This window comes from Cohaesibacter sp. CAU 1516 (genome assembly GCF_005771485.1).
Classification (GTDB): domain Bacteria; phylum Pseudomonadota; class Alphaproteobacteria; order Rhizobiales; family Cohaesibacteraceae; genus Cohaesibacter; species Cohaesibacter intestini.
In genome coordinates this window covers 816097-869901 of sequence record NZ_VANT01000001.1, presented here as the reverse complement: position 1 = coordinate 869901, position 53805 = coordinate 816097, and the positions used below count along the sequence as shown (strand labels likewise).

The 53805-nt window shown below is 55.2% G+C and carries 70 protein-coding genes, 1 tRNA gene and 1 pseudogene (1 of these 72 only partly in view); 12 read left to right on the top strand and 60 right to left on the bottom strand.

All coding sequences use genetic code 11. From position 1 onward, the window contains the following. Positions 1-132 carry the beginning of an ATP-dependent Clp protease adapter ClpS gene (gene clpS / locus FDK21_RS04060; RefSeq protein WP_114009063.1) on the bottom strand. Its footprint begins 195 nt before the window's first position, so only the first 132 of its 327 coding nucleotides appear in the window; it begins with the start codon at positions 130-132; the stop codon falls past the left edge of the window. A gap of 456 nt (positions 133-588) precedes the next feature. Here clpS and FDK21_RS04055 point away from each other — a divergent pair, with 456 nt between their 5' ends. Beyond that, positions 589-2058 (top strand): SPOR domain-containing protein, encoded by a 1470-nt coding sequence (locus tag FDK21_RS04055; RefSeq protein ID WP_246657481.1) that lies wholly within the window; start codon positions 589-591, stop codon positions 2056-2058. A gap of 174 nt (positions 2059-2232) precedes the next feature. On the opposite strand, the gene FDK21_RS04050 is transcribed toward FDK21_RS04055, so the two are convergent. From FDK21_RS04050 to FDK21_RS04040, 3 genes are all read right to left on the bottom strand, one after another. Continuing rightward, positions 2233-2931: a DnaJ domain-containing protein gene (locus FDK21_RS04050; RefSeq protein WP_210238666.1), complete on the bottom strand. Its 699-nt coding sequence runs from the start codon at positions 2929-2931 to the stop codon at positions 2233-2235. Positions 2932-3017: 86 nt separating this feature from the next. Beyond that, positions 3018-3773 carry a VWA domain-containing protein gene (locus FDK21_RS04045; protein ID WP_138147573.1) on the bottom strand — a complete coding sequence of 252 codons (756 nt, stop codon included), beginning with the start codon at positions 3771-3773 and terminating at the stop codon, positions 3018-3020. Positions 3774-3869: 96 nt separating this feature from the next. Continuing rightward, entirely contained in the window at positions 3870-4304 is a 435-nt protein-coding gene (locus FDK21_RS04040; RefSeq protein WP_114009066.1) for a DUF1489 domain-containing protein, read from the bottom strand. 151 nt (positions 4305-4455) lie between these two features. Here FDK21_RS04040 and FDK21_RS04035 point away from each other — a divergent pair, with 151 nt between their 5' ends. Then, complete coding sequence (locus FDK21_RS04035; protein ID WP_114009067.1) at positions 4456-5352, top strand: NAD-dependent epimerase/dehydratase family protein; 897 nt, start codon at positions 4456-4458, stop codon at positions 5350-5352. A 66-nt stretch (positions 5353-5418) separates the two neighbouring features. Here FDK21_RS04035 and FDK21_RS04030 read toward each other — a convergent pair whose 3' ends face one another. After that, the gene (locus FDK21_RS04030) at positions 5419-7368 is read right to left on the bottom strand and encodes a biotin carboxylase N-terminal domain-containing protein (protein WP_138147572.1); all 1950 of its coding nucleotides are present in this window, start codon (positions 7366-7368) and stop codon (positions 5419-5421) included. A gap of 332 nt (positions 7369-7700) precedes the next feature. Here FDK21_RS04030 and FDK21_RS04025 point away from each other — a divergent pair, with 332 nt between their 5' ends. Continuing rightward, a complete protein-coding gene (locus FDK21_RS04025) occupies positions 7701-8024 on the top strand; it encodes a metalloregulator ArsR/SmtB family transcription factor (protein ID WP_342635040.1) in 324 nt (107 codons plus the stop codon). A gap of 37 nt (positions 8025-8061) precedes the next feature. Then, positions 8062-8463 (top strand): rhodanese-like domain-containing protein, encoded by a 402-nt coding sequence (locus FDK21_RS04020; protein ID WP_138147571.1) that lies wholly within the window; start codon positions 8062-8064, stop codon positions 8461-8463. A gap of 60 nt (positions 8464-8523) precedes the next feature. Here FDK21_RS04020 and FDK21_RS04015 read toward each other — a convergent pair whose 3' ends face one another. Then, positions 8524-10131 (bottom strand): carboxyl transferase domain-containing protein, encoded by a 1608-nt coding sequence (locus tag FDK21_RS04015; RefSeq protein WP_138147570.1) that lies wholly within the window; start codon positions 10129-10131, stop codon positions 8524-8526. A gap of 308 nt (positions 10132-10439) precedes the next feature. Further along, complete coding sequence (locus FDK21_RS04010) at positions 10440-10841, bottom strand: rhodanese-like domain-containing protein (protein WP_246657480.1); 402 nt, start codon at positions 10839-10841, stop codon at positions 10440-10442. Positions 10842-11372: 531 nt separating this feature from the next. On the opposite strand from FDK21_RS04010, the gene FDK21_RS04005 reads away from it, so the two are divergent. Next, the gene (locus tag FDK21_RS04005; protein WP_114009071.1) at positions 11373-12083 is read left to right on the top strand and encodes a DUF599 family protein; all 711 of its coding nucleotides are present in this window, start codon (positions 11373-11375) and stop codon (positions 12081-12083) included. 141 nt (positions 12084-12224) lie between these two features. Further along, the gene (locus FDK21_RS04000; RefSeq protein ID WP_138147569.1) at positions 12225-13130 is read left to right on the top strand and encodes a DMT family transporter; all 906 of its coding nucleotides are present in this window, start codon (positions 12225-12227) and stop codon (positions 13128-13130) included. A 16-nt stretch (positions 13131-13146) separates the two neighbouring features. Here the strand turns inward: FDK21_RS04000 and FDK21_RS03995 are convergent, their stop codons facing one another. The 13 genes from FDK21_RS03995 to FDK21_RS03935 form a co-directional block, all read right to left on the bottom strand. After that, entirely contained in the window at positions 13147-13497 is a 351-nt protein-coding gene (locus tag FDK21_RS03995; RefSeq protein WP_114009073.1) for a hypothetical protein, read from the bottom strand. 155 nt (positions 13498-13652) lie between these two features. Then, entirely contained in the window at positions 13653-14828 is a 1176-nt protein-coding gene (locus FDK21_RS03990; RefSeq protein ID WP_114009074.1) for an isovaleryl-CoA dehydrogenase, read from the bottom strand. Positions 14829-14939: 111 nt separating this feature from the next. Beyond that, positions 14940-15386: a PaaI family thioesterase gene (locus FDK21_RS03985; protein WP_138147568.1), complete on the bottom strand. Its 447-nt coding sequence runs from the start codon at positions 15384-15386 to the stop codon at positions 14940-14942. 70 nt (positions 15387-15456) lie between these two features. Next, the gene (locus tag FDK21_RS03980; RefSeq protein ID WP_114009076.1) at positions 15457-15843 is read right to left on the bottom strand and encodes a MerR family DNA-binding transcriptional regulator; all 387 of its coding nucleotides are present in this window, start codon (positions 15841-15843) and stop codon (positions 15457-15459) included. Positions 15844-15941: 98 nt separating this feature from the next. Then, positions 15942-16382, bottom strand: coding sequence for a VOC family protein (locus FDK21_RS03975; protein WP_210238665.1), 441 nt, complete (start codon positions 16380-16382; stop codon positions 15942-15944). Between the two features lie 191 nt (positions 16383-16573). Continuing rightward, positions 16574-17980 carry a magnesium transporter gene (mgtE, locus tag FDK21_RS03970; RefSeq protein WP_245418403.1) on the bottom strand — a complete coding sequence of 469 codons (1407 nt, stop codon included), beginning with the start codon at positions 17978-17980 and terminating at the stop codon, positions 16574-16576. A 172-nt stretch (positions 17981-18152) separates the two neighbouring features. Then, entirely contained in the window at positions 18153-18674 is a 522-nt protein-coding gene (locus FDK21_RS03965) for a hypothetical protein (RefSeq protein WP_114009078.1), read from the bottom strand. Positions 18675-18799: 125 nt separating this feature from the next. Then, positions 18800-20083 carry an amidase family protein gene (locus tag FDK21_RS03960; protein ID WP_138147567.1) on the bottom strand — a complete coding sequence of 428 codons (1284 nt, stop codon included), beginning with the start codon at positions 20081-20083 and terminating at the stop codon, positions 18800-18802. 84 nt (positions 20084-20167) lie between these two features. Continuing rightward, positions 20168-20821 carry a DUF2848 domain-containing protein gene (locus FDK21_RS03955; RefSeq protein ID WP_246657479.1) on the bottom strand — a complete coding sequence of 218 codons (654 nt, stop codon included), beginning with the start codon at positions 20819-20821 and terminating at the stop codon, positions 20168-20170. Positions 20822-20843: 22 nt separating this feature from the next. Beyond that, entirely contained in the window at positions 20844-22127 is a 1284-nt protein-coding gene (locus FDK21_RS03950; RefSeq protein ID WP_114009671.1) for a TRAP transporter large permease, read from the bottom strand. Next, on the bottom strand, positions 22124-22684 hold the full coding sequence (locus FDK21_RS03945; protein ID WP_114009081.1) for a TRAP transporter small permease subunit: 561 nt from the start codon (positions 22682-22684) through the stop codon (positions 22124-22126). The genes FDK21_RS03950 and FDK21_RS03945 overlap by 4 nt, the downstream gene beginning before the upstream one ends. 10 nt (positions 22685-22694) lie before the next feature. Continuing rightward, positions 22695-23732, bottom strand: coding sequence for a TRAP transporter substrate-binding protein (locus FDK21_RS03940; protein ID WP_114009082.1), 1038 nt, complete (start codon positions 23730-23732; stop codon positions 22695-22697). 147 nt (positions 23733-23879) lie between these two features. Continuing rightward, positions 23880-24689, bottom strand: coding sequence for a putative hydro-lyase (locus FDK21_RS03935; protein ID WP_138147565.1), 810 nt, complete (start codon positions 24687-24689; stop codon positions 23880-23882). Between the two features lie 72 nt (positions 24690-24761). Between FDK21_RS03935 and FDK21_RS03930 the strand changes: the two genes are divergently transcribed. After that, positions 24762-25706 carry a LysR family transcriptional regulator gene (locus tag FDK21_RS03930; protein WP_348639234.1) on the top strand — a complete coding sequence of 315 codons (945 nt, stop codon included), beginning with the start codon at positions 24762-24764 and terminating at the stop codon, positions 25704-25706. Between the two features lie 5 nt (positions 25707-25711). Here FDK21_RS03930 and FDK21_RS03925 read toward each other — a convergent pair whose 3' ends face one another. From FDK21_RS03925 to FDK21_RS03900, 6 genes are all read right to left on the bottom strand, one after another. Then, the gene (locus tag FDK21_RS03925; protein WP_246657477.1) at positions 25712-26440 is read right to left on the bottom strand and encodes a GNAT family N-acetyltransferase; all 729 of its coding nucleotides are present in this window, start codon (positions 26438-26440) and stop codon (positions 25712-25714) included. Further along, on the bottom strand, positions 26437-27564 hold the full coding sequence (menC, locus tag FDK21_RS03920; RefSeq protein ID WP_138147564.1) for an o-succinylbenzoate synthase: 1128 nt from the start codon (positions 27562-27564) through the stop codon (positions 26437-26439). Before menC ends, FDK21_RS03925 begins: the two co-directional genes overlap by 4 nt. 123 nt (positions 27565-27687) lie before the next feature. Then, a complete protein-coding gene (locus FDK21_RS03915) occupies positions 27688-28464 on the bottom strand; it encodes an ABC transporter substrate-binding protein (protein ID WP_138147563.1) in 777 nt (258 codons plus the stop codon). Positions 28465-28518: 54 nt separating this feature from the next. Continuing rightward, complete coding sequence (locus FDK21_RS03910; protein WP_138147562.1) at positions 28519-29403, bottom strand: MurR/RpiR family transcriptional regulator; 885 nt, start codon at positions 29401-29403, stop codon at positions 28519-28521. Positions 29404-29693: 290 nt separating this feature from the next. Continuing rightward, positions 29694-29780 (bottom strand) — tRNA-Leu (locus FDK21_RS03905). Between the two features lie 211 nt (positions 29781-29991). Next, entirely contained in the window at positions 29992-30264 is a 273-nt protein-coding gene (locus FDK21_RS03900; RefSeq protein WP_114009086.1) for a FliM/FliN family flagellar motor switch protein, read from the bottom strand. 196 nt (positions 30265-30460) lie between these two features. Here FDK21_RS03900 and lipB point away from each other — a divergent pair, with 196 nt between their 5' ends. From lipB to folK, 5 genes are all read left to right on the top strand, one after another. Beyond that, a complete protein-coding gene (gene lipB, locus FDK21_RS03895; RefSeq protein ID WP_246657506.1) occupies positions 30461-31126 on the top strand; it encodes a lipoyl(octanoyl) transferase LipB in 666 nt (221 codons plus the stop codon). Positions 31127-31293: 167 nt separating this feature from the next. Beyond that, entirely contained in the window at positions 31294-31476 is a 183-nt protein-coding gene (locus tag FDK21_RS03890; RefSeq protein ID WP_138147560.1) for a hypothetical protein, read from the top strand. Between the two features lie 140 nt (positions 31477-31616). Next, positions 31617-32459, top strand: a complete 843-nt coding sequence (gene folP, locus FDK21_RS03885) for a dihydropteroate synthase (RefSeq protein ID WP_138147559.1) — start codon at positions 31617-31619, stop codon at positions 32457-32459. 4 nt (positions 32460-32463) lie between these two features. Then, positions 32464-32838 carry a dihydroneopterin aldolase gene (gene folB, locus FDK21_RS03880; RefSeq protein ID WP_138147558.1) on the top strand — a complete coding sequence of 125 codons (375 nt, stop codon included), beginning with the start codon at positions 32464-32466 and terminating at the stop codon, positions 32836-32838. After that, the gene (folK, locus tag FDK21_RS03875; RefSeq protein WP_138147557.1) at positions 32835-33335 is read left to right on the top strand and encodes a 2-amino-4-hydroxy-6-hydroxymethyldihydropteridine diphosphokinase; all 501 of its coding nucleotides are present in this window, start codon (positions 32835-32837) and stop codon (positions 33333-33335) included. The genes folB and folK overlap by 4 nt, the downstream gene beginning before the upstream one ends. Before the next feature lie 39 nt (positions 33336-33374). Here the strand turns inward: folK and FDK21_RS03870 are convergent, their stop codons facing one another. The 34 genes and pseudogenes from FDK21_RS03870 to FDK21_RS03705 all read right to left on the bottom strand — a co-directional run. Beyond that, the gene (locus FDK21_RS03870; protein ID WP_138147556.1) at positions 33375-34202 is read right to left on the bottom strand and encodes an ATP12 family protein; all 828 of its coding nucleotides are present in this window, start codon (positions 34200-34202) and stop codon (positions 33375-33377) included. 31 nt (positions 34203-34233) lie between these two features. Continuing rightward, positions 34234-34896 (bottom strand): HAD-IA family hydrolase, encoded by a 663-nt coding sequence (locus FDK21_RS03865; protein WP_246657476.1) that lies wholly within the window; start codon positions 34894-34896, stop codon positions 34234-34236. Between the two features lie 58 nt (positions 34897-34954). Next, positions 34955-35968 (bottom strand): RluA family pseudouridine synthase, encoded by a 1014-nt coding sequence (locus FDK21_RS03860; RefSeq protein WP_138147554.1) that lies wholly within the window; start codon positions 35966-35968, stop codon positions 34955-34957. Positions 35969-35988: 20 nt separating this feature from the next. After that, positions 35989-36366, bottom strand: coding sequence for a fluoride efflux transporter CrcB (gene crcB / locus FDK21_RS03855; protein WP_114009093.1), 378 nt, complete (start codon positions 36364-36366; stop codon positions 35989-35991). Next, entirely contained in the window at positions 36363-37628 is a 1266-nt protein-coding gene (locus tag FDK21_RS03850; protein ID WP_138147936.1) for a replication-associated recombination protein A, read from the bottom strand. Before FDK21_RS03850 ends, crcB begins: the two co-directional genes overlap by 4 nt. Positions 37629-37712: 84 nt before the next feature. Continuing rightward, positions 37713-39176 (bottom strand): DegQ family serine endoprotease, encoded by a 1464-nt coding sequence (locus tag FDK21_RS03845; protein WP_138147553.1) that lies wholly within the window; start codon positions 39174-39176, stop codon positions 37713-37715. 276 nt (positions 39177-39452) lie between these two features. Further along, on the bottom strand, positions 39453-39872 hold the full coding sequence (gene rplQ, locus FDK21_RS03840; protein WP_114009095.1) for a 50S ribosomal protein L17: 420 nt from the start codon (positions 39870-39872) through the stop codon (positions 39453-39455). A gap of 46 nt (positions 39873-39918) precedes the next feature. Continuing rightward, positions 39919-40935 (bottom strand): DNA-directed RNA polymerase subunit alpha, encoded by a 1017-nt coding sequence (locus FDK21_RS03835; RefSeq protein ID WP_114009096.1) that lies wholly within the window; start codon positions 40933-40935, stop codon positions 39919-39921. Positions 40936-41022: 87 nt separating this feature from the next. Beyond that, positions 41023-41412, bottom strand: a complete 390-nt coding sequence (gene rpsK / locus FDK21_RS03830; protein ID WP_114009097.1) for a 30S ribosomal protein S11 — start codon at positions 41410-41412, stop codon at positions 41023-41025. Between the two features lie 60 nt (positions 41413-41472). After that, positions 41473-41841, bottom strand: a complete 369-nt coding sequence (rpsM, locus tag FDK21_RS03825; RefSeq protein ID WP_114009098.1) for a 30S ribosomal protein S13 — start codon at positions 41839-41841, stop codon at positions 41473-41475. 276 nt (positions 41842-42117) lie between these two features. Beyond that, positions 42118-42684 carry an adenylate kinase gene (locus FDK21_RS03820; protein ID WP_138147552.1) on the bottom strand — a complete coding sequence of 189 codons (567 nt, stop codon included), beginning with the start codon at positions 42682-42684 and terminating at the stop codon, positions 42118-42120. Further along, a complete protein-coding gene (gene secY / locus FDK21_RS03815) occupies positions 42681-44012 on the bottom strand; it encodes a preprotein translocase subunit SecY (protein WP_114009100.1) in 1332 nt (443 codons plus the stop codon). Before secY ends, FDK21_RS03820 begins: the two co-directional genes overlap by 4 nt. A 150-nt stretch (positions 44013-44162) precedes the next feature. Continuing rightward, a complete protein-coding gene (gene rplO / locus FDK21_RS03810) occupies positions 44163-44633 on the bottom strand; it encodes a 50S ribosomal protein L15 (RefSeq protein ID WP_114009101.1) in 471 nt (156 codons plus the stop codon). 16 nt (positions 44634-44649) lie between these two features. Next, positions 44650-44847 carry a 50S ribosomal protein L30 gene (gene rpmD / locus FDK21_RS03805; protein ID WP_114009102.1) on the bottom strand — a complete coding sequence of 66 codons (198 nt, stop codon included), beginning with the start codon at positions 44845-44847 and terminating at the stop codon, positions 44650-44652. A gap of 44 nt (positions 44848-44891) precedes the next feature. Continuing rightward, positions 44892-45440, bottom strand: a complete 549-nt coding sequence (gene rpsE, locus FDK21_RS03800) for a 30S ribosomal protein S5 (RefSeq protein WP_114009103.1) — start codon at positions 45438-45440, stop codon at positions 44892-44894. A 41-nt stretch (positions 45441-45481) separates the two neighbouring features. After that, complete coding sequence (gene rplR, locus FDK21_RS03795) at positions 45482-45844, bottom strand: 50S ribosomal protein L18 (RefSeq protein WP_114009104.1); 363 nt, start codon at positions 45842-45844, stop codon at positions 45482-45484. Positions 45845-45856: 12 nt separating this feature from the next. Beyond that, positions 45857-46390, bottom strand: a complete 534-nt coding sequence (gene rplF, locus FDK21_RS03790) for a 50S ribosomal protein L6 (protein WP_114009105.1) — start codon at positions 46388-46390, stop codon at positions 45857-45859. A 44-nt stretch (positions 46391-46434) separates the two neighbouring features. Then, a complete protein-coding gene (rpsH, locus tag FDK21_RS03785; protein WP_114009106.1) occupies positions 46435-46833 on the bottom strand; it encodes a 30S ribosomal protein S8 in 399 nt (132 codons plus the stop codon). 13 nt (positions 46834-46846) lie between these two features. Next, positions 46847-47152 carry a 30S ribosomal protein S14 gene (rpsN, locus tag FDK21_RS03780; protein WP_114009107.1) on the bottom strand — a complete coding sequence of 102 codons (306 nt, stop codon included), beginning with the start codon at positions 47150-47152 and terminating at the stop codon, positions 46847-46849. Positions 47153-47179: 27 nt separating this feature from the next. After that, a complete protein-coding gene (gene rplE / locus FDK21_RS03775) occupies positions 47180-47737 on the bottom strand; it encodes a 50S ribosomal protein L5 (protein ID WP_138147551.1) in 558 nt (185 codons plus the stop codon). Next, positions 47730-48047, bottom strand: coding sequence for a 50S ribosomal protein L24 (rplX, locus tag FDK21_RS03770; RefSeq protein ID WP_138147550.1), 318 nt, complete (start codon positions 48045-48047; stop codon positions 47730-47732). Before rplX ends, rplE begins: the two co-directional genes overlap by 8 nt. Further along, positions 48047-48415 carry a 50S ribosomal protein L14 gene (gene rplN / locus FDK21_RS03765; RefSeq protein ID WP_114009110.1) on the bottom strand — a complete coding sequence of 123 codons (369 nt, stop codon included), beginning with the start codon at positions 48413-48415 and terminating at the stop codon, positions 48047-48049. Before rplN ends, rplX begins: the two co-directional genes overlap by 1 nt. Positions 48416-48484: 69 nt before the next feature. Further along, positions 48485-48730 (bottom strand): 30S ribosomal protein S17, encoded by a 246-nt coding sequence (gene rpsQ, locus FDK21_RS03760; RefSeq protein ID WP_114009111.1) that lies wholly within the window; start codon positions 48728-48730, stop codon positions 48485-48487. 10 nt (positions 48731-48740) lie between these two features. Continuing rightward, complete coding sequence (gene rpmC, locus FDK21_RS03755; protein ID WP_114009112.1) at positions 48741-48941, bottom strand: 50S ribosomal protein L29; 201 nt, start codon at positions 48939-48941, stop codon at positions 48741-48743. 20 nt (positions 48942-48961) lie between these two features. After that, entirely contained in the window at positions 48962-49375 is a 414-nt protein-coding gene (gene rplP / locus FDK21_RS03750) for a 50S ribosomal protein L16 (protein ID WP_114009113.1), read from the bottom strand. A 34-nt stretch (positions 49376-49409) separates the two neighbouring features. Next, on the bottom strand, positions 49410-50135 hold the full coding sequence (gene rpsC / locus FDK21_RS03745) for a 30S ribosomal protein S3 (protein WP_114009114.1): 726 nt from the start codon (positions 50133-50135) through the stop codon (positions 49410-49412). Further along, positions 50135-50515, bottom strand: coding sequence for a 50S ribosomal protein L22 (gene rplV / locus FDK21_RS03740; protein WP_114009115.1), 381 nt, complete (start codon positions 50513-50515; stop codon positions 50135-50137). The genes rpsC and rplV overlap by 1 nt, the downstream gene beginning before the upstream one ends. Next, positions 50515-50793 (bottom strand): 30S ribosomal protein S19, encoded by a 279-nt coding sequence (gene rpsS, locus FDK21_RS03735; RefSeq protein ID WP_114009116.1) that lies wholly within the window; start codon positions 50791-50793, stop codon positions 50515-50517. The genes rplV and rpsS overlap by 1 nt, the downstream gene beginning before the upstream one ends. Before the next feature lie 10 nt (positions 50794-50803). Then, positions 50804-51637, bottom strand: coding sequence for a 50S ribosomal protein L2 (rplB, locus tag FDK21_RS03730; RefSeq protein WP_114009117.1), 834 nt, complete (start codon positions 51635-51637; stop codon positions 50804-50806). A 24-nt stretch (positions 51638-51661) separates the two neighbouring features. Next, positions 51662-51955, bottom strand: a complete 294-nt coding sequence (locus tag FDK21_RS03725; protein ID WP_114009118.1) for a 50S ribosomal protein L23 — start codon at positions 51953-51955, stop codon at positions 51662-51664. Further along, a complete protein-coding gene (gene rplD / locus FDK21_RS03720) occupies positions 51952-52572 on the bottom strand; it encodes a 50S ribosomal protein L4 (RefSeq protein ID WP_114009119.1) in 621 nt (206 codons plus the stop codon). The genes FDK21_RS03725 and rplD overlap by 4 nt, the downstream gene beginning before the upstream one ends. After that, a complete protein-coding gene (rplC, locus tag FDK21_RS03715; RefSeq protein ID WP_114009120.1) occupies positions 52572-53288 on the bottom strand; it encodes a 50S ribosomal protein L3 in 717 nt (238 codons plus the stop codon). The genes rplD and rplC overlap by 1 nt, the downstream gene beginning before the upstream one ends. A gap of 24 nt (positions 53289-53312) precedes the next feature. Next, positions 53313-53621, bottom strand: a complete 309-nt coding sequence (gene rpsJ, locus FDK21_RS03710; protein ID WP_090072145.1) for a 30S ribosomal protein S10 — start codon at positions 53619-53621, stop codon at positions 53313-53315. A 59-nt stretch (positions 53622-53680) separates the two neighbouring features. Further along, positions 53681-53805: pseudogene (locus FDK21_RS03705) on the bottom strand (elongation factor Tu); the annotation flags it as partial.

The following is a 53805-nucleotide window of genomic DNA, read 5'->3' as shown; positions in this document are numbered from 1 at the left end:
AAACTCCATCGGCGTGAAGTCATCATTGAGCAGCAGAACGCGATACATATTCGGACGCTTCGTTTTGGGCTTGGCCTTGGTGGCCACCCCAAGCTCTTCATCTTCATCCAGGCGACGAATATCTTTACTCATTGCTTAGACTGTCTCCGTCAGATTGTCCGCCCGAATGGGCCGAACCCCTTCTTTGCCAAACCCTGCCCAGCCCAAACCGGCACTGGTATTCTTTGGCAAGTCGTAAAAAAATTCAAAGGGAACACGACGTATGCAATATGATACGCAACGCTCCCCTCTCGCCGATCAATAATGTAGGCATCTTTCCCCGCAATTGTAAGGGCAAGGAGCCTCATTGCCAAATAGTCCGAAAGTCGCTTTTTTTGTGAATCTTTTCAAAGTCTTGCTGAACGCGGGTTAACCATATGGGCGTGAATCGCCTCGCAAATTGCACTCGGCTCAATTGCTTTTTACCATTTCCTAACCCTGTGTCACTAGGCTGGAGGCAATATGAGAACGAGGCGCAATTGCGCCCAATCCTGGCCAAAAAAGCGTGCTTCATAGCCGCCGTATGACAAACTTTTAAAAGGACGTCACGTGTTTAGAGTAGCGTTCAATGCCCTTCTTTGTGCAAAAGGGTCACGCCCGGCAATCGCTTGCCTTGCAGCTCTGTTTCTGGCCCTTGCCTCCTTGGGTGCAGCGACCCCTGCTGTCGCCAATTCGAAATATGCCGCTTACGTCATCGACGTGAAGAGCGGCAAGGTTCTGTTTTCCCGCAATGCCAACTCCTTGCGGTATCCGGCATCGCTGACCAAGATGATGACGCTCTACATGTTGTTCGAGCGTTTGGAAAACGGATCCCTCACCCTCAACAGCCGCCTCAAGGTGTCCAAGCATGCCGCCGCGCGCCCGCCATCCAAGCTGGGTCTGCGTCCCGGCAGCTCGATCCGCGTGCGCGATGCCATTCTGGCACTGGTCACCAAATCCGCCAACGATGTGGCAGCCACGATCGCAGAAAATCTTGGCGGCACGGAATCCAACTTTGCCAAAATGATGACGGCCAAAGCCCGTTCCATCGGCATGAGCCGCACCACCTTCAAGAATGCCTCGGGCCTGCCGAACAAATATCAGAAAACCACGGCCAAAGACATGGCTTTGCTCGGACGTGCCTTGCAGGACCGTTTCCCCAAGCAATATAAATTCTTCAACACCCGGGCCTTCAAATATGGCAAGCGGCGTTATGGCAACCATAACCGTCTGCTGGGCCGCGTCAAAGGTGTTGATGGCATCAAGACGGGCTATACCCGCGCCTCTGGCTTCAACCTTGTGTCCAACGTAAAATCTCGTGATCGTCACATCGTTGCCGTCGTCATGGGCGGGAAAACAGGTCGCAGCCGCGATGCTCACATGAAGAAGCTGATCGCCAGCTATTTGCCGAGAGCGAAGTCCGGCCGCCGCCTCACAGCCCTCGTCGTGCCGCGTGCGGGCACCAAACGCAGCTACATCCAGCTAGCCAAACAGGTTCCATTGCCACGCGCCAAGACCTTGGGTAGCAATGTAGTACTGGCCTCGGCTCAACAGCCTTCCGACATGGTCGCCTCTTATGCTCCTCAGCAGAAGCTGGCTTCCCTGCCGCGAATCAATCCTACCCTCGATGATGCGTCAGCGATCGAGACGGCGTCTGGCACAGTGACAAACCACAAGCCACGCGTCACCACCGCAGCTTTGGCCATCCTGCCACGTGCTGCCAACGATCCGATTGGTGATCTGTCGACCCACAGCCCGGTCCTGCCAGAAGCGGCTCCCGTTAAGGCACGCCCGTCCGGTTGGCATATTCAGCTCGGTGCAACACCGAGCCTTGAAGCAGCAAACCGTCTGCTGGCCAAGGCCCGCGCCAAAAACCAGCGCCTGCTGGTGGCCAAACTCAATCATACAGAAACCGTTCAGAAAAACAGCGACACCCTCTATCGCGCCCGTTTTGCCGGTTTCGAAAGCAAGTCTGCAGCCCGTTCGGCCTGCAAGATCCTGAAGAAACAGAAATTTGCCTGTCTGGCCCTCAAGCCTTGACCGGTACGAACCCTTAAACCGGTCCGGCAGACGAACCTCCGATCGCCTGCCGGATCAAAAAATCCTGATCACGACCCGGTTGGTCGATGTGGTCATTGAGTAAAGTTTGTGCGTAACCGATCCGGGTATCATTCCCCGTCCCAGATTGGTCATCAGTAAAAGAGTAATTGGAGATCAGCCATGTTTTCGCATCAAGACGGCCTTGGCAGCGTTGATCTTGGCAGCAAGAAAAGTCGAGCCCCCCTGGTCAGGGTGGACCCGCTTCATCAAACGCCTGTGAGCAGCAGCAACTTCCGCCGCACTGGCATCAGCAGAAAGCCCAAGAATTTGATAGGCTTCCTCCTCGGTCATGGGGCCAGAATCCGCCGTGCTTCCTTCCCCGTCATGCGTGTCCGTCTCGAATGCGTCACGCCAGTCGGCACGCCGGCCGTCAAGATAGGCTTCAAGTAGATCGCGGCTTTCGCGATCCATCCGGATTTCGTCATAGAGGCTGATCAACTCAGCCTCTGACAATCCATCAAGATCCCGCCCTTCGAAATGGCCAGCCAGAACCTGACCAATGATGATCCCGGTATCATGGTCCAGCGTCATTTCAAGAGCCGCCGTGCGCACCGTTGACCCACGGCCCGTCGCCCGATCAGCCCCCGCTCCGCTCGGTTTGCGCATCAGCATCCCCCACGCCATCACCGCCACCGGCATTGCCAGAACCCACTGGCGACGCAACAGCAGAAACGCTGCGAACAGGGTCAAAACCACGCCTGCAAGCCGATAGAGAAGCTGAACGACATCAGCTGTCTGTGCATAGGCAGCCCAACGCGCCAGACCAACAACCACAACAAACAGCAAAAGACCGGCAAGCAGATAAACCATCATCCATCCATCTAAGTGAAGCCGCAGAGCCAGAGACTCACCGCGCGGCGTAAATTTGTCTTCTTATATGGCTTGGCAACCGAAAGCGATCAATCGGGACTGTTGAGTTTCCGAACCTGCTTTTTCAGCTCCGGCGGCAACAAAGACACATCCCCCCCGGTCGCCGCATAGGCTGCAATGCCTTTGAGATAGTCTGCCAACTTGTTCTTGGCATGGCTGTCAAACTGACCATAGGCCCCACCCGTCAGTCGGGCAATGTCACGAAAGATCACAGAGGCCAGCGGATCACTCCCCTCCTGAAAGACGAAAACCGGGATTCCCTTGAGCGCGATATCACCGGCTAGCCCGACAATTTCATCGGGGTTTTCTTCCAGATTGTCGCCCACATAGACAACAGCATTGATTTTGCTCTTTTGGGATTCGGTCTTTACATGCTGCAGGATGCGCCCCAGTTGCGTCCGGCCTGCACGGCAGTCAAACCGCTCCATCCACCGCACCATATCGGCCGCTTCCCGAGTCCAACGACTGGCCCTGCATTCCGCCGTGCCACGGAAATAAACCAACTGCGTTGCCAGTCCCCCATGCAGGGAGGCAACGGAAAACATCTCACTTTGCAGGGAACAGGCCACATCCCAGGTGGGTTGACGACTCATGGTGGCATCAAGCGCAAAGATCAAATGACCGCTCGTTGGCTTCAGGCCCTTGGCAGCATGCGCCTGACGGACAAGCTTGGTCTTGGCAAGAAAAGCAGCCACCTGTCCCTTGTCGGCATCGGGGACGACATCCCTCGCCCGCTGCTCGACCTTCAAGTCTCGCCCATCTTTCGCGCCTTGCTTATCCTTCATAATGCCTCCCTGCCATAATGCCTCCCTGCATGTTCACGCTGTCAGTATAGCATCGGATGTGGGGTGAATGCGGAAAAGACACAAGGGGTCAAAGCCTCACAACAACCCAAGTTCGGCCAGCTCGCGACGGAAGTCTTCGGGCAAATCTTCACCGCCCGACAAGGATCGCAAATCCCGCGGCGCATCACTGGCTTTCAAATAGCGCCAGCCCTGAAAGGCACGCTTGGGCTGGGATTCGGTGCGATGTAAAATCGGCTCCATGACAATCTGACAGCGCGAAATGCCATCGTCGCCCGTCACCTGTCGCAGATCAATGATCGGCTGACGCGCCAGAATCATGCCTTTGATCACCCAATAAAGCGAGCCGCCGTCAAGAATTTCATCCCGGCGCTTCGGCTTCATCCGCGTGGTGTGAATGTGTTCAAGCGGTTCCCCGTGCGCCGCCAGCAGGCGATGCCGCCGCTCGACCCAGGCCTCAAGATCGTCAACGGAATCGACGCCGACACAAAGTTTCAACATATGCACTGTCATGCCCGCTCCATATCACGGCCCTTGACCGCAATAAAGAAAAGGTCGCATCAACAACAAAAGAGGTCATGAAATTATACACATTTTGCGCTAAGTTGCAGTCAGGCTCACTTAAACCCACCGTGGTCCGGCGGAGTTTGTAAGGAAGATTTGAATGAAGATTTTTGTGACCGGGGGAACTGGTCTGGTAGGCAGCGCTGTTGTAAAAGCCTTGATTGCGCAAGGACATACGCCCACAACTTTGGCCCGTTCCGATGCCAGCGCCGACATTCAAAGCGCCATGGGGGCAACGCCTGTGCGCGGCAGTCTGACCGAACCCGAACATTGGGTCGATGAGGCGCTGGCACACGACGGCATCATCCATGCTGCGGCCACATTCGAGCATGACATGGGCGATGTCGATCACAAACTGATCTCCAGTCTACTCGACGCGGCAAAAGATCTGCCTGCAGACAGGAAACTGCCCTTCCTTTACACCGGCGGCTGCTGGCTCTATCCGGAAGAACCGGTGATTCCCATCACCGAGCGCCATGTGCTCGATCCATTGCCGGAGTTCGCCTGGACGCTGGACAGCATCGAGCAATTGCATGCCAGCCCCAATATGCTGTTGACCGTCATTCACCCGGCCCTGGTGGTTGCGCCGGGTCGCGGCCTGATCGCCGATTATGCCCGAGACTTGAGGGAAAATGGCAAAATCACCATCACCGGTGCAACCGACACCCACTTCCCCTTCATTCAGGCCGACGATCTGGCCGACCTCTATGTTCGCGCCCTCGACAATCGCGGCGATGGCCTGCTGCTCAACGCCACCGGCATCAAGAGCACCACGCCAGAAGAGGTTGGCAAACTGGTCGCCAACAAACTGGGCCTGCCCTATGAGGCCAATGTGATCACCTTGGAAGAAGCGCAAAAACGCTATGGCAACTGGGCCTCGGGCTTTGCCCGGTCCCAACGCATGGAAGCCGACCGCGCCAAGGATTTGCTTGACTGGCAACCCAGCTATGACACAATCGAAGCCATGGTCGACAACAGCTTGTCAAAGCTGGACTGATCCGGGCACCAGCAAACAAAAAAGCAGCCAAAGGCTGCTTTTTTGTTGTATTCCGGTCAGGCTTGTTCAGGCCGCGTCGTCCTGTTCATAACGGACAACGGCAAACCCTTCTTCCACTTGCTCTCCGGCCCTTGCCGCAACAACCGCAATCACCCCGTCAAACGGCGCAACCACACTATGCTCCATCTTCATCGCCTCCACGATGAAGAGCCGATCGCCTTTTGCAACGGCCTGCCCTGCTTCGACAAAGATCGCTGTCACCTTGCCATGCATCGGAGCCCCAATCTGGCTGCTTCCCGCCTCTTCCTCATGCTCATAATCATGCATCTTGGCGTGATACTGCCGGCCATCGACCACCACCAGCAAACCATCGGAAACCGGGAAAATATGCGGACTGGCATGCGCATTCGAGCCGTCCAGCTCCATTCCCTCTTTGGTGAAGGACAGCGTCTGGAGTTGCTCTTCCCCGTCAATCACCACAGCCATTGTTTGGCGACGAGGTGCCCCGAGCTGGAAACCATCTGTCGCGTCCCATGGAGACGATGCTTCGTTGCTGCGCAGAGATTTTGCTGCTGCGAGACTCTCCACCCGATCCTGAAGGAAGTACCGCACAGCCGAGGCTGCCACCACGTGCCGTGCGCCATAATCTGGCGCAATCAGCCCATCAAGACGCGCATCGATGAAGCCGGTGTCAAATCGCTCTGCCAAAAAGTCAGGATGGCTGGCCAGTTGAGCCAGAAAAGCCGCGTTGGTCTTGGGGCCCGCCACCGCGCTCTGACGCAAAACCGAGGCGAGCTTGGCCATCGCCGCCGCGCGATTGTCCGCATGCACAATCACCTTGGCAATCATCGGATCATAGAAAGGCGAAATGTCATCGCCCACCTCGACACCGGAATCGATCCGTACCCCCTCTCCATCAGCAAAGGATAGAGCATGTAATCGACCGGTCGACGGTAAGAAGCCATTTTCCGGATCTTCCGCATAAAGCCGTGCCTCCACCGCATGACCGACCAGAGGAATGGCGCTCTGGGCCAGCGGCAAAGGCTTTCCATTGGCGATATCAAACTGCCAGGCCACAAGATCCTGCCCGGTGATTGCCTCGGTTACAGGATGCTCGACCTGCAAACGGGTATTCATCTCCATGAAGAAAAAGCCATCTGATTTCAGGCCGTTGGATCCATCGACGATGAATTCCACCGTCCCGGCCCCCTGATAGCCAACCGCCAGAGCCGCCTTAACGGCCGCCGCCCCCATTGCTTCGCGCAGCGCGGCCGTCATACCGGGCGCGGGGGCTTCTTCGATCACCTTTTGATGGCGGCGCTGCAAGGAGCAATCGCGCTCATAAAGATGGACGGCCTGACCATGGCTGTCAGCAAAGACCTGAATTTCGATATGGCGGGGATTTTTCACAAAGCGTTCAATCAGCACATTGGGATCACCAAAGGCATTTTGCCCTTCGCGTCGGGCTGATTCCAGCGCGGCGGGAAAGTCCTCATCCCGCTCAACCAGACGCATGCCCTTGCCGCCGCCACCCGAAACCGCCTTGATCAGCACCGGATAACCAATCTGACGTGCTTGGTCATGCAGGAAGGCCGGGCCCTGATTGTCCCCGTGATAGCCGGGCACCACCGGCACGCCAGCAGCCTCCATCAAGGCCTTGGCACGGTCCTTCTGCCCCATCGCCTCAATCGCCTTCGGACCGGGGCCGATAAAGATGATCCCGGCATCTGCACAGGCCTTGGCAAAGGCGGCATTCTCGGACAGGAAGCCATAGCCGGGATGTATGGCCATCGCCCTGCTTTGCTTTGCAACGGCAATCACCTTGGCTGCATCCAGATAGCTCTCCGCCGCAGAAGCGGGGCCGATATGGTAGGCCTCATCTGCCGCACGCACATGGCGTGCCGATCGATCCGCATCGGAATAAACTGCGATGGTTCGAAGCCCCATCTGCCGCGCTGTCCTGATCACGCGACAAGCAATCTCGCCCCGATTGGCAATCAGCACACTGTCGATCATTGCATTTCCTCCCCAGAGAATGTTGGTTGATCTCATGCGTCATCCAACATACCGGACCTTATTAAATCTCTATTTTATTTCACGAAAAATTATCTCAATTGACGTAAAAGTCAATCAGTATTTAGATGCATCTCTGTCCGGCCAGGCATCTAACCGCGATGCCAAATTCCCAAGGCCATGCGGCGATAACCCGCATACTCCTTGACGAAATATTCGAATATACTAAATTAGGAACATCTGATGATATTAGGATGAGGCCCAACACCAAACCGATGCCACATCTTCAAGTCACGATTCTTGGCACCGACGGACAAAACTGAGGCTCAACCATCATGGCCATGGACCCAACCATCGAAGCACTGGCAGATGAAGCGGACAATGTCGCAAGGCTGCTGAAATTACTGGGCAATGCCAACCGCTTGCGTATTCTGTGCCAGTTGGTTGACGGACCGGACAAGTCTGTCAACTCTCTCGCGGACACCCTGAATATCAGCCAAAGTGCCTTATCCCAACATCTGGCAAAAATGCGCGAAGATGGATTGATCAAGGGCAGTCGCGACGCCCAGACCATCTATTATTCCATATCCGACCCCAACGCTGAACAATTGCTCGGAGTGCTGAAAGATCTGTACTGCGCCTCAGATACCGGCCAGTGACACCTACTCAGCCCCCTATCAAGAAGATCCAACCAGAATGGCAAAAAAGCAGATCGTCCAACAGATCAACCATGATGAAGCCAAAAAGCTCCTTGATGAAGGCGCAGTGTTGATTGATGTGCGCGAATCCATGGAGCTGATGGGCAAGAAGGTCCCTTCCGCCCTGCATAACCCGCTCTCAAGCCTCAAAGGCCCGATCGACACCAAAGGCGCTCCTGCCGCAATATTCTTTTGCGCGTCCGGCGCCCGGACCAATGGCTATGCCCGCCAATTGGCAGGCCTTGTTGACTGCGACGCCTACATGCTGACCGGTGGCATTCATGCCATTTCGCGGATGGGCGTGCAGACTGAGGGCGGCGGAGGCATGTTCAAGTTGTTCGGCCTAGCGGTTGCAGTGGCGGCAATCGGCTGGATGGCTGGATGGATTCCCGGCCTCTGAACCTGGCAACAAACGCAAAAAAGGGGCTTTCGCCCCTTTTAAAGCCCAAACGGCTTGCCATTACATGCGGAAGACACCGAACTTGGTCTCCGGCACAGGCGCATTGAGCGCAGCCGAGAAAGCCAGCCCCAGCACCCGGCGTGTCTCGGACGGCATGATGATGCCATCATCCCACAGCCGCGCCGTGGCATAATAGGGATGGCCTTCCGCTTCGAACCGCTGCTGAATTGGATCTTTGAAGGCGGCTTCCTCCTCCTCAGACCATGCTCCGCCATCCGCTTCGATATTGTCGCGCTTGACGGTTGCCAACACATTGGCGGCCTGCTCACCCCCCATCACCGAAATCCGGCTATTGGGCCAGCTAAACAGGAAGCGCGGGCTATAGGCTCGACCACACATGCCATAATTGCCCGCCCCATAAGAGCCGCCCACCAGCACGGTGACTTTCGGCACTTGGGCGCAGGCCACAGCGGTCACCAATTTTGCCCCGTCCTTGGCGATGCCGCCTGCTTCATAATCGCGCCCGACCATGAAGCCGGTGATATTTTGCAAAAACAGCAAGGGGATCCGGCGCTGGCAGCAGAGCTCGATGAAATGCGCGCCCTTCTGAGCACTCTCGGAGAAGAGAATGCCATTGTTGGCGATGATCCCCACCGGCATGCCATAGATATGGGCAAAGCCGGTTACCAGAGTGGTGCCGAAACGGGCCTTGAACTCATCAAAACGCGATCCATCCACCAGACGGGCAATCACCTCGCGAATGTCATATTGCTTTTTCAAGTCGACAGGCACGATGCCATTCAACTCGTCAGGATCGAACAACGGCTCGACCGGTTCGCGCAATTCGATATCGACATCCTTGCGGCGATTGAGATTACCCACCACTGAGCGGGCAATTTCCAGCGCATGAGAGTCATTCAGCGCATAATGGTCCGCAACACCGGATATTTTGGTATGGACATCGGCCCCGCCCAGATCTTCGGCACTGACCACTTCCCCGGTTGCCGCCTTCACCAACGGAGGCCCGGCGAGAAAGATGGTCCCCTGCTCCTTGACGATGATCGTTTCATCCGACATGGCTGGCACATAGGCACCACCGGCGGTGCAAGAGCCCATCACCACGGCAATCTGCGGAATGCCCATCGAGGACATGGTCGCCTGATTGAAGAAAATCCGACCAAAATGCTCCTTGTCGGGAAAGACTTCGGTCTGCTGCGGCAGGTTGGCTCCGCCAGAATCCACCAGATACAAACAAGGCAAGCGGTTTTCCTGTGCCACTTCCTGCGCCCGCAAATGCTTTTTGACGGTCATCGGATAATAGGTGCCGCCCTTGATGGTCGCATCATTGCAAATGATCATGCATTCGCGCCCTGCCACCCGGCCAATACCGGTGATCAGGCCCGCTCCATGAATGGCGGCATCATACATGTTGTTGGCAGCCAGCGGCGACAATTCCAGGAACGGAGCGCCCGGATCGAGCAATTGCGTGACCCGGTCCCGCGGCAACAATTTGCCACGTGCCAAATGCCGCTCCCGCGCCCGTTCATTGCCACCCAGCGCCGCCTCCGCCCGCTTGGCCGCCAGATCCGACAGAAGCTCTTCCATCGCAGCGCGATTGGCCTGATAGTCTGCCGTTTCCGTCCGGATGTCCGATTGCAGAACGCTCATCTTTATCCTCCCTCACATCCCGAGTGACTTGCGGGCTTCAATCATCTCTAAACCGTCAAACCCTGCGCCACATATTTTTGCACCACTTTACACAAGCACCGGAAAGAAATAAAGAAATTTAACGCAACTTACGTCAACTGCGCGAAATTGGCAGCACCTAGCTCAACACCCTGATATCCACTGGCTTTGCGCACTCCGTCGGGCAACCCCAAAGCCATGCCAGGAGGCATTGTCCCTCACCAATTGGTTCAATCCCGCGCGCTCCGGCTAGCAATAGAGTGTGATTATCCCTTCGGAACGCACCCTGCCTAGTCCTCAACCGCATCCACGGCCCCACCTGCCTCTTTCCACGCCCCAAAGCCACCGGACATATGCGCGACGGGTTTCAGGCCCATGGCTTGCATTTGCTGGGCCGCCAAAGCACTGCGCCAACCACCGGCACAGAAAAAGACAAATTTTTTGTCTTCGGCAAAGATTGGCTTGTGATAGGGGCTGGTTGGGCAAACCCAGAATTCGAGCATGCCGCGCGGCGCATGGAGCGCGCCGGGCATCCGCCCTTCCCTGTCCAACTCGCGAATGTCGCGGATATCGACAAAGACATGATCCTCACGGTCGAGCAAGGTCATGGCCTCTGCTACGTCAATCACATCGATTTCGGCTTCGGCGGCCGCGATCAGTTGCTTATAGGTTACGGTGATCTCTTGTGCCACGTCGGCCTCCTCTTTTCACATTGGGTTCAAGAGGATCAAATTCGAACCGTTTTTGCAAGCAGGCCCAAAACAAAAAAAGCGCGGGCTGCCCCACGCTTTTTTTAAAGAATAACAATGTCAGGTGTTTTCGTTAGCTAACAGCGACAACCGCTGTCTCGAATGCTCCGAAGAAATACACAATGGCCAAAACAGCGCCTAGCGCCAATACGGCTTTCATTGTGACACCCCAACAAGAAACGTCGACTTCTTTGTCCATGTCGCCTCAGCTGTCACTTGACTATGTTGGTACCGCTCGCCCTCAGGCTGCGGTGGAGTGAGCCTGTGTTAATCTCTTGGAAAGGAAATAGCAATCATTAAGGCATGCATCAGACGCAAACCTCCTATGGACTTCAGATTTCAACGATGAATCAATAAGCTAGGGACTCACAAAAGTGTGTGTAATGTGTCAGAATAGTGACGAACCGAACCTGTAACGTTACGGCAATTCAGCGCTAAATGCGACTTGAACTCAGACTCTAGGGATTTGTACTAATGGAACCATTCACCCTCATCGACCTGATCGGACTGGGTTGGTATGTCGCTTTCTGGGTGGGCTTTTCCTATCTCGCCGATCACTCACCTTTGCGCAAACGAACCTTGTCGAGCATGATGAATGCCCATCGCCGCCGATGGATGCAAACCATGGCACGCCGCAAACTGCGCATGGTCGACACCGCCATTATCAGTGGCCTGCAAAATGGGACCGCTTTTTTTGCATCCACCTCGCTGCTGGCGATCGGCGCAGGCTTTGCCTTGTTGAACTCGACCGAATTGGCCCTGCAGATCACCCGCGATTTACCGCTTCCCGTAGAGACGACCCGCACCCTATGGGAAATCAAGGCCCTGATCCTGATCTGCATCTATGTCTATGCCTTCTTCAAATTCGGCTGGGCCTACCGTTTGTTCAATTACACCTCGATCCTGATTGGAGCCCTCCCCTATCATGAGGATTTTGAACCGGACCATGTGATGGTCGATGAACAGGAGATGGTCGTGGCCATCGAACAGGTTGCCGAAATGAATGCGCTCGCCGGGCGCCACTTCAATCTGGGCCTGCGCGCTTTTTTCTTCTCGCTCGCATTGTTTGGCTGGTTCATTGATCCCCTGTTGCTGATGGCAGCAACAACCTTTGTCACAGGAGTGCTCATTCGACGGCAGTTTTTCTCCCGTTCCAACAAGATGGCCCATCACCTCTTGCCATGACAGCATATTTCTAGTAGCCAGAATCCCCTATAGGGGCGCTGGATAAGCGCCTCTTTGCCTCTACCTGCCTGCTTTCTCAGCCATGTTTCCTTGGCTTGAGCCCCCATTGCCCACTTCATAGCTTGATAGGACAATCACGCGATGCCGCCAAATACCATTCGCAAACCGACACCGCTTGATTTATCCGGCCTTCTGTTCCTCACCATCGTCTGGGCATCGGCCTTCATCGCCATCAAGGTGGCGGTGCCGCAAACCGGTCCTTTCTGGCTGGCGGCCATCCGGGTCTGCATCGGCTTTGCTGTTCTGTTGCCATGGGCACTCTATCGTGGCCTGATGTTGCCCAAAAGCCTCAAGAGTTGGTCGTTTCTACTGGTGGTCTCACTGTTGAATGTCGCAGTGCCCTTCCTGCTGATCTCGTGGGCAGAGTTGACCATTTCGGCAGGTGTGACGTCATTGCTGCTGGGCACAGGCCCCTTGCTGGCATTGATCCTCAGCCACCTGACCACCCATGACGACAAGATCAATCTGCCCAAACTGATTGGCATTAGCTTCGGCTTTACGGGTATTGCATTGGTGGTCGGACGCGGTGCTCTGGCTGATTTGGGCAACGGGCATATTCTGGCACAGATTGCTGTTCTGGGCGCTTCGCTCTGCTATGCCTTGTCTGGTGCGATGATCCGCAAGATCACCGACATTCCACCGACCCGCCTTGCCACAATCATTCTGGGCATGGCGTCGGTCGAGCTTGTCCTGCTTGCATCCATTCAGGGCATGCCGGACTTTGCAGCCATCGATGGCACCAGTTGGCTCAGTCTCATCTATCTTGGGCTGCTGCCAACCGGGGTGGCGACCATCATGCGCTATCGCCTGATCGGCACCATTGGCGCCAGTTTCTTCGCATTGGGAATGAATTTGATCCCGATCTTCGGGGTTCTGATGGGGGCTGTTTTGCTATCAGAAGAGGTGGCCTTGACCACTTGGGCTGCTTTGGCACTGATCGTTCTTGGCCTGTTCGCCGCCAAAACCCCACCAAAGAAACCCAATTAGTCATCGGCTATACAGATCACATCGGATCAAGAAATTTGGCATCGACAAAGCCGATGGTGCCATTGACCTGCACCTCGCAGACCCGAACCTTCAGCATCGCCCGACGCTTGGACAAAGAGCCATAGGCCCAGGAGCGGAAGTTGAACTCGTCCCGACACCAGCGCATGACCACTCCTTCAGTGCCTTTATCGAGGGGCACCTTGACCTTGGAGCCTGCTTCAGGTGCGGCCCTGAGGTTGGTATCAGCGATCACTTCATAGATCGTGTCATAGGGGCTCTGCGCCCCTTTGGCCAAAGCAAGGCTGTTGACACCAAGCGCCAGACAAAAAGCGCTCGCTCCGACAATGAGTTGCGTTTTCAAGGACATTGCATTCTCCTCCAGAAGGGCTTTCGCTCAGACAAGACCTTTCTTATGGCAAAAGCATGTCACCGAAAGCACCAATTGCCCCACGGCGGACAAAGGCACAAAAAAGGGCCCCTATGAGGCCCCTTCTGATGTCCAGCCTTTAAACCCGCTGAGGTCTAGGCCGTGGCATTGAACAATTCGCGCCCGATCAACATACGGCGGATCTCGGACGTGCCGGCGCCGATTTCATACAGCTTGGCATCTCTTAGAAGGCGACCGGTCGGATATTCATTGATATAGCCATTGCCACCCAGAATCTGGATCGCATCCAGCGCCATTTGCGTGGCCTTTTCGGCCGCAATCAAAATGGCCCCGGCGGCATCCTGACGGGTGGTCTCACCCCGGTCACAGGCCTGCGCCACCTGATAGACATAGGCCCGGCAGGCATTCATATTGACATACATATCGGCGATTTTGCCCTGCATCAGCTGGAACGTGCCAATCGGCTTGCCGAACTGCTCGCGCTCGTGAATATAAGGCAGCACCACATCCATGCAGGCCTGCATGATCCCCAACGGCCCGCCGGACAGCACCGTCCGCTCATAATCCAAGCCAGACATCAACACATGCACGCCTTTGCCAACTGTACCGACGACATTCTCCTCAGGCACTTCACAATCCTCAAACACCAATTCGCCGGTGGTTGAGCCGCGCATGCCAAGCTTGTCGAGCTTCTGTGCCACGGAGAAGCCCTTGAAATCCTTCTCGATCAGAAAGGTTGTGATACCCTTTGGCCCGGCTTCCGGATCGGTCTTGGCATAGACCAGCAACACATCCGCATCTGGCGCATTGGTGATCCACATTTTCGAGCCATTGAGAATATAGCGATCGCCCTTCTTCTCGGCCCGCAATTTCATCGACACCACATCAGACCCGGCCCCCGGCTCGGACATCGCCAATGAGCCGACATGCTCACCGCTGATCAGTTTAGGGAGATACTTCTCTTTTTGCGCCTGATTGCCATTGCGGTTGATCTGGTTGACACACAGATTGGAATGCGCCCCATAGGACAAGGCAACCGACGCCGAGGCGCGGGACAATTCCTCCACCGCCACCACATGCTCCAGATACCCCATATCCGAGCCGCCGAATTCCTCCGGCACGGTGATGCCAAGCAGGCCCATATCGCCCATCTTGGTCCATAGCTCGCGCGGGAAGGCATCGTCCCGGTCGATCTGGGCGGCAATCGGCGCCAGCTCCGCATTGGCAAAGCTGTTGACCGCATCGCGCAGCATGTCGGCGGTTTCGCCGAGATTGAAATTGAACATTGGCCCTTGATTAGACAGGCTCATTCTTTCCTCCCTTTCCCGCCACCCCTCCTCACAGGGTCCCGCAATGGGGCATTGGCAGACTTGCTTTTATATTGATTTTGATTGTTGCTCGCCGGTCCACACACGCTGTGTTTACGGTTCCATTCCCTCTGCCCGCACCATGGTGAAAAGCCCGGTAGCGACATGGGTTTCCCGGTCATCCGAGTAGCTGAAGACATCCCCCTGACAAATGGTCAGCATCCGCCCGGGCTTGATCACCCGCCCACGCGCAACCAGCCGATCCCCCTTGGCGGGGTTCAGCAGATTGATCTTGAATTCACTGGAAAGCACCCCGTCGCCAGCCGCAAACAGGGTAAAGGCCGCATAGCCAGCAGCTGAATCTGCCAGTGTCGTCGAGACCCCGGCATGGAAGAAGCCATGTTGTTGTTGCAGGCCATCCCGCGCTGCCAGGGCAATATCAACCTCGCCCGGCGCAATATGGGTGACTTCAGCCCCCATCTGAATGAGAAAGCTCTGCTTGGCAAAAGAGCGCTCGACGCGCTCTTTGAAATTGTCCGCCCGGATCACGAAATCCGCCATTATCAGCACCCTCCCGCGAGATACCGCAATATCTTGCATGCAACAGGAGGCGCGCTTCCAAGGGGCAGCTTTAGGAGACGCTGCCCAACTCTTCCAGTCTTGAACGGCAGGAATCTTCCACCGCATCAAGCTCTGCCAGTGTCTCCTTGATATCCGACAGCTTCTGCTGCATATCCCGGCGACGCGCCTCGATTTTCTCGATCAGCAGGTTCAACTGTCCCGCTTCTCCAGGAGGCTGGCGATACATATCGATGACTTCGCTGATTTCACCCAAGGACAGGCCCAACCGCTTGCCTCTCAGGATCAGTTTCAAACGTGTTCGATCACTGGGGCGATAAAGCCGCTGCCGCCCGCGACGCACAGGCTTGATCAGCCCTTCATCCTCATAAAACCGCAAGGTTCTGGTCGTCAGACCGAACTCGTTCGTCAGTTCAGTGATAGTCAGATAGTCAGCCATTGAGCCTCCATGCTCCACTATTGAGGCAATTAACGTAAAAGTCAATAGGCTTAAAATTACACCTATTTTGCATAAGTTTAAGCCCATTTAACTTCGCTTCAAATTGCACTCCCAACCTTGTCTGGATCATTCGGCCACAAATCCGCTGTGGCCAGTTCGACAACATTGTCAAAGGGATCCCGGAAATAGATGCTTTGCCCACCGGCAGGCCAGGTAACCCGGCTTTCGATGGCAACAGCCTGCTCCTCAAGATAGGCAACCCAGCAAGCAAGCGCACTTTTGTCGATCCGGAAGGCAAAATGGCCAACACCATCCATGGAATGACCCGGCACCAACTGACCAGAAATGGTCGTGTCGGCCTCACAGACGCCTCTGAGGAATACCAACAGGGTTTGAGACGGACCAGCATCATAGGCATTGATCCTGTCGCCATCGAGCATGCGCTCCAAACCCAGAATTCCGTTGTAGAAGGCGTGTGACTGCGCAAGGTCATCGACATAGACTGGCGTTTCCAAGATGCCCTTGATCGGCGGAGGCATTGCCATTCCCTTCCTGTCGGATCAATCACATTACCGCAACGGTATCCAGACAATCAAGATACCCTAACCCCAAGAAATAGCGCGTAGTTTAACGGACTGTCCAGAGCAATATGCGCTTTAACAGAGGGTCCTTAGGCCCAGTCATCCAAAAAGATGGGAAAAACACGAAAAAGTATCGTGAAACCACCCTTTCAGAGCAGTCCGAACCACCAGCCAGCAAGCCCGAGAAAGGCGAAGAAGCCAACAACATCAGTCACTGTGGTAATAAAAACGGACGAGGCAATGGCCGGATCGACCCCGACTTTCTGCAAACCGAGCGGAATGAGGATACCGGAAAGACCAGCACAAAAGAGATTGACCACCAAGGCAACGGCAATCACAACACCCAGCTGATAGTTGCCAAACCACAAGGCCGAAATGGTGCCAAGGATCAGAGCGAAAGCAAGCCCGTTGAGCACTGCCACCAACACCTCACGCGAGACAACGCGCAACACGTTGAAGCTGTCCAGTTCTTGAGTTGCGAGAGCACGCACGGCCACCGTCATGGTTTGCGTGGCGGCATTGCCCCCCATAGAGGCAACGATCGGCATCAAGACTGCAAGCGCGACCATTTGTTGAATGGTCGTGTCGAATATGGAAATCACCCAGGAAGCCAGAATGGCAGTGACCAGATTAACCGACAGCCATGTGAAGCGGGACTTCGCCGTTTCCAGTACCGTATCGGTGATTTCCTCGTCACCAACACCACCCAGTCGTTTGATGTCTTCTTCGGCTTCTTCGTGAATGACGTCAACGATGTCATCAATGGTGATCACGCCGACGAGACGTTCGCCTTGGTCGAGCACAGCAGCGGAGAGCAAATCATAGCGTTCGAACAGGCGCGACACGTCTTCCTGATCCTGCGTTGCCATCACATAATGGCGCTCTTCATGCTGGATTTCGGAAATCTTCGTCGGACGTCTGGATCGTAGCATTGTGTCAAGCGACACGGTACCCAACAGGCGGTGCCCCGGATCAATGACGAAGATCTGGTTGAACTCGTCCGGCAGATCGGGCGTCTCGCGCATATAGTCAATGGTCTGACCAACGGTCCAGAATGGCGCGACGGCGATAAAATCCGTCTGCATCCGTCGCCCGGCTGAATCTTCGGGATAGTCGAGGGAGCGGGACAGCTGGATCCGATCCATCGCCGGCAAGGCGGCCAAAATCTCGGCCCGATCCCCTTCCTCCATATCCTCAAGGATGACAACCGCATCATCGGAGTCGAGTTCGCTGATCCCTTCAGCGATCAAATCGTTGGACAGGCCTTCGACAACCTTCTGACGCAAGGAATCGTCCAACTCCACCAAAGCGGTGAAATCAAAATCCTGCCCCAGAAGTTCAAGGAAATCGGTACGATGCTTCGGGCTGAGCGCCTCGATGATATCGCCCATGTCAGCTTCGTGCAGATCCTGCGTGAGGCTGACCAGAAGGTCGCTATCCCGCGCCTCAATCGCCTCATCGATCTGATGGAAGAATTCAGCCGAAATCATGCCGCGCTCATCACGCACATCGGACCATGCAGGGTTGGCGGCTGGTTCAAGAAGACTCACTTGCACCTCAATTCCTCCCTGCTGCTGCTGTTTATCTCACCCCCCTTGTGCAGCAATTCGCCCTGCAACATCAAGTCCGATTTCACCTCATTCAGCAAATTTACGCATGCATAGCACCTGCATCCGGGCAAAGATCCAGAAAATGCGGCTTCCCTTAATTGCCGGGTGATCGTCAGGATCAGTCAAGACCGCGCAGCAGCCGGCTCAAGCGGCGATCACGGGCCGTGTCCGACAGCCAGATCCCCAACAGCCGCTCGCGAATGCCCGGATGCCGCAAGGCACAGGTTGGAGTGCCATTGAAATAGAAGCGCACCAGATTGCGACCATCGGGAATCGCGACAAATCGGTCAGATGCACGCACTGTGCGGAAACAGCTTTTGAGCTTGGTTGCGACTGCCTGATGGTCGGGTTGCTCCCCTTCTATACGCTCCAGCTCAGCAACAGACGCTTTGATCAGCCGCTCACGAGCAAAGCTGCGGGCATAGGTCAATTCCAAAGCAAAGGGCCGTGTCCAACGGAAAGCATCGCCCCCCTTGGTGAACAGCGCAGCATCATACATCCGAATACCGAGAAAGCGGACTTTGACTTCACCGATCTTTTCCGGCCCCGACAGTTCGGAGCGAATATCATCGGGCACCGTGTTGGCAATGGCAGGAAGGGCAAAAACCAGCCCGGAAAGGATGGCAATGGATTTCAGCATGGATGACCCCGGCGCGGTGTGAGACAGAATGATCTTTCATAGGGGCGATACGCAATTGCCAGCCCTCCGGATCAATTCTGCCTCACGCGCAGCTCACCACAAGCCGGAGTCATGAAACGGCATGATCACTGCCCATTGATTGCTTCCGCCAGAGCCAACAGGCCAAGATCAGACCCGTCAAGCGCTGTCAGCATCAACCCGAACGGCTTGCCGTCATGGCTCTGGGGAAGCGAGATACTGCAGCAATCCATGACATTGGCAATCGAGGGATTGCGCAACACCTGAAGATTGAGGCGGGAATAGTCTTCATCTTTCTCCATCTGCGCAAAGCTTGGCGGCAGAATCGGCACCGTTGGCATCAGAAGCACCCGTCCCGCGAGTTCTTCGGCAAAGAGAGCAATCAATCGGTCCCGTTCATTCAGGGTCTTGCGATAGGAGACTGCATCCACCTCATCCGCCCGCCCCATCCGGGTTGGACTGGCAACACGCGGATCCATAATGCCGCGTTGGGTCTGATAGGCTGCATCATAATCGGAGCGGGACTCGATGGAAGAGAACTGCCAGATCGGCAGAGACTTCAGGGCTTCAAGACTATCGAGTGCCAACTCCGAAACCTGGTAGCCGCGCGTTCTGAGGTCATTGACGCAGGCAGCAAAGCCCGCCGCAACCTCAGGCGCCAGATCATCCATGCCATAATTGGTCGGTATGACAAATTCGGCGATGACTTCCCTATCCGTCTCGGCCCCATCATCAGCCATGACACGATAGGCCGCCGCACAGGCCGCAACACTGCGCCCCATCGGCCCTATGCTGTCAAGGCTGCGAGACAGGGGCTTACAGCCCAACCGGGACACCGACTTCTGGCTCGGTTTGAAACCAACAATGCCATTGAAGGCAGCCGGAATACGCAAGGACCCACCTGTGTCTGTACCGATCGCAATATCCGCCAGACCACGCGCCACACTGACCGCCCCGCCAGCCGTCGAGCCGCCGGGAATGGCCCCGTCAATCAGCGCATTCATCGGTGTGCCATAATGGGGATTGAGCCCCAGCCCCGAATAGGCCAGCTCGGTCATGTTGGTATGGCCCAGCAGTACCGCTCCCGCCTTACGCAACCGCGCCACCACATCGGCATCTTCTGACGCAGCAGGGTCATTGGCCATAAAGCGGGTGCCCGCCTTGGTGACATGGCCTTTGACATCCAATAGATCCTTGATGGACACCAGTGCCCCCGCCAAAACAGAATCATCACCAGAAGAAGCCACACAAGCTGCCTGCTTCACAGCATCATCAAAGAAACACTGGGTGAACACATGGCGCACGTCCTTGCTGTCGTCCGCAACCCGCGCAATCGTTTCGTCAAGACGACTAGGGGCCGATTGGGCCGACCATTCAAACGGATCTGACATTGTTCTCTCCTTCAGGCTGAAGCACAAAGCGAAGCACCGGCTACACACCCGGCGCATCTCTCATTTGTTCAACTGATCACTTGTTCAACTGATCACTGGCAGGTTGCGCGCCTGATAGCCAAAGGCAAGGCTGCGCCCCAACACCGGGTCAACCATTTCCATTTTGTAGTCAGAGGCCGGACGCACACCGCCGATAGCCCCGAGGGTGCCGCACAGCATCGCCATATTGTCGGCAAAGTCAGCCCCTGCCATCAGCTCGGCCAGAGGGCGAATGCTCGCCAAGGTGCCATCCTGATAGGCAACCCAAGCACCATCTTCCTTGATCGAACATTTCAGCTCGATCTGATCCAGATGATCTGCCACCTCGTCAAAGGCCCAAACCTCGGATGCCACCGGTTTGGCACAAATCTGCTTGGAAGCGGCCACAGAATGGGCTTCAAGCCCCCGGTCGGTGTGATCAGAGCCAAGACCCAGATAGAGATTGCCCGCCACTTTGAGGAGCAACGGCTCCACCTCGCCAGAGCTTTCCTCGCCCACCACCTGAATGGCATCATCCTGTGTCAGTAAGGCATTCGACACCCGGTAATAAAGCGGCACCGTCGAAGGAGGCGCCACACCAATGGCCGCCAATTCGTCGATATGATGTTGAACCGCCTCGATGTTGCGTCCAGTCCAGCCAGCCACGATCAGCTGGTCGACGGCGATTTCAATCGCCGTACCATTGCAGTGAAATTGCATTGCCATTTCCTTTGTCTTGAAACTATTGCAGCAGGCGCGGCAAAATGAGCGCCAAATCGGGGTAGGCGATCAGCACACCCACCATACACAGCATGATCAACGCATAGGGTGCCGCCCCCAGCATCACTTCGCTCATATTGCCGCTCTTTCGCGCCCCTTGAACCACATAGAGGTTGAGCCCAACCGGTGGCGTGATCAAAGCCATTTCGATCAGTACAATCATCAGAATGCCGAACCAGACCGGGTCATAGCCAAGGCCGGTAACAATCGGCACAACAATCGGAATGGTCACCACCATCAAAGACAGGGTCTCGATGAAGAAGCCGAGCACGATATAGACCAGCACCACCACCAGAATGGTCAACAAAGGCCCCACCCCGAGATTGTCGAGAATGTTGCGCATTTCTTGAGACAGACCAGCTGCCGACAGGGTGAAGTTGAGAAAGGACGCGCCAATGATCACCAGCATGATCATCGAGGTCACCTTGACCGTCCCGATCATGCTATCGGCCAGCATCCGCCAAGAGACGCCGCCAAACATCATGGCAATCACCAAGGCGCCACCGACCCCGACGGATGCCGCTTCGGTTGGAGTTGCCCAACCCTTGTAGATCGCACCAATGATTGCCGAGAAGAGCAGCACAATCGGCAGCAACTCTGCCAGACCACCGATCATCACCTTCAGTGGGAAGGTCCGTCTTTCGCCGCCCAGCTGCGGCCAGATGGTGCAAAGCCCTGCCGTTGCGGCCATGAAACCAAGCGCCAGAATGACGCCGGGCAGCAAACCGGCAAGAAACAGTTGCGGGATCGAGGTTTGGGTCAGAAAGCCATAGACAATCAGGTTGATTGAGGGTGGGATCATGATCCCCAAAGTGCCACCCGCCGCAATCGCGCCGGAAAACAGTTTCGGATCATAGCCCAACCGATCCGCCTGCGGCATGGCAACGGTCGCAACCGTTGCAGCGGTGGCCACCGACGAGCCGGAGGTCGCCGAAAACATCGTCGCTGTGGCCACATTGGCATGCACCAAGCCGCCGGGCAGCCATGACACCCATTTATCAAGTGCCGAATAGGTCCGCTCGGCAATGCCACTGCGCACCAAAATCTCGCCAAGCATCACAAAGAAGGGAATAGCAATCAGGGTGGCGCTGTTCGAAGTCGACCAGACCATATTGCCCAAGCCGCGCAACAGCGGAAAGAAACTGAAAAACTGATCGATACCAAATCCGAGCAGGAATAGGACAATACCGACGGGAATGGAGAGCGAAAGCAGTCCCAGAAGGCCAATGGAGATAAACGGAATCACAGCCATTCCTCCTGTGCACTGGCTATGCCAATGGTTTGATCAACCTTGGCGAACCGCCCCTTGATCACCAGAATCGAAGCGGCCATAAACACCAGCCAGCTTGACACCGCAAACCAGACCCAGCCCGCAAACCACGGAATCTGAACCAGCGACAATGGGGTTTCGAGAGGCGTATTGGCCGTGGAGGCATTCTTCAGAGAGGTTGCCACCACAGGCCAGCATTGTTTAGCGATCACGGCCACTGTCACCGCGAGGGTGAGCAAAGCCAGCAAATCAAAGAACACGCGAATTTTCCGCGGAGCAACGCTCCGCAGAAAATCAATGCGTACGTGAGAGAGCTCGGTCAGAGCAAAACTCATTCCCCAAGCCGTCGCGATCGCCATGACATAGCCGGAAATCTCGTCCGTCCCGCCAAGGGAGGAGCCAAGCTGGCGCATGGTGATATCCACCAGCACCAGTCCGGCACAAGCCAACAGCATCACGCCGGTGGCCAGAGCAATCCGTCTATTCCACCGCCTTGTGGCGAGGAGAAGTTGTTCTGCCTTGTCTACGAGCATCACTCAGGTCCTACTTGGCTGCGATGGAAACGCCGACAACCTTGCCCACGCTGTCGTTCCAACGCTTGGCCCAGTCGTCGCCAGCCCGCTCGGCCCATTCTGGCAGCACCTTGCTTTCAAGGATCTCGCGCGCCTTGGTGATGTCTGCATCAGAGGCTTCCACCAGAACCATGGAGCGTTTGTCGCCAGACTTGCATTCGCCGTTGCCAGTCAGGCAGGCAATGTCATTGACCAGCGCACCTTGCGCGGTTTCCCAGGCTGGCGCTTCGAACTTGGCCGAAACTTCATCCATGATCAGCTTCTGGGTATCGGCATCAAGGGATTTCCACTTGTCCATATTCATCGCGGTCACAACCGGATCCCAGCCACCGAGCGGGATGGTCAGCAGATGGGTGGAGACTTCCCACCAACCAGCGCTATAGCCCGAGCCTGCACCGGTCACGGCACAATCGACAACGCCCTTCTGCAGCGCACCCGGCACTTCCGAGAAGGCCACATTGACGCCTTCCGCGCCGAGGGCTTCAAGGAATTTTGCCGTCATACGGCCAGAAGCGCGGATTTTGAGGCCTTCCAGATCGTCAAGTTTGGCGACTTCCTTGTTGCAGAAAACAACCTGCGGCGGATAAGGCGCAATCGCCAGAAGCTTGGAGTTGAAGCGGCTGGCAAAGATTTCTTCAACCATAGGACGGGCAGCATCCACCGCTGCTTTGGCCTTGCCGGCATCCATTGCCACGAGCGGCACATCGAGACCTTCCAGTTCTGGCGCGTCAGAAACAGCATAGTCCCCAACGGTCATAGCCACATCATAGACGCCCTGTCCCAGCAGACGGAACACGTCCGCCACACCCAGATTCATCTGGTTGTGGGTCGTGACCTGCGTCGTGATTTTTCCGCCTGATGCGGCAGGAAGGGTCTCACCCCAAAATGGTGCTTCATAGGCTTTATGCAGCGGCAGGCTGGACCAGCTGCCAACCACATTCAGTTGCTCGGCGGCGGCTGGTGCGCAAAGGGCCGCAGCTGCGGTGAAGGCGAGTAGAAACTTTTTCATTTTGATGCTCCGTATCATTCCCCTGAAAGCATTTCACACCCGTCCCACAAGAGGGAGCGTGACAAAATGCCGTTTTGTTGACTTTATTGCCCACCCGAGGAGGCCCGCTTTGCTGGGCCAGCCGGACAGGCTCTGGTTGGTTGATTGTTATGGTTTCATTATTGGTATTTCGGCACCGTCCGGTATGTCGGTCACCAGCATATGACCCGGCTTGTGCGCAATGCTGAGCGGCAACCTTGCCGCCTTGATGGCGACCTGCGGTGTAACACCGCAAGCCCAGAAAACCGGCACACAGCCGGGCAGGCTTGGGGCCATGTCACCCCAGTCAGGCCGCAACAAATCCCGAACGCCAATGGCCGCGGGATCCCCTGCATGCAGCGGCGCTCCATGCGCCAGCGGAAACTGCCGGCAAATGCCATAGACTTCCTCGACCCGCTCTTCCGGGATCATCCGCATCGAGACAACTGTCTCACCAGAAAAGGCCCCGGCCGGGACGGTTTCAATCGAGGTCTTGAACATCGGCACGGTGGTGTTGTTGGTAATATGCCAGACATCGATACCAACTTCGAGCAGTGCATGCTCGAACGTGAAGGAACAGCCAAGAGCGAAGGTCACCATTTCATCGGTCCATAGCGACGCGATATCATGGCTCTCCCCCGCCAACATCCCGTCGCGATAGATCGCATAGGCAGGTACATCGCTGCGGATATCGATGTCGACACCTGCTGTCTCAAGGAACGGATTGCCCGTATCGGAGACAGCAATCAACGGACAAGGCTTGGGATTCCGCTGGCAAAAGCGCATGAAATCCAACGCATGGGCCTGCGGCAAAATCATCAGATTGGCCTGAAGATATCCTTTCGCCAGACCAGCCGTGTGGGCCTTATACTGCCCGCCACGGATGATCTGACGCAAGGCCTGCGGGGCTTTCGATTTAAGCTCTTGATAGTCAAACATGCCGCTTTTCCCTTATTCAAATCCAGCATGCCAAAACCATTGAAAAAATCAAATCGATATTTTTGTCCTGTCATGATAGACAATTTTTATCATAGTATTGATCCAATCTCCTCAAACATGGCGAGTTTCCCTTTGAGAGTCAGAAACATAGACACATTTTACTGGGTTGCGACCCTGGGCAGCTTTCGCTCCGCCGCAAAGCATCTGAACTTGACCCAGCCCGCGGTCTCAGCCCGCATCCAGATTCTCGAACAGGATCTTGGTGTCGAGGTCTTTCAGCGCGACGTCCGCAACGCGGCACTGACCCTTGCAGGCCGCAAATTGTTTCCCTATGCAGAAAAGATGATGGCGCTGGATCAGCAGATTCTCGACAGCTTCTCAGAGACCACCCGCATCGTCCTGACCATCCGACTGGGCGCTGCTGAAACCATCGCATTCAGCTGGCTGCCAGACTTTCTGGCCTATGTTGGCAAAGTCATCCCCGGCATCGCATTCGAGCTCACAGTGGACACCACCAACAACTTGCGAAACGCGCTTCTTGCGCGTGACATTGACCTTGCCCTGCTGATGGGCCCGGTGTCCGAGGCCAGTATCAAAAATCAGCCCATTTGCGGCTATGAAATGATCTTTGCCGCCACCCCCGCCATTGCCTGCAAACATGACCTTTGGAACATCAATGACATTGCTGCGCAAAGGCTGCTGACCTTTTCTCGGTCCAGTCGGCCGGGCAAGGAAATTCAGACCTTGCTATCGTCGAGTTGTGAAGGGCCACTCAATATCAGCACCTCCACCTCCATCGGCGCGCTCAGGGAACTGGTCTGCGCTGGCTATGGCATTTGTGCCTTGCCGAAAATCATCGTCAGTGAGGACTTGAAAAACGGCACTCTGATGGAGCTGGATTCCGATGTGGTTCTCAAGGATATCTCCTTCACAGCGTCATATGTCGAGAATGCCCCAACCCGGAGCATTGTCGAGACCATCACGTCCCACTTGTATGACTATCTCGAGGCGGCCTGATTATCTCAGGCGAGTTGGTAGCTGCAACGCGCCTTATCGAAGCCGACAATCTGACGTCCCGCATTGAAAGCCTTTTGCAAAGCGGCGCGCACCCGCAACCGCTGGGCCAGCGCAGCCTCTGGGTCCTCCGCCAGCAAGGCATCAATGTCGCGCGGGATGTGAACCTCTTGCGGGATTTCCTGTTGCAACATTGTCGCACCGCCTGCCTCGACCCGGTCCCGCACCCGGTCACTATCGAGTTGCCAGATCGCCATCACCCGGTCAGACGGCAGGCCTGCATTCATCCCCGGCATCGCCCCATAATAGTCGACATGATAATCACGCACCACGGCCCCCAAAACGCCAATATTCAAGCCCGCATTCACCGCCCGCAGTGGATCATAGGTCCAGCGCACCGTGGTCACGCCGCGGGCAAGACACCAGTCTCGCTGAAACCATTTGAGTTTCGCGCCGAGCCCGAGCCCGCGCAAATTCGACTTCACGGCCAAACGGTGGGAATGCTGCAAGCCTGGCGTGACGGTCGGGAAGCCAAGCAGAAATCCGAGCATCTCCTCGCCTCGAAATGCCCCGGCCACCAGCCCGCCTTCCGATTGCAGGGCCATCAGGATGTCGGCGTTGTCGGGCTTTTCCCCCTCGCCCCAGGCTTCGATCTGAAAAGCCTCGGAGCGTTGCATCTCGACAATGCCGGAAAGCTCGCGCAGAACTATATCCTCGCCGCAGACAGGATGGGTCACAGGGCAATCCTTTCCTTTGACAAGGTGACACGATCCAGAAACGCCCAGTCGAGCGTCACACCAAGCCCGGCCCCATGCATTGGCACCGGCATCATGCCATCTTTTGCTTCCAGCGGCTCATTGATGATGTCGCGCTTAAAATAGCGGCTGGAGGAAGATGTATCCCCCGGCTTGGTAAAATTAGGCAGGCTGGCGAGATGAATATTATGCGCCCGGCCAATGCCGCTCTCCAGCATGCCACCGCACCAGACCGGCGCTCCAAAAGCCTCGGACACATCATGAATGGCCCGCGCCGCCTGATAGCCACCAACGCGACCGACCTTGATATTGATGACCCGGGCAGCCTCGGATGCTAGCGCCTTGCGGCAATCAGCAGCTGTGCGAATGGATTCATCAAGGCAAATCGCGGTCTCAATCGAGCGCTGAACAATTGCGTGGTCATGAATGTCATCCACCGCCAAGGGCTGCTCGATATAATCGAGCTGAAATGCATCCATCGCCCTCAAGGTCGCCAAATCCGCCAAGCCATAGGCCGTGTTGGCATCCACCGTCAACTTGATGTCCGGGAACTTTGACCGCACAGCTTCTAGCAACGCCAGATCATGGCCTTGAGCAATCTTCAGCTTGGTACGTTTATAGCCCGCCTGTTGCGCAACAGCGATCCGATCCAGTGTCTCAGATATCGAAGCAATGCCGATCGACACACCGACAGGCACCGCATCGCGCACGCCACCCAAAGCCGCCTTCAACGGCACACCAAGTGTCTTGCACCAAAGGTCCCAAAAGGCCATTTCCACCACAGCTTTGCTCATCCTGTGGCCACGCCAAGGGGCGAGCAGCTGGTTCAACTCGGCAGGGGAAGAGAAACTTTTGCCGACAATCTGCGGCAGGATGAGATCTCGCAAGAAGGCCATTGCCCCGGGGATGGTCTCTTCAAGATAATCGGGGAACGGATCCATCACCGCCTCGGCATACCCTTCCACCCCATCAGCCCGTAAGATCAACAGCGGGAAGACCTTGTCCGTCATCGTCTGGTTCGACACGACGAACGGTGAGATCAAGGGCAAGCTGACGACGCGCAATTCAGCCTCAACAATTTTAATGCCTTGGAAATGCGAGGTCATCTGTCCCATCCGTTGCGCTTGCCTCTAGCTATTTTGGACTTGGCGAGGCGAAGGTCTGCTTGAAATATTGTCCTTCCCGGCAAGAAGAACCTGCCGGGAAGGATGATCATCAGCCAGCTTGGCTTATTTCATCGTATAGACATCGATGGAGAAATACTTGTCGTTGATCTTCTGGTAGGTGCCGTCTGCACGGATTTGAGCCAGAGCCTTGTTCAGACGCTCCCGCAGATCATTGTCTGCCTGCCGCACAGCGATACCAACGCCTTCACCGACGAATTTTGGATCGGTGATTGGCTCACCAGCGAGCTTGCAGCATTTGCCACCATCGGTCTTTTCAAGAAAATCGAGCAGCGGCAGCATGTCGCCGACCATCACATCGAGACGACCTGCGGTCATATCGAGATTGACCTCATCCTGGGTAGGATAAAGCTTCAATTCCGCATCCGGATACACTTTGGCCGCAAAATCGGCCTGTGTGGTGGCGGACTGAGCACCGATTACCTTGCCTTTCATCGCCTCGGCGGTGAACTCGGTGATCTCGCTTTCCTTTGGTACCACATGGGTCATGGCAGCCATATAATAAGGGTCGGTGAAGGAAACCTTTTTCTTACGCTCTTCGGTGATGAACATCGAAGCAATAATGAAATCGTATTTCTCGGCAATCAGACCGGGAATGATGCCATCCCAGTCCTGACCGATCACTTCACACTCAGCCCCGATCCGCTTGCACAGCTCAAGACCGATTTCAACGTCAAATCCCTCAATCTTGCCATCCGCAGTGGTATAGTTGAACGGAGGATAGGCCCCTTCCGTGCCAAGACGCAGGCTTTCCGCAGACGCGCTTGTGGCAAGACCTGCCAGCAGCAAGCCAGCACTCAGAAGTTTTACAAATTTCGACATTATGTTCCCTTTCAATGAGGATAGGTGAGTTCGGACTTTGTCCTGTTTTGTTGATTATTCAGAGATGGGCACCAGAGGATTGCCCACATGACCGGTGAAGGCACCATAAAGGTGCGAGACATGATCAAGACGCTTCTCCGCCTCGTCGCCGAGCGTCAAAAAGACATCGTTGATCATCAAGTTGCAGAGCAGTGACAAATGGGCTGTTGAATCCCAGAATTGATGAAACTGCGTCGCGACCATGAATTGTTCGTCACTGTGATCTCCGCCCCAGTCACAGAAATGATCGGTAAACAGACTGACAGCAATGCCATTGGCCTTGGCTTCCCTTGCCAGAACCAGCGCCTGACGCGAATAGCGACGCGCTTCAAAGATTGCCAGACAGCGCTCGCCATCAGCGGCCAAGAGATCAGCAAAATTGCCGTCCGAGAGATCCAGCAAATGCACGCCGGGCCGGATATAGGTCAGTTGATGGGCAAAATAAGCAGCCAGACCCCGCTCTGTCTGAAAACCGGCGACAAAAACCTGCGGGCAAAGTGCCAACCGATCGACGCATCGTTGCCATGCCTCGGTTCGCGCCAGTTCATAGACAGCAACCAGACTGGCCATTTCCGCCTGCAGTCCGTCTGACAGTCGCTCTTCCCGCTTGCCCGGAGCAGCCCGCAAGGCATCCAGCCGATCCTTGATCAACCAGGGCTGGTCGCCGATATCGTCCTTGAGATGATCTTTCAGATCCTTCAGATTGGCATAGCCAATGGCACGGCAAAAGCGCCCAATGCTCGCCTCGCTCACCTGAACCTTTTCGGCCAGCGACGCAGCTGTCTCGAACGGCAAATCCTTGAAACGAGCCAGCATGAAACGGGCAATTGCGCAGTGGGATTTTGACCCCACCTGCGCTGCCTCGGTCAGCCGTTCGTAAAGAGAACTGGAATTGCTCATGGCACCTCTGAGTGTTTTTGCAAGTTTTTCATCATGACATACTCATTGTCAATATTCTTTCAAAATTTCCCTCCAGACACACACAGCGCAAAGCGATGCGCAACGGCAGGCAACAACAGAAAACCCGGTCAATAACTTGATACTATGAAGACAATTGCAAGATCATCCGACGCCCGGCTTCGTAGGCGTGGCTGGCGCTTGAGCACTGGTGCAAAAATGGATGGCCCTGAAAACACAAAACCACCCGGCCATGAAGGCAGCAGGTGGTTTGTCAAACCCTTTCGGGTAGATGGTGCGGCCGAGAAGACTCGAACTTCCACGGGTGTTACCCCACAGCGACCTCAACGCTGCGCGTCTACCAATTCCGCCACGGCCGCAAGCCTTGAACGTCGAAGCGATAATCGCCTCGTTGGTGGCGTGTAACTAGCAAATTCATTTTGGCCGCACAAGCGTTTAAAGGTGCGATCAACAACAAATGTGGAAAGCGTATGACAGGATACGATTTAATCGATTTTTCCCAGAGTCCCACTTGCTCAGCAGCACCTCACCCTCTGGAACAGGCAAGCAAGAATGCCTAAATAGATGCTATCAGGTGCCGACGCGGTTGATCCCGCGCAATGGTCGCCAGTCGACACTGCGATACAGAACCTTGGTAATCGAAATACCGACTTTTTCGCCGCGCAAAATCACCTGACCAAGCGCCACCGGCGTGCCATTGGCCTTGATGAGACAATCATCTTCCTCGTTGGCATCCAGTTCGATCACGGCCCCACGCCCCATGCGCAACAGCTGGTGGATGGGGATAGAGGTCGAGCCAAGCTCAACGGAGATGTCAATTGCGATACTGTCTAGATCTGGCACGTTTCACCTTTTCCGTGTTTCTCACGGATTGACGATGTCGGACATTAACAAAGTGTTATCGCTTATGGTAAATGAAAGCTTAACAAGCGACAGACAATCGTCCGCTCCAGCAAATTGACCACAGATCGAAGCCCCAATGACCAACAGCCACATTGATCGCAGCGACATTCTGACCAAGCCCGACACCCCTCGACCGATGGCGTCAAAGACCGGAGATGTGGTGGAATGGCTGGTTTCCGACCGACAAGTCCCCTATCCCGAAGCGATTGCCTTCATGGAACAGAGAATCGAAGCCATTGCGCGCGGAGAGGCCAAAGAATGCGTCTGGTTGCTGGAACATCCCCCACTTTATACCGCCGGAACCAGTGCCGACCCGAGTGATCTGGTGGCACCCGACCGATTCGATGTCTTTGAAACCGGACGGGGCGGCCAATATACCTATCACGGTCCCGGCCAACGCATTGCCTATGTCATGCTTGATCTGAAGCGCCGGACGCAGGATATACGCCTGTTCGTTGCCAGCCTTGAATCCTGGATCATCAACACCCTCGCCGCCCACAATATCAAGGGTGAGCGAAGGGAGGATCGTGTTGGCGTCTGGGTGGAGCGGCCGGAAAAAGGCCCCGGCGTTGAGGACAAGATCGCAGCCATCGGCATTCGGGTCCGCAAATGGGTCACCTTCCACGGCATCAGTCTCAATATTGAGCCAGACCTCGACCATTATGGCGGTATCGTGCCGTGTGGCATCGCCAAGCATGGGGTAACGAGCTTCGTCGATCTGGGCTATCCCCTGACCATGAGTGATGTGGACATGACCCTGCGCGAAGAGTTCGAACAACTATTCGGAGAAACGACCAACTGACCGGCAATCAGCTGAAATCTCTGAAAAATCAACCTCTGCCACCAAACCGTGCGCCCCCTGTCGATATTAACCACCCGAGCGGAAATAAACCCAAGATTGTATTCATTAACGTCTCATTAAGCTAACCTGCAGACGCATCAAGACGCATAGCATATGAGGCAGAAGAGATGATCCGTACATCCATAACGGCCTTCTTCGGGGATGAAGACGCATCGGCCGCAATGGAATATATCCTGATCGTGGCGCTCATCAGTGTCGCTTGGCTGTATATCTGGCGGGAATATACCGCCGAACTGACTCAGATCTACGATCGAATCGCGCGCGACCTGCGCAATGTGAAGATCGGCTGAGATATGAAAGGCCCGGCTTTGCCGGGCTTTTTCTGTGCGCCTGTCTTTCCACCATCCCCACCTTTGCGTCTGTTGTTGTTGGGTCCGGAGCGGGGATGCGCTAACAATGAAGCATCACAGGACAGAATAAGGAAAGCAAGATGCCGGGTCTTGATGCCGCACGCCCGTTGGGTCCGATCCAATGGCGCCCCAGCCAGATGCCCCTGATCATGGGCATCATCAATGTCACACCGGATTCTTTTTCCGATGGCGGCCAGTTTATCGCCGCAGATGCCGCCCTCGCCCATGCCCGGCAACTGGCAGAGCAAGGGGCACATATTCTCGACATCGGTGGTGAATCGACCCGTCCAGATGCCACGCCGGTCAACGAATCCGAAGAGTTGGCGCGGGTACTGCCAGCCATTCGCGCGATTATCGAGCAGGATCTCGGCTGCGCCTTGTCGATTGACACTTACAAGGCCAACGTCGCGGCCAAGGCGCTCGAAGCGGGCGTTCATATCGTCAATGATGTCTGGGGGCTTCAACGCGATCCAGACATCGCCAAGGCTGCGGCGGACCATCAGGCCCCGGTCATCATCAACCACTGGGAAACCGAAAAGCAGGCTGGCCTCGGCCTGATTGACCAGATGAAAGCCTTCTTTGATCGCTCCATCGCCATCGCTCAGGCAGCAGGCCTGTCCGAAGACCGTATCATCCTTGACCCCGGCATCGGTTTTGGCAAGGATCTTGATGACAATCTGGTCATCCTCAATGGCCTTGAAACCCTGATCGGCTGGGGCTATCCCTTGCTGATCGGCACCTCACGCAAGCGGTTTATCGGAGCCCTGACGGGGCGCGAAGCGCAAGACCGCGTCCATGGAACTGTGGCCTCCAATGTTCTGGCACTGGAAAAAGGGGCTTCCATCTTCCGCGTCCATGACGTCGCCGCCCACAAAGACGCCCTCGCTGTCGCAGGTGCCATTCTCAACCCTCAAGGGAGCTGATTCCATGGATCGAATCATTCTTAGAGATCTTGCCTTCTTTGCCTATCACGGGGTCTATCAGGAGGAAGCAAGCCTTGGTCAGCGCTTCTACTTCGATCTCGACTGCTTCCTCGACCTTCGCTTAGCTGGTAAAAGTGACAATGATGGTGATACCGTACGCTATGACCATATTGCAAAGCGTGTCGAGACCATTGTCACCGAGCGCCGTTTTCAATTGATTGAAGCCTTGGCGGAGGCCGTGGCCGAAGACCTGCTTCGGAATATGGGCAAGATCGAGGCTATTCGCGTCAAGGTGCGCAAGCCCGAGGCCCCGATCCCGGCCATCGTCAGAGATGTCGCCGTCGAGATCAACCGTACACGCAAGGATTATGATCTATGAGTGATAAAGCCCGGAAAGTCGAAGCTTTCATCAGCCTTGGTGGCAATATCGGTGATCCATCCATAGCCATTGAAGATGCCCTGACCGCATTGGCCAACAAGCCCGGCGTCACGGTTACCACGCGCTCACGCTTTTACCGCACCCCGCCATGGGGCAAGACCGATCAGTCCGAATTCGTCAATGCCTGCGCCGGGGTCAAAACCACCCTGACCCCGACAGAGCTACTGAAAACCTGTCTGGAAGTGGAAACCAGCATGGGCCGCGTGCGCGAAGAGCGTTGGGGGCCGCGGATCATCGATCTCGATATTCTCACCTATGGGGATGTCACAATGGATGATCCGGATCTGACGCTGCCCCACCCTTATCTGACGGAACGGGCCTTTGTTCTGGTGCCTCTGAAAGACATTGCTCCGGATTTCCAGCTCAATGGCACAGACATCAGTGCGATGCTCGAGAAGCTCGACACCTCCGAGATTGTCGCCATGGATCAGCATTAGAGATTAGCTCTGGCCACCACCATCAAACGGGGCTGACAGTCAGCCCCGTAGCGCGTCCAGCACGAGGATGGCAGCATCGAAATCCGCGCGACGGAAGACGCGCCTCTTGGTGGCTTCCTCGTCTTCGCCCCACATTTCAATATTCCAGTCCTCATCAACCATCGCAGCCGCCCATGTGGCATCCGAGGTCAAAAAGCCCTTCCAGAAGGCATAGGGCAACAAGACCGAACCGGTGATTGTCATCATGGTGTGAAGCGCTGCCAGCTGAAAGATATCCAACCCCTGCCATTCGGCCCGCAGGGCCTGCCCCATGACCGGGCTCTGCTCCACCGCCATGATGCCGTTCGCCTGAACAAAACGCCCGCACAGCGGCTCCTCAACCCATTTCAGCACGGGTTGCCAAAGCGCCTGTTGCCGATCAACCAGTCGTTCAGGGTGGGTAGCCGGGTAACAGATGAAGTCGTGATTGAGATAGGAGACAATCTCGTCAAGCATCGCCTCGCGCGCATCCTCCACCCCATCGATGGTGGAATTGACCAGACGGGTCAGAGGCATGGTCGCAGGGTTGATCTTGTCTGTCTGGGCGTCCCACTCGCTCGCCAGTGCCCTGGCAATTGCCTCGCACGGCACAGACACCTGATGTTTCGCAGGGCTTCGGATCGGCCGACCATCCAGCAAAACCCGATGACCACCCTCCTCATCGGCAGCGATAGACACTGCCTTGTAGAAGCGCTTGGGCAAGGGCGTTTTCATCACTTCCTTGGCCCGCATCATCGGATTTGTGGTGCTGTCCTGCTGACCCGGAACAAAGTCCCCAAACAGGGCCTGAACCGCATCAGGATCGGTGGAATTTTCCTTGTCCGACATGACCATTCCTCTTCTTGTCCGATTGTAGCTGTCAGAGTGAGCGCAGCAGCTGATCAAGCGCGGCATAATCATCCACCAGATGATGAGCGCCAGCGGCCCGCAACTCCACAGCCGGATGATAGCCCCAGGTGACACCGACACCGCGCACCCCAGCACTGACCGCCATTTCGATATCATAGCTGGTGTCGCCGATCATCACCGTATCCTCTGGCGCGACACCGGTCTCGGCTATGGCCTGCAGGATCATGCCCGGATTGGGTTTTGACGGCGCGCGATCAGCGGTTTGGACAGTGACGAAATGATCGTGCCAGCCGAAGCTGTCAAACAGATGCAGCACGCCACGATAAGCCTTGCCCGTCGCGATACCCAAAAGATAAGTCTCTTCCGCGGCCAGAGCCTCGATCACCTCTTTCGCACCCTCATAGAGATGCTCGATCGCATCGCCACCTTCTCGCTTGGCGATGACAAAATCCTTGTAGCTGTTGACCAGCAAATCCCGCGCTTCCACAGCGATCCCCGGTGACAGTTGCTCAACCGCCTGCGGCAAGGACAGGCCGATAATCGACAGGGTTGCCGCTTCGCCCGGGGACGGCAAATCATGCAGACGGTAGGCGTGCTCCATGCCCTCGACAATGGTATGCGCGCTGTCGACGATGGTGCCGTCGCAGTCAAAGATAAACAGCTTGAGGCTCATGCTCATGATCCTTGGGAAAGGGTCCTAATCGATTACAGGCGGCAAAGAGAATGGGCAATCAATTCTCGTTGCCCAGCTCATCCTCGATGTCTGGATCATAGTTGGAAACGTCAAAGCCGAGCAGGTTCCAGCTCTGCTGCATATGTTGAGGCAATGGCGCGGTCACATCCAGAATGCCGCCTTTTGGGTGCGGAATGCGGATCCGTCGCGCATGCAGATGCAGCTTGTTCTGAATACCGCCAGGCAGCTCCCAATTATCGATATTGAAGTATTTGGGGTCGCCAATGATCGGACATTCCATATAGGCGGCATGCACACGCAGCTGGTGGGTCCGGCCCGTCACGGGCTTCAACGTCAGCCAGGACAATTTCTGTCCGGACTGTTCCACCACCGAGTAATGGGTAACGGCATGCTGTGCCCCATCATCCCCATGACGGGCAATCCGCATCCGGTCGCCATCTTCTGCCTGATATTTCGCAACATAGGTGGAGATGCGTGCCTGCTTTGGCTTGGGCACACCACGCACCAACGCCCAATAGGTTTTCTGTGTCGAACGCTCGCGAAAGGCCTTGGTCAGGGCCGTTGCAACGGAGCGCCTGCGCGCCACCACCAGCACGCCGGACGTATCCCGGTCAAGGCGATGCACAAGGCGCGGCTTCTGCCCGTGCTTGTCCCGCAGGGATTCCAGCATCCCGTCCACATGACGGCTCATGCCCGAGCCGCCCTGCACTGCCAATCCGGCAGGCTTGTTGAAGACATAGATATCCTTGTCTTCATAAAGCAGGACCGATTTGAGAAAATCTTCATCCCGGTCATCAACCCGCGGCATAGCCCGCTTCGGTGCGGCATTGGTGGATTTCTCATCGGTCGCCAGCGGCGGAATACGGACCTGTTGGCCCTTCATCAAACGCATGTTGGTCTTCACGCGCTTGCCATCCACCCGCACCTGCCCGGTGCGCATCAGTTTCTGCAACTGACCAAAGGACAGACCCGGATAATGCTCCTTGAACCAGCGGTCCAGACGCATCCCGTCTTCATCTCCGGTCACGTCTCGATTTTGTATGGTCGCCATTGCCTCTCAGACCCTCTCGTCTATACCAGCGCCCGTGCCACGCTCAGTCCTGCGAAAAGCGCCACAATAGCCCCGGCAAGGGACAATGCAACATAAAAAAGGGCCAACCCCATCTGCCCGCGTTCTGTGAGCACCACAACATCAAGGGAAAAGGTGGAAAAGGTGGTAAAACCGCCCAAAAGCCCGGTTGTCAGCAGCAATCGGACCTCGGTGCTGGCCTGAAACCGCAGTGCCAAAAGCTCAATCAGAAGCCCCATCAGGAAAGAGCCCGAGATATTGCAAATCATGGTGCCATAGGGAAAGCCACTGCCAAAGGTGCGCAGGGCAATCATGCCGACCAGATGGCGCATGCTGGCACCCGCGGCCCCTCCCAGCGCGACAAGGAGAAAGTGATTCATTTGTTCCGTTCCATTCTTAAGCGAGACCAATAGTCCAACCGCTTGCGCAAGTCACGCTCAAAGCCGCGTTCTACCGGCTGATAAAAGCGCTTTCTGCCCATTTCTGTCGGGAAGTAATCCTGACCGGAAAAGGCATCCGGCTCATCGTGATCATAGCGATAGCCATCGCCATAGCCTTCTGCAGCCATCAGTTTGGTGGGCGCATTGAGAATATGTTTGGGTGGTGGCAGAGAACCTTCCTTCTTCGCCGCCTTCATCGCCGCATGATAGGCCAGATAACCCTTGTTCGATTTTGGTGCCGTCGCCAGATAGATCGCCAGCTCCGCCAGAGCATAATGCCCCTCCGGCGCCCCGATCAATTGAAAGGCCTCGCGGCAGGCCATTGCCATCACCACAGCGTTCGGATCTGCCAGTCCCACATCCTCAGACGCCATCACGGTCATCCGCCGCAAAATATAAAGCGGATCTTCTCCCGCATCGAGCATCCGGCACATATAGTAAAGCGCCGCATCCGGATCAGATCCACGGATCGATTTGTGAAAGGCAGAGATCAGATTGTAATGCCCGTCGGCCGACTTGTCATAGATCGGTGCACGCCGCTGCAGAATGGTGCCCAGCTGCTCGGCGGTGAATGTCTCACCCTCATGCGCGGCCCGCCAAACTTCCTGCGCCAGCGTCAAAGAGGACCGCCCGTCCCCGTCCGCCATCCGGACCAATGCGGCCCGCGCCTCGTCATCCAGCGGTAAGGGCTTGCCAAGCCCTTCTTCAGCCCGCGTCAGCAACTGACCGATCGCTTCATCATCAAGGCTTTTGAAGGTCAAAACCTGCGACCGAGACAGCAAAGCGGCATTCAACTCAAAGGACGGATTTTCCGTTGTCGCGCCGACCAGCACCACCGTGCCATCTTCCATCACGGGCAGAAAGCTGTCCTGTTGAGCTTTGTTGAAACGATGGATCTCGTCGACAAACAACAAAGTTGTCTTGCCCATCCTCCGGCGCTCGCGGGCTGCTTCAAACACCTTCTTGAGGTCAGCCACACCGGAAAAAATCGCGGAAATCTGTTCAAAATGCAGGTCTGTCCCATCGGCCAACAGACGGGCAACGGTGGTTTTCCCCGTCCCCGGCGGTCCCCAAAGGATCAAGCAGCCCAGCGAGCCGCTCTTCAACATCCGTGTCAAAGTGCCATCGTCACCGACCAAATGGCCTTGTCCGACCACTTCATTCAGATGTCGGGGGCGCAACAGATCAGCCAGAGGGCGCATCGCTCCCTCTGGCTGATCCTTGTCTTGCTTTCCTGCGGGCGTCGACAGGCCCGCCGTCTCAAACAGATTGCTCACGTCTTGTGCCTAACCACTGATGGTTGTCTTGATGGTCTGACCATTGCGTTCAATTTCCATCCGCCAGAGGCGGAAATTCTGTTCTGTCAGGATCTCCAGAACCCGTGTGGTGCGGATCACCTCGCCATTCAGCCGTCGGATGATGTCCCCCACCCGGACGCCAAGTCGGTCTGCAGTGGAGCCTTGTTCAACCTTGGCCACCACGACTCCCTTAAGGCCGGTATCCAGTCCCAGTTCCTGTGCCACGGCAGGAGACAGATTGTAAACTGTTGCACCCCCGAAAGGTGAATAACCATCTATCAGCACTGCATCGCGTGGTGGTCGCTCTGGCGCGGTTGCTGTGCGCACGGTAAGTACTTTCTCGCGCCCGTCACGCAGGATCGTCAATTCTGCTTCAGCCCCGAGTTTGACCGTCGCATAGCGATATTCAAACGCATCCGGGCTGTCGACATCCTTACCATTGACCTGCAACAGCAAATCCCCGACTTCCAATCCCGCTTCTTCCGCTGGGCCATCCTCGTCAAGCGCGGTTACAAGCACCCCACGGGGCCGATCCAACCCCAGCCCTTCGGCAATGTCCGCTGTTACCATCTGCAAGCTGCCGCCGAACCACGCCCGCTCGATCCCCTTGCCGGAAATTGCCCCTTCCGCCACCAGACGCACCATATTGGCCGGAATGGCAAAGCCGATTCCGTTCGAGCCACCGGAGCGCGAAAAGATCGCCGTATTGACCCCAACCAGACGCCCATTCATGTCAACCAATGCGCCGCCGGAATTGCCCGGATTGATCGCCGCGTCGGTCTGAATGAAAAATTGATAATTGCTGATGCCCACATGGGTCCGCGCCAAGGCCGAGACGATGCCGCTGGTCACCGTCTGCCCCACCCCGAACGGATTGCCAATTGCCAGCACCAGATCGCCAACCTTCAACTCATCGGAATCCGCAAACGGCAGTGATGGGAATGCCTGTTTGGGATCCCGAATTTTCAAAATGGCCAGATCGGTGCGCTCCTCATCAAGAATGATATCCGCATCAAACTCAGTCCGGTCTGCCAAAGCCACCCGCACCTCGGTCGCGCCCTTGATCACGTGATGGTTGGTGACGATCACCCCGCTTGGATCAACAATAACACCCGAACCCAGCGACCGCTCGACCCGCTCGCGCGGCTGGCCGAAGCCATTGCCGCCAAAGAAACGCTCGAAGAAAGGATCATCAAAGAATGGAGATCGCGCCCGCTGCTGCACCCGTCGCGTTGCATAGACATTGACCACCGCAGGGGCTGCTGCATCGACCACAGGGGAGAAGCTCAGTTGCATCTCGGCCTTGCTTGCTGGCACCCTGCTTGCGGTAGCAGACGCCGCCACGGCCTTCGTCGTCACGCCCGACGATAAGACATAGTCGCTGAGAGCACCGCCTACGCCCGCCGCCACAGCAACGACAGTCAATATGGCAAGTTTTTTCGACAAAGACATGCTGACACCCCTCTTTCCAATCATAAGCAAATCATATACCCGCGCGCTGATCAGTCACGGGAAAATTCATGTCCGAAAAGCTAGGACCGTGAGCGGGCAAAACTAAGGTCACCCACGGCACCATCTTTTATCATTGCCAAGAATTAATCAAACAGCAGAGGTTCTTAATGTCCCACTGTCCGCAATTTGTGGCTCACACCGATCGACTAAGGCAGCCCCAAACGAAAAAGGGGTGACCAATGGCCACCCCTTTAAACTTATCAACCGGCAACAAGCTTACGCTGCGTCTTCGGTTTCAACTTCCTGCGTTGGACCGGAGTCTTTGCCGCGAGCCTCAGGATCACGATCAACAAGCTCGATCACAGCCATTGGCGCGTTGTCGCCATAGCGGAAGCCGGCTTTCAGAACGCGGGTATAGCCGCCCTGACGTTCGGTGTAACGCTCGCCGAGTACGTCGAACAATTTCTTGACCATGTCTTTGTCACGGATCTGGGAAATTGCCTGACGACGGGCATGCAGATCGCCGCGTTTTGCCAGAGTGATGAGTTTGTCTGCGATCGGCTTGAGTTCTTTAGCCTTAGGCAGGGTGGTTACGATTTGCTCATGCTTGATCAAAGCTGCCGCCATGTTGGCGAACATTGCCTTGCGATGAGAAGCTGTGCGATTGAGCTTGCGACCTGATTTGCCGTGGCGCATTGCCCTCTCCTTTTCCTATCCGACGGTATCACACCGTGGGTAACAATTAGTACTGATCTTCGTAGCGCTTGGCGAGATCGTCGATATTTTCAGGCGGCCATGCCTGAACTTCCATGCCCAGATGCAAACCCATCTGTGCGAGGACTTCTTTGATCTCGTTGAGCGACTTACGGCCAAAGTTCGGCGTGCGGAGCATTTCCGCTTCCGTTTTCTGGATAAGATCACCGATGTAAACAATGTTGTCGTTTTTCAGGCAGTTAGCAGAACGGACAGACAGTTCCAGCTCGTCCACTTTCTTGAGCAGTGCTGGATTGAATGCCAATTCCTGGGTCTGTTCCTGAACAACTTCTTTTTCCGGCTCTTCGAAATTGACGAAGATGGAAAGCTGGTCCTGAAGAATGCGTGCAGCAAAAGCCACCGCATCATCAGGCTTCACGGAACCATCCGTTTCAATATTCATGATGAGCTTGTCATAATCGAGAACTTGACCCTCACGGGTATTCTCGACTTTGTAAGCAACACGCTTGACCGGAGAATAGAGGCTGTCAACCGGGATCAGACCGATCGGAGCATCGTCCGGACGGTTCTGAGTTGCGGTCACATAACCCTTGCCACTATCGACAGTGAATTCCATGCGAAGCTCGGCACCAACGTCCAAAGTGCAAAGCGGCAGTTCTGGATTCAGGATTTCGACATCGCCGACAACCTGAATATCACCTGCACGCACAACACCCGGGCCTTCCTTGCGGAGAACCATACGCTTCGGGCCCTCACTTTCCATGCGCAACGCGATTTCCTTGACGTTCAGGATCAGATCCGTCACGTCTTCGCGAACACCGGAAATGGAGGAAAATTCATGCAAAACACCGTCAATCTGGATGGCGGTCACTGCTGCCCCTTGCAGGGAAGACAGAAGGACACGACGCAGGGCATTGCCCAAGGTCATGCCAAAACCACGCTCCAGAGGCTCGGCAACCACTGTGGCGAGACGCAACTCGTCGTCGCCCGGGGTGATTTCGAGCTTGGTTGGCTTGATAAGTTCCTGCCAGTTTTTCTGAATCACGTCTCAACCCTTTCTCGTTCCGGGGAGATACCCCACCTTTTGCTGCTATGGTCCAGCCACAGCGAGCGGCAGGGAACCTGAAAATTATTAGACGCGACGACGCTTGCGCGGACGACAGCCATTGTGCGGAATTGGGGACACATCACGAATAGAGGTGATGGTGAAACCAAGTGCCTGAAGGGCACGCAGGGCTGATTCACGACCCGAACCAGGGCCTTTGACTTCAACTTCGAGTGTCTTCATGCCATGCTCGGCAGCTTTTTTGCCAGCATCTTCACCAGCCATCTGCGCGGCGAATGGGGTGGACTTACGAGAGCCCTTGAAGCCCATTGCACCAGCCGAAGACCAGGAAATGGTATTTCCCTGTGCATCGGAGATGGTGATCATGGTGTTGTTGAAGGTCGAATTCACATGCGCTACACCGGACGTAATATTCTTACGTTCGCGACGCTTAACGCGCGAGGCATCTTTCGCCATATTCTTTCCTCGATCTCTACACCGCCGTTATACCAGCGGCTCCACCGGACAAACCGTGGATTATTTCTTCTTACCAGCAATCGCTTTCGCAGGACCTTTACGGGTGCGAGCGTTGGTGTGCGTGCGCTGACCACGAACGGGCAGACCACGACGATGGCGCAGGCCACGGTAGCAACCCAGATCCATCAGGCGCTTGATGTTCATGGCGGTCTCACGGCGCAGGTCACCTTCTACAGTGTAGCCAGCGTCGATCACTTCGCGCATTTTCAGAACTTCAGCATCAGTGAGGTCGGCGACGCGACGCTCTGGAGCGATGTTGACTTGTTCGGTGATTTCCTTGGCAAATTTGGGTCCAATGCCATGGATATACTGAAGCGCGATGATGACGCGCTTGTTCGTCGGAATGTTGACGCCAGCAATACGGGCCACGTCTGATCTCCTTATATGCAGGCAGTCCGAAAGGACTGGATGCATCCGGGTGAAGCTCCTCCCCATCCTTAGCACCAAGACAGCGGCACTTAATGGCAAGAAACACTTTTGTTGTTTATTGACGCCGATGACCCAAGGGTCATACAGAACGCACAAAATGTGCCCGAAAGCTCTGGGCTTCCGAACACAGAGCCGCATTTTATGCGGCTAGCGCCGGTTACTACCGGATTCAGAATGTAAGAGTCAAGCCATCCAGAGCGAAAAACGCTAGAAAACTCAACTCAGCACATCCTTGATCGACTGAGCGACCTGTTCGATGTCCTGCATACCGTCAACCGTCTTCAATTCGCCGGTCTTGGTGTAGAAGTCGATCAGAGGCTCGGTCTGTGCCTTGTATACAGCAAGGCGTTTCTTCAGGGCTTCCGCATTGTCATCGGCACGAACCTCGGCGCTCTCAGACGCACGTTTTTCGATACGAGACAACAGAATGCCTTCGTCGACCCGGATCTCGACCACTGCGTCGAGTTCCATTTTCTTATTCTTAAGCAACTCGGTGAGTGCTTCTGCCTGAGCAATCGTGCGAGGAAAGCCGTCGAGGATAAAGCCGTTGGCACAATCCGCCTCTTCAACACGATCGGAAATGATGGACACGACGATCTCGTCTGAGACCAACTCGCCACGATCCATGATTTCCTTGGCAGCCAGGCCGACCGGAGTCTTTGCAGCCACCGCGGCACGTAGCATTTCACCGGTGGAAAGCTGCACTATCTTGTAATCCTGCACAAGGCGCTCGGCCTGTGTGCCCTTACCTGCCCCCGGAGGTCCAAGCAGAATCAGTCTCATCGACGTTTACCCCTCAACTTCGATTTTTTGACCAGCCCTTCATATTGATGGGCCAGCAGATGTCCCTGAATCTGTGACACAGTGTCCATGGTGACACTGACCACAATCAAAAGGGACGTACCGCCGAAGTAGAATGGCACACCCGTAGCCGAGATCAGGAATTCAGGCAGAAGACAGACGAGAACCATGTAGATCGCACCCAGCACAGAAACGCGTGTCAGGATACGGTCGATATATTCTGCAGTTCTCTGACCTGGTCTGATGCCCGGAATAAAGCCGCCATGCTTCTTCAGATTGTCCGCAGTTTCCTGCGGGTTGAACACAATTGCTGTGTAGAAGAAAACGAAGAAGACAATCAAGGCCGCATATAGAATCATATACAGAGGTTGACCATGACCGAGCAAAGCGGTGACTGTGTTCAACCAGTCAGGCCCCTGCCCCGACACGAAGTTGGCAACCGTGATTGGCAGCAACAAAAGTGAGGAGGCAAAGATCGCCGGGATCACACCGGCCGTGTTGAGCTTCAATGGCAAGTGAGAGGTTTCGCCCTGGAACATCTGGCGACCAACCTGACGCTTTGGATACTGAATGATCAGGCGACGCTGTGCACGCTCCATGAAGACGATGAAGGCAATCACGATAATCGCAACAGCAATCACGCCCAGAATGATAGCAGTGGACAGGGAACCCTGACGACCCAGTTCCAGCGTGTTGGCAACCGCAGAAGGCAGACCAGCCACAATACCGGAGAAAATGATCAGCGAGATACCGTTACCAATGCCGCGCGCCGTGATCTGTTCACCAAGCCACATCATGAACATGGTGCCGCCAACCAGCGTCAGCACAGCGGAGAAACGGAAGAACATACCCGGATCCACCACGATATTGGAGGATCCCTCAAGACCGACCGAAATACCGTATGCCTGCAAGGTCGCAAGAACAACGGTGCCGTAGCGGGTATATTGGTTGATGACCTTGCGGCCACGCTCACCATCCTTCTTCAGCGCTTCCAGTGTCGGAGACACGGTGGTCATCAGCTGAATGATAATGGACGCGGAAATATAGGGCATGATTCCGAGCGCAAAGATCGCCATACGGCCGACCGCGCCGCCAGAAAACATGTTGAACAGGCCGAGAATGCCGTTCTGATTGTTGTTGAAGGCTTGCGCCAAAGCTTCAGGATTGATCCCTGGAAGCGGAATATACGTCCCGAGCCGATAAACCAACAAAGCACCCAGCGTAAACCAGATGCGTTTCTTCAGCTCTTCTGCTTTTGCAAAGGCGCCAAAATTGATGTTGGCGGCGAGTTGTTCTGCTGCCGAAGCCATATTCTACTCCGCTTATAGCGCTGATTCGAATCGTCAGTTGATCCGGTAAATATAGGTGCGCCAAAACAAATGTATAGAGCAAGGTGCAGGAAGTGCCCTGCTCCTTAGCTCTAAACGCAAAAAAAGGAGGGCTCCTGCGAGCCCTCTCTCTTATTCTTTTTCTTCGCCGAGGATCTTGACGGATCCACCTGCTTTTTCAACAGCGGCGATGGCTGCCTTGGAAGCACCTTCGATTTCGAAGGCAACCTTGGCGGTCAACTCACCATCGCTGAGCAGGCGAACGCCATCGCGCAAACGACGAACGATGCCAGCTTCTTTTAAGACAGCAACGGTAACGGTCGCAGATGCGTCCAGTTTACCTGCATCGATGGCCTGCTGGATGCGGCCAACGGATACGGTGTTGAAGTCTTTTGCGAAGATGTTGTTAAAACCACGCTTTGGCAGACGGCGATGCAATGGCATCTGACCACCTTCAAAGCCCTTGATAGCAACACCAGAGCGAGATTTCTGACCCTTGACACCACGGCCGCCGGTTTTACCGACACCCGAGCCGATGCCGCGACCAACGCGCTTGCGGTAATGCGTAGCGCCGTCGTTATCGCGAATTTCGTTGAGCTTCATAATACTCTCCCGCCTCTTAGCCTTCATCCACAACGCGGACGAGGTGAGAGACTTTAGCGATCATGCCGCGAACTTCAGGGGTATCCTGAAGGGTACGACGACGATGCATTTTGTTCAGACCAAGACCAACCAGCGTAGCACGCTGATCTTTTGGCCGACGCAAAGGGCTGCCGATCTGTTCAACAGTAACGGTGCCCTGTTCCTTCTTAGCCATGTCCGGCTCCTCTTCTTTGGGACGAAAGACCCTTCCGAGCGCACTTAAGCGTCGGAGCGGCCTCCGTCAACAACACGACGACGAGCCTGGAGCGTGGAGACTTTGAGGCCACGACGAGCAGCAACACCACGAGGGCTGTCTTCTGCTTTCAGGGCATCGAAGGTTGCACGTACCATGTTGTAAGGGTTAGAGGTGCCAACAGACTTGGCAACCACGTCCTGCACGCCCAGCGTTTCAAACACTGCACGCATTGGACCACCCGCAATGATACCGGTACCCGGAGGTGCAGCACGCAGCATAACTTTACCAGCGCCATGGCGACCGGCAACGTCGTGATGCAGCGTACGACCCTCACGCAGAGGCACGCGGATCATGTTGCGCTTGGCAGCCTCAGAAGCCTTACGAATGGCTTCTGGCACTTCGCGCGCCTTACCGTGACCAAAGCCTACACGGCCCTTTTGATCACCAATTACGACGAGCGCAGCAAATCCGAAGCGACGGCCACCTTTAACCACTTTGGCAACGCGGTTGATGTGGACGAGTCGGTCGACGAATTCGCTTTCGCGCTCTTCACGATCAATCTTCTTGTTCATGAGTTTTCTTCTCTCGTCGGAGCGATCGGTTGCCCGAACGGTTAGAAATTCAATCCGCCTTCACGCGCAGCATCTGCGAGTGATTTGATACGGCCGTGGTAGATGTAACCACCACGATCAAAGACTACGTCCTTCACGCCAGCGGCTGTTGCGCGTTCCGCAATCAGCTTGCCAACTTCCGAAGCGGCGGCTTTGTCCGCGCCGGTCGCAAGCTTCTCACGCAGATCTTTCTCGATAGAGGAAGCCGATACAACTGTAACGCCTTTCTCATCGTCGATGATCTGTGCATAGATGTGCTTGGAAGACCGGTTAACACTCAAACGCGGACGGCCGTTGGCAGTCTTTTTCAGGGCGCGCCGCACACGTGCACGACGGCGCTCAAACTGAGATTGTGCCTTCGCCATAATAAGTTTCCGTTACTTCTTCTTACCTTCCTTGCGGAAGATAAATTCATCACTATACTTGATACCCTTGCCTTTGTAGGGCTCAGGTGGACGATATTTACGGATCTCTGCAGCAACCTGCCCAACGGACTGTTTGTCGATGCCGTTCACAGTGATCTCGGTTGGCTTTGGACAAGCAACCGTGATCCCTTCGGGAACTTCATACAGAACATCGTGGGAAAGACCGAGAGCCAGCTGAAGGTCATTGCCCTTCATCTGGGCGCGGTAACCAACGCCGTTGATTTCAAGTTTCTTTTCGAAACCTGCAGAAACACCAGTCAGGATGTTGAGAATCTGGGTGCGGGTCATACCCCACAGCGAGCGCGCAGTTTTTGAATTGCTGCGTGGCTCGACCAGAATACCATCATCCGTCAATTTGGCATCAACGTCATCGCACAGTACAAAAGACAATTCGCCCTTTGGACCTTTCGCTTTGACGGTTTTGCCATCGATCGTTGCAGTAACGCCAGCAGGCACTGCAACAGGCTTTTTACCAATACGTGACATAAGACTAACCTGTCCGGATCTAGAGCAACAAAGTCAGTGCCGCATCAGAAGACGCGACACAGAACCTCACCACCCACATTTTGCTCACGAGCGTCATGATCGGCCATCACACCTTTCGGTGTGGACACGATCGACACGCCAAGACCGTTGTGAATGCGTGGAATATTCTTCACGGACGCATACACGCGACGGCCAGGCTTGGACACGCGTTGGATTTCACGGATCACCGGTTCGCCATCGAAATATTTCAATTCGATTTCGAGCTCGGACTTACCGCCTTCAAATTCGACGGTGGTGTAGCCGCGGATGTACCCTTCTGAAGCCAAAACGTCAAGTACGCGCTGACGCAATTTGGATGCAGGAGTGGAAACTTTGGTTTTGCTACGCATCTGCGCATTGCGGATGCGGGTCAGCATATCCCCCAAGGGATCGGTCATTGCCATATTACCGCGCTCCTTACCAGCTCGACTTCACCAGGCCAGGGATTTGACCCTCATTGCCCAATTGACGAAGCGAAATACGGGACATCTTCAACTTGCGATAGTAGCCGCGTGGACGGCCAGTTACATCACAACGGTTGCGGATGCGGATGGATGCGGAGTTGCGCGGAAGCTCGGCGAGCTTCAGGCGAGCTTTGAACCGCTCTTCAAGAGACAGAGACTCGTCCTTGGCCATAGCTTTCAAAGAAGCACGCTTTGCAGCATACTTATCAGCCAGGCGGGCGCGAGCTTTGTTCTTTTCGACAGCGCTCTTTTTAGCCATTACTTTATCCTCGTACTTTCCGCAGACTTATCGACTGAACGGGAAGTTGAATTCGGTCAGAAGTGCACGAGCTTCCTCATCGTTGCTTGTCGTAGTGCAAACGATGATGTCCATGCCCCAAATCTGGTCAACTTTGTCGTATTCGATTTCTGGGAATACGATATGCTCTTTCAGGCCCATGGCATAGTTGCCGTTGCCGTCAAAGCTTTTACCGTTGAGACCACGGAAGTCACGTACGCGAGGCAGTGCAATCGTGATCAAACGATCCAGAAATTCATACATGCGGTCGCCGCGCAGAGTAACCTTCACACCGATCGGCATGCCTTCACGAAGTTTGAAGGTCGCGATCGATTTACGTGCTTTGGTTACAACCGGCTTCTGACCGGCAATGGCTTCCAGGTCAGCCAAGGCAGACTTGACTTTTTTGGAATCGCCAACCGCTTCACCAACACCAATATTGAGCACTACTTTTTCAAGTTTCGGCATCTTCATAGGATTGCTGAACTCGAATTTTTCCTGCATCTTGGCGCGGATAACGTCTTCATATTGCGTCTTCAGACGCGGAGTGTAAGCAGCCTCAGCCATCAATCACATCTCCTGAACGTTTGGCCACGCGCACCTTGGTGCCGTCTTCTTTGACAGTGAAACCAACGCGGGTTGGCTTACCGTCTTTCGGGTCCGCCATTGCCAGGTTGGACAGGTGGATGGAGGCTTCTTTATTGACGATGCCGCCTTCCTGACCCTGCGTCTGACGTTGATGACGCTTGACCATGTTGATACCGCGCACGATAGCCCGCTCTTCAGCTGGCATCACCTGCACAATTTCACCGCTCTTGCCCTTGTCTTTACCGGCAAGAACAATGACGCGATCACCCTTTTTGAGTTTCGCAGCCATTACAGCACCTCCGGAGCAAGGGAAATGATCTTCATATGGTTATGAGCGCGGAGCTCACGAGGAACCGGGCCGAAGATACGGGTACCGATTGGTTCCTTGTTGTTGTTCACCAGAACAGCTGCACTACGGTCAAAACGGATGACGCTGCCGTCCGGACGACGAATAGCTTTTGCGGTACGAACCACAACTGCCTTCATCACATCGCCCTTCTTAACGCGTCCACGCGGAATTGCTTCCTTGACAGAGACGACGATGAGGTCGCCGATGCCAGCATATTTCCGTTTGGAGCCGCCGAGCACTTTGATGCACATGACACGACGTGCGCCGGAGTTATCCGCGACGTCAAGGTTTGTTTGCATCTGAATCATGACTGGCCGCCTTTTTTATTGTCCCGATACGCGAAGCGCGACGGGTATACGTCCAATAATCGAAGTGAGTTATGCGGAAGGAAGATCCTTACCGACCACGACCCAACGTTTAGATTTCGAAATAGGTGCAGATTCCTGAATGAAGATCTGGTCACCTACTTTGAAGGCATTCCCTTCGTCGTGAGCCTGGTACCGTTTGGAACGACGCACAGTCTTCTTGAGAAGCGGATGCGTAAAACGGCGCTCGACTTTGACAACGACGGTCTTGTCTTGCTTGTCGCTAACGACGAGGCCCTGCAGAATTCTCTTTGGCATCCCGTCTCTCCTATTCTGCTGACGATGCACGCTTATCGCGGGCAACGGTCATCAGGCGTGCAATGTCACGGCGAACCTGCCGAACACGCACAGTGTTTTCCAACTGACCGGTGGCCTGCTGAAAGCGCAGATTGAGCTGCTCTTTCTTCAGTTTTTCCAACTCGTCAGTGATTTGGTCCGACGTCATCGCGCGGACATCTGATGCTTTCATGGGTCTATCCCTTCACACCGTTAGTCGGCGATGCGCTGTACGAAGCGTGTCTTGATAGGCAACTTCGCAGCAGCAAGCCGCATGGCTTCCCGGGCGATATCTGCCGGTACACCATCAATTTCAAACATGATCCGACCCGGAGCTACACGAGCAGCCCAGTATTCAGGAGAACCTTTACCTTTACCCATACGGACTTCGGTAGGTTTCTTGGACACTGGCAGGTCCGGGAACACACGGATCCAAACACGACCGGCACGCTTCATGTGACGGGTCATAGCACGACGCGCAGCCTCGATCTGGCGAGCGGTGATACGCGCAGGCTCCTGAGCCTTCAGACCGTAGGCGCCAAAGTTGAGCTCATAGCCCCCTTTGGCATTGCCATGAATACGGCCCTTGTGCTGCTTGCGGTATTTAGTGCGCTTTGGTTGCAGCATTGTTCTTCTCTCTTAACTCAGCTTGTGACCAACATTAAGCAGCAGGCTTGTTGCTACGACGACGCTGACCACCATCTCTGTTGCCACCGTCAGAACCTTCGGATGCGCGACGCTCAGAGGCCATTGGATCATGTTCCATGATCTCGCCTTTGTAGATCCACACCTTGATACCGGAGATGCCATAAGCGGTCAAAGCTTCAGCAGTGCCATAATCAATATCGGCGCGCAGGGTATGAAGCGGAACACGACCTTCACGATACCATTCGGTACGCGCGATTTCGGCACCACCCAGACGGCCTGCACAGTTGATACGAATGCCTTCTGCACCCATCCGCATTGCGGACTGAACCGAACGCTTCATTGCACGGCGGAAAGCCACACGACGTTCGAGCTGCTGCGCGATGGACTGAGCAACCAGGTTTGCATCACATTCCGGCTTACGAACTTCAACAATGTTGATATGTACGTCGGAATTGGTCAGCTTGCCAACCTGTTTGCGAAGTTTCTCGATGTCGGCGCCTTTTTTGCCGATCACGATGCCCGGACGTGCAGAGTGAATGGTCACCCGGCATTTCTTGTGCGGACGTTCGATCACGATCTTAGAGACGGCGGCCTGCTTCAGTTCTTTCTCGAGCATGCTCCGGATGGCGTAATCTTCATGCAGAAGAGCGCCATACTCGTTCTTGTTGGCGTACCAACGAGAATCCCAGGTGCGGTTGATGCCCAGACGAAGACCGATTGGATTTACCTTGTGACCCATCAGGCTGCCTCCTCAACTTCACGAACAACGATCGTCAGGTTGGAGAACGGCTTGAGGATCTTGCCAACACGACCACGAGCACGTGGCTGCCAGCGTTTCATCACAAGTGCCTTACCAACATAAGCTTCTGCTACGATCAGGCTGTCAACATCCAGTTCATGGTTGTTTTCAGCGTTGGCGATCGCAGATTCCAAACACTTTTTAACATCACGTGCAATGCGCTTGGAGGAAAAGGTCAGGTCAGCCAGAGCGGCATCAACCTTTTTCCCGCGGATCATTGCTGCGACAAGGTTCAGCTTCTGCGGAGACGTGCGAAGCATGCGGGAAACCGCCTTTGCCTCGTTGTCTTTCAGGACGCGTGCGCGTTTTGCCTTACCCATTATTTCCTCTTCGACTTTTTGTCGGCCCCGTGACCGTAGTAGTTACGGGTCGGAGAAAATTCGCCAAACTTGTGACCGACCATCTCTTCAGAGACGGAAACCGGTACATGTTTCTGACCGTTATACACACCAAAGGTGAGACCGACGAAGTGCGGAAGGATCGTGGAGCGTCGGCTCCACGTCTTGATCACTTCGTTACGACCAGAGGAGCGAACCTTGTCTGCCTTCTTCAGGAGGTATCCGTCGACAAACGGACCTTTCCAAACAGAACGTGCCATCGGTTAACCCTTATTTCTTGCGCTGATGCCGACTACGAACAATAAACTTGTCGGTCGACTTATTGGAGCGAGTACGCTTGCCCTTGGTTGGCTTACCCCATGGAGACACAGGATGGCGACCACCAGAGGTCCGGCCTTCACCACCACCATGAGGGTGATCAACCGGGTTCATAACGACACCGCGCACTTCTGGACGTTTACCGAGCCAACGGTTACGACCAGCTTTACCATGATTGATGTTCGAATGTTCCGGGTTGGAAACAGCGCCAACGGTAGCCATACAGGTACCGAGAACCAGACGGGTTTCACCGGAGTTCAAACGAATGATCGCATAACCGGCATCACGACCGACAAGCTGGGCATAACCACCAGCGGAGCGAGCGATCTGACCGCCTTTGCCTGGCTTCATCTCCACATTGTGGATGATGGTACCGACAGGCATGTTGGCCAGAGGCATAGCGTTGCCAGGCTTGATATCGGCTTTCTGAGAAGCAATCACCTTGTCGCCAGCGCGCAGGCGCTGAGGAGCCAGGATGTATGCCTGCTCGCCATCTTCATAGGTGATGAGAGCAATGAAAGCCGTACGGTTTGGATCATATTCCAGACGCTCCACCGTCCCCTGAACGTCAAACTTCTGACGCTTGAAGTCGATGATGCGGTAGCTGCGTTTATGACCGCCACCACGACGACGTGCCGTGACGCGACCATAGTTGTTACGACCGCCAGACTTGGTCAAACCCTCGGTGAGTGTCTTGACCGGCTTGCCTTTCCAAAGATCGGAGCGGTCTACAATCACCAACTGACGCTGGCCCGGGCTAGTCGGTTTAAAGGTCTTGAGTGCCATGACTTAAAGCCTATCCACGCGTTCTTAAAGACCAGTCGTGACGTCGATGGACTGGCCCTCTTCGAGGGTGACAATCGCTTTTTTCACGTCGACCTGCTTACCGATGATGCCTTTGAAGCGCTTCACTTTGCCCTTGCGGACCAGAGTGTTCACACTTTTGACCTTCACGGAAAACAGAGCCTCAACTGCGGCCTTGATTTCTGGTTTAGTCGCATCCTTGGACACGTTGAACACAACCTTGTCTTCTTCAGACTGAATGGTTGCCTTCTCGGTGATCACCGGGCTGCGGATGATATCGTAATGACGAAGGTTGGTCATTTGAACCGTGCCTCCAGAGCATCGACTGCGGCCTTGCTCAGCACCAGCGTGTCGCGACGCAGAACATCAAGAACATTGATGCCCTGAACCGGCAGCACATCGATACCGATGATGTTGCGGGCAGCTTTTGCGAAATTGTCATCCACTTCCTGACCGGAAATGAACAGAGCATTTTCGATGCCCAGACCGGAGATCTGTTTCTTCACAGCTGCCGTCTTTGGCGCCTCGGCCTTCATGTCATCGAGAATGATAATGCTATCATTCTTAACTTTGGAAGACAGAGCATGCTTCAGAGCCAGCGCACGAATTTTCTTTGGCAGCTCGATCGCATGAGAGCGAACAACCGGACCAAATGCACGACCACCACCACGGAACTGCGGCACTTTCTTGTTGCCGTGACGAGCGCCACCGGAACCCTTCTGACGAAGGTATTTCTTGGTGGTGCCAGTGATTTCAGCACGGGTCTTGGTCTTGTGAGTACCGGCCATTTTCTTCATCTGCTGGTAACGAACCATGCGGGCAAGAATGTCCGCACGTGGTTCGAGACCGAACACATCTTCAGAAACAGCAACAGAACCGGCATCACCGCCATCAAGGGTTTTGACTTGCAATTCCATTATTCAGCACCCTCCGTAGCAGCTTCTTGAGCAGGAGCTTCAGCGGCACGAATGGCACCAGGAAGCGGAGCCTCGGCCGGACGGGCTTTCTTGACAGCATCCTTGATCAGGATCCAACCGCCTTTGGAACCAGGCACAGCACCCTGCACCAGAACCAGACCACGATCGGCGTCAGTTTTGACGACTTTCAAGTTCTGCGTCGTCACACGGGTTGCACCCATGTGGCCAGCCATTTTCTTGCCCTTGAAGACCTTGCCGGGATCCTGACACTGACCAGTCGAACCGTGAGCACGGTGCGAGATGGAGTTACCGTGGGTTGCGCGTCCACCACCGAAGTTGTGGCGCTTCATGGAGCCGGCAAAGCCTTTACCAATCGAAGTCCCGATAACATCCACATGCTGACCAGCAACATAGTGATCCGCGGTCAATTCAGCACCGACATCGATAAGATTGTCTTCGCTGACACGGAATTCTGCAACTTTACGCTTCGGCTCTACCTTGGCAACGGCGAAGTGGCCGCGCAAAGGCTGCGAAACATTTTTCACTTTGGCTTTACCTGCACCCAACTGAAGTGCGGTATAGCCGTTTTTCTCAACAGTACGCTGGGCTACAACCTGGCAGTTCTCTACTTTGAGAACAGTTACCGGAACGTGTTCACCGCTCTCGGTATAAATGCGGGTCATTCCCAACTTCTGTGCGATCACACCAGAACGCATGGCTACTCTTGCCTCTCGCTCACGTTAGAGCTTAATTTCAACGTCCACACCGGCCGCAAGATCAAGCTTCATGAGGGCATCAACCGTCTGTGGGGTCGGGTCAATGATGTCGAGGAGACGCTTGTGCGTACGGATCTCGAACTGCTCACGGCTTTTCTTGTTAACATGCGGCGAACGGTTGACAGTGAACTTCTCGATGTGGGTCGGAAGCGGAACCGGACCACGTACATTAGCGCCTGTGCGCTTAGCGGTGGATACGATTTCTTTTGCCGACGTATCGAGAATGCGATGGTCGAATGCCTTAAGGCGAATTCGAATATTCTGACCGTTCATATTTTCAACCTCAAAAGACTGGGGTGCGAAAAGGGTATTCCGCACCCCTGCCCTAATGATTACTCGACGATAGAGCCGACGATGCCGGCGCCTACGGTACGACCACCTTCGCGGATAGCGAAGCGCAGTTTTTCTTCCATGGCGATTGGCACGATCAGCTCGACATTCATCTCGACGTTATCGC

Bases quoted from the DNA above. Each gene is read 5' to 3' on its own strand.
- FDK21_RS04050 (WP_210238666.1), bottom strand. From the start codon at position 2,931: ATGATGGTTTATCTGCTTGCCGGTCTTTTGCTGTTTGTTGTGGTTGTT.
- FDK21_RS04045 (WP_138147573.1), bottom strand. From the start codon at position 3,773: ATGAAGGATAAGCAAGGCGCGAAAGATGGGCGAGACTTGAAGGTCGAG.
- FDK21_RS04040 (WP_114009066.1), bottom strand. From the start codon at position 4,304: ATGACAGTGCATATGTTGAAACTTTGTGTCGGCGTCGATTCCGTTGAC.
- FDK21_RS04035 (WP_114009067.1), top strand. From the start codon at position 4,456: ATGAAGATTTTTGTGACCGGGGGAACTGGTCTGGTAGGCAGCGCTGTT.
- FDK21_RS04030 (WP_138147572.1), bottom strand. From the start codon at position 7,368: ATGATCGACAGTGTGCTGATTGCCAATCGGGGCGAGATTGCTTGTCGC.
- FDK21_RS04025 (WP_342635040.1), top strand. From the start codon at position 7,701: ATGGCCATGGACCCAACCATCGAAGCACTGGCAGATGAAGCGGACAAT.
- FDK21_RS04020 (WP_138147571.1), top strand. From the start codon at position 8,062: ATGGCAAAAAAGCAGATCGTCCAACAGATCAACCATGATGAAGCCAAA.
- FDK21_RS04015 (WP_138147570.1), bottom strand. From the start codon at position 10,131: ATGAGCGTTCTGCAATCGGACATCCGGACGGAAACGGCAGACTATCAG.
- FDK21_RS04005 (WP_114009071.1), top strand. From the start codon at position 11,373: ATGGAACCATTCACCCTCATCGACCTGATCGGACTGGGTTGGTATGTC.
- FDK21_RS04000 (WP_138147569.1), top strand. From the start codon at position 12,225: ATGCCGCCAAATACCATTCGCAAACCGACACCGCTTGATTTATCCGGC.
- FDK21_RS03995 (WP_114009073.1), bottom strand. From the start codon at position 13,497: ATGTCCTTGAAAACGCAACTCATTGTCGGAGCGAGCGCTTTTTGTCTG.
- FDK21_RS03990 (WP_114009074.1), bottom strand. From the start codon at position 14,828: ATGAGCCTGTCTAATCAAGGGCCAATGTTCAATTTCAATCTCGGCGAA.
- FDK21_RS03985 (WP_138147568.1), bottom strand. From the start codon at position 15,386: ATGGCGGATTTCGTGATCCGGGCGGACAATTTCAAAGAGCGCGTCGAG.
- FDK21_RS03980 (WP_114009076.1), bottom strand. From the start codon at position 15,843: ATGGCTGACTATCTGACTATCACTGAACTGACGAACGAGTTCGGTCTG.
- FDK21_RS03975 (WP_210238665.1), bottom strand. From the start codon at position 16,382: ATGCCTCCGCCGATCAAGGGCATCTTGGAAACGCCAGTCTATGTCGAT.
- FDK21_RS03965 (WP_114009078.1), bottom strand. From the start codon at position 18,674: ATGCTGAAATCCATTGCCATCCTTTCCGGGCTGGTTTTTGCCCTTCCT.
- FDK21_RS03960 (WP_138147567.1), bottom strand. From the start codon at position 20,083: ATGTCAGATCCGTTTGAATGGTCGGCCCAATCGGCCCCTAGTCGTCTT.
- FDK21_RS03955 (WP_246657479.1), bottom strand. From the start codon at position 20,821: ATGCAATTTCACTGCAATGGTACGGCGATTGAAATCGCCGTCGACCAG.
- FDK21_RS03945 (WP_114009081.1), bottom strand. From the start codon at position 22,684: ATGCTCGTAGACAAGGCAGAACAACTTCTCCTCGCCACAAGGCGGTGG.
- FDK21_RS03940 (WP_114009082.1), bottom strand. From the start codon at position 23,732: ATGAAAAAGTTTCTACTCGCCTTCACCGCAGCTGCGGCCCTTTGCGCA.
- FDK21_RS03935 (WP_138147565.1), bottom strand. From the start codon at position 24,689: ATGTTTGACTATCAAGAGCTTAAATCGAAAGCCCCGCAGGCCTTGCGT.
- FDK21_RS03930 (WP_348639234.1), top strand. From the start codon at position 24,762: ATGATAGACAATTTTTATCATAGTATTGATCCAATCTCCTCAAACATG.
- menC (WP_138147564.1), bottom strand. From the start codon at position 27,564: ATGACCTCGCATTTCCAAGGCATTAAAATTGTTGAGGCTGAATTGCGC.
- FDK21_RS03915 (WP_138147563.1), bottom strand. From the start codon at position 28,464: ATGTCGAAATTTGTAAAACTTCTGAGTGCTGGCTTGCTGCTGGCAGGT.
- FDK21_RS03910 (WP_138147562.1), bottom strand. From the start codon at position 29,403: ATGAGCAATTCCAGTTCTCTTTACGAACGGCTGACCGAGGCAGCGCAG.
- lipB (WP_246657506.1), top strand. From the start codon at position 30,461: ATGGCGTCAAAGACCGGAGATGTGGTGGAATGGCTGGTTTCCGACCGA.
- FDK21_RS03890 (WP_138147560.1), top strand. From the start codon at position 31,294: ATGATCCGTACATCCATAACGGCCTTCTTCGGGGATGAAGACGCATCG.
- folP (WP_138147559.1), top strand. From the start codon at position 31,617: ATGCCGGGTCTTGATGCCGCACGCCCGTTGGGTCCGATCCAATGGCGC.
- folB (WP_138147558.1), top strand. From the start codon at position 32,464: ATGGATCGAATCATTCTTAGAGATCTTGCCTTCTTTGCCTATCACGGG.
- folK (WP_138147557.1), top strand. From the start codon at position 32,835: ATGAGTGATAAAGCCCGGAAAGTCGAAGCTTTCATCAGCCTTGGTGGC.
- FDK21_RS03870 (WP_138147556.1), bottom strand. From the start codon at position 34,202: ATGTCGGACAAGGAAAATTCCACCGATCCTGATGCGGTTCAGGCCCTG.
- FDK21_RS03865 (WP_246657476.1), bottom strand. From the start codon at position 34,896: ATGAGCCTCAAGCTGTTTATCTTTGACTGCGACGGCACCATCGTCGAC.
- FDK21_RS03860 (WP_138147554.1), bottom strand. From the start codon at position 35,968: ATGGCGACCATACAAAATCGAGACGTGACCGGAGATGAAGACGGGATG.
- crcB (WP_114009093.1), bottom strand. From the start codon at position 36,366: ATGAATCACTTTCTCCTTGTCGCGCTGGGAGGGGCCGCGGGTGCCAGC.
- FDK21_RS03850 (WP_138147936.1), bottom strand. From the start codon at position 37,628: ATGCGCCCTCTGGCTGATCTGTTGCGCCCCCGACATCTGAATGAAGTG.
- FDK21_RS03845 (WP_138147553.1), bottom strand. From the start codon at position 39,176: ATGTCTTTGTCGAAAAAACTTGCCATATTGACTGTCGTTGCTGTGGCG.
- rplQ (WP_114009095.1), bottom strand. From the start codon at position 39,872: ATGCGCCACGGCAAATCAGGTCGCAAGCTCAATCGCACAGCTTCTCAT.
- rpsK (WP_114009097.1), bottom strand. From the start codon at position 41,412: ATGGCGAAAGATGCCTCGCGCGTTAAGCGTCGCGAACGTAAGAATATT.
- FDK21_RS03820 (WP_138147552.1), bottom strand. From the start codon at position 42,684: ATGAGACTGATTCTGCTTGGACCTCCGGGGGCAGGTAAGGGCACACAG.
- secY (WP_114009100.1), bottom strand. From the start codon at position 44,012: ATGGCTTCGGCAGCAGAACAACTCGCCGCCAACATCAATTTTGGCGCC.
- rplO (WP_114009101.1), bottom strand. From the start codon at position 44,633: ATGAAGCTCAACGAAATTCGCGATAACGACGGCGCTACGCATTACCGC.
- rpmD (WP_114009102.1), bottom strand. From the start codon at position 44,847: ATGGCTAAGAAGGAACAGGGCACCGTTACTGTTGAACAGATCGGCAGC.
- rpsE (WP_114009103.1), bottom strand. From the start codon at position 45,440: ATGAACAAGAAGATTGATCGTGAAGAGCGCGAAAGCGAATTCGTCGAC.
- rplR (WP_114009104.1), bottom strand. From the start codon at position 45,844: ATGGCGAAGGCACAATCTCAGTTTGAGCGCCGTCGTGCACGTGTGCGG.
- rplF (WP_114009105.1), bottom strand. From the start codon at position 46,390: ATGTCACGTATTGGTAAAAAGCCTGTTGCAGTGCCTGCTGGCGTTACT.
- rpsH (WP_114009106.1), bottom strand. From the start codon at position 46,833: ATGGCAATGACCGATCCCTTGGGGGATATGCTGACCCGCATCCGCAAT.
- rpsN (WP_114009107.1), bottom strand. From the start codon at position 47,152: ATGGCTAAAAAGAGCGCTGTCGAAAAGAACAAAGCTCGCGCCCGCCTG.
- rplE (WP_138147551.1), bottom strand. From the start codon at position 47,737: ATGGCTGAGGCTGCTTACACTCCGCGTCTGAAGACGCAATATGAAGAC.
- rplX (WP_138147550.1), bottom strand. From the start codon at position 48,047: ATGGCTGCGAAACTCAAAAAGGGTGATCGCGTCATTGTTCTTGCCGGT.
- rplN (WP_114009110.1), bottom strand. From the start codon at position 48,415: ATGATTCAGATGCAAACAAACCTTGACGTCGCGGATAACTCCGGCGCA.
- rpsQ (WP_114009111.1), bottom strand. From the start codon at position 48,730: ATGCCAAAGAGAATTCTGCAGGGCCTCGTCGTTAGCGACAAGCAAGAC.
- rpmC (WP_114009112.1), bottom strand. From the start codon at position 48,941: ATGAAAGCATCAGATGTCCGCGCGATGACGTCGGACCAAATCACTGAC.
- rplP (WP_114009113.1), bottom strand. From the start codon at position 49,375: ATGCTGCAACCAAAGCGCACTAAATACCGCAAGCAGCACAAGGGCCGT.
- rpsC (WP_114009114.1), bottom strand. From the start codon at position 50,135: ATGGGTCACAAGGTAAATCCAATCGGTCTTCGTCTGGGCATCAACCGC.
- rplV (WP_114009115.1), bottom strand. From the start codon at position 50,515: ATGGGTAAGGCAAAACGCGCACGCGTCCTGAAAGACAACGAGGCAAAG.
- rpsS (WP_114009116.1), bottom strand. From the start codon at position 50,793: ATGGCACGTTCTGTTTGGAAAGGTCCGTTTGTCGACGGATACCTCCTG.
- rplB (WP_114009117.1), bottom strand. From the start codon at position 51,637: ATGGCACTCAAGACCTTTAAACCGACTAGCCCGGGCCAGCGTCAGTTG.
- FDK21_RS03725 (WP_114009118.1), bottom strand. From the start codon at position 51,955: ATGACCAACCTTCGTCATTACGATATCATCCGCAGCCCGGTGATCACC.
- rplD (WP_114009119.1), bottom strand. From the start codon at position 52,572: ATGGAATTGCAAGTCAAAACCCTTGATGGCGGTGATGCCGGTTCTGTT.
- rplC (WP_114009120.1), bottom strand. From the start codon at position 53,288: ATGCGTTCTGGTGTGATCGCACAGAAGTTGGGAATGACCCGCATTTAT.
- rpsJ (WP_090072145.1), bottom strand. From the start codon at position 53,621: ATGAACGGTCAGAATATTCGAATTCGCCTTAAGGCATTCGACCATCGC.